Genomic DNA, 55,645 nt, shown 5'->3' on the forward strand with positions numbered 1-55,645 from the left:
AGACGAACGGGAGGTCGTCGACGGCACCGCGCTCCCACTCCGGCAGCAGCACCCCGACGACGAGGGCGACGGCCACGACCGCGAGCGGCAGCGCCCAGAAGGGGCGCCACATCCGCCCCCACGTCGTGCTGCTGCGCACGGCGGGCAGGCCGCTGTCGCTCTCGCTGCCGGACGGTCGGTGCCGGTCGTCCTGTACGTCGTCCACGCCTGGTGATGCTAGGGCGTGGGTTCAGCCGGTCCGGCCGGCGGGCGGCATGACAACGGGCCGCGGAGTCTGCGCTCCGCGGCCCGTTCGTGGTGGACGTGAAGGGACTCGAACCCCTGACCTCTCGCGTGTGAAGCGAACGCTCTAACCAACTGAGCTACACGTCCTGGTGCGTCGGGAAGGATAGCCCGTCCCGGCGCCACAACCGAAATCGGGGCTACGCGCCGCCCAGCCCCGGCACCTGGCGCAGCCAGGTCTCCACCGCGTCGGGGAAGAACCCCGGGATCCCGCTGAACCGGAACAGCGCCCAGAAGATCGCGAGCACCAGGGCGAAGGTCAGCAACCCGAAGATGGCCTGCACCACGATCGACTGCCGCCGCAGCCAGCGCTCCCAGGCGCGCACCTTGCCGCGCACCCACTCCAGCACCTTCTGCGCCCACTCGAACTCCGAGGCCCAGATGCCGAGGCCGAGGAAGACGATGAGCCAGCCCGGTCCGGGGAACGGGATCGCCACGAGACCGCCGAGGACGACGATCGTGCCGATGACGGCGACCGCGATGCGATAGATCCGGCGCGACCGGGGGTTGGCGCGGATGCGCGCCCGCCAGGCCCAGTCGTCCTCGTCGGCGTCGAGCGTGCGGTTGCGGTCGACGTACTTCGCGCTGGGGTCGACGGGGCGGGACTCGTCGAACTTCGAGTCGGTCATCAGGCGGGGTCCTTCTCCTTCGCGGCGGCCGCCGCGAACGCGCGGGCCATGGCCTCGGTGAGAGGACGATCGGCGGGCAGCGAACGTTCCCCGATGGCGCTGACGCCCTGGATGTCGCGGGTCGAGGAGGTGATGAACGCCTCGTCGCAGGTGTCGAGCACCGACATGGGCAGCGTGCGCTCGCGCACCGGCAGCCCTGCGTCCTGGCCCCACTCGAGGGCGAGCGCGCGGGTGATCCCGGCCAGCGCGCCGGACTCCAGCGGCGGCGTCAGGACCTCGCCGTCGACGACGACGAAGATGTTGGACCCGGTGCCCTCGCACAGCTCGCCGCGCGTGTTGGGCAGGATCGCCTCGGTGGCGCCGGCCTCGCGGGCGGCTCGCAGCGCGACGACGTTCTCGGCGTACGACGTCGTCTTCAGCCCCGCGACCGCGCTGCGCTCGTTGCGCGTCCAGTCGACCGGGAGCACGGTCGTGGTCGCCGGAGGTGCGTCGATGGGAGAGGCCATCACGACGTACGTCATGGGCTCGCCGATGCGCTCGGAACCGAGCGGGCCCAGGCCGCCGGTGACCGTGTAGCGCAGCCGCACGAGGCCGCTCAGTCCGTCGAGCACGGCGGCGATGCCCTCGTCGAGGTAACCGCGGTCGGCGGCGGGCAGGCCGAGCCCCGCGAGCGAGCGGTCGAGCCGGTCGTGGTGCCTCGTGCGAGCGAACACCTCGCCGTCGACGACCTTGCACGTCTCGAAGACGCCGTCGCCGACCGTGAGCCCGTGATCGGTCGCGACGATCGACGGCTTGTCGTCGACCAGCTCTCCGTTGACCCACACCGTGATGGTCACGCGTGTCACCCCGTTAGTCGTTCTCCGTGACGGTGCGCGCCAGCCCCACGAGGCGACGCGCCTTCAGGGCAGTCTCCCACCACTCGCCCTCCGGGTCCGAGCCCCACGTGATGCCCGCGCCGGTGCCGAACCGCAGCCACCGCCGTCCCGCCCGGTCGTGCTCGGCCCAGAACGTGCGGATCCCTACGGCGAGTCGCGCCTCCCCCGCGTCGGCGTCGACCCAGCCGACGGCCCCGCAGTAGGGACCGCGCGGCACCGTCTCGAGGTCCCGGATCGCTGTGAGCGCAGTCGATTTCGGCGCGCCGGAGACCGAGCCGGGCGGGAAGGTGGCGGCGAGGATATCCGTCCAGGCGACGTCCGGGCGCAGCCTGCTGGTGACGGTCGAGACGAGGTGCACGAGGCCCGGGTGGTGCTCCAGCGCGCAGAGCCCGTCGACGGCCACCGTGCCCGGCTGCGCGACGTGTGACAGGTCGTTGCGCACCAGGTCGGTGATCATGACGTTCTCGGTGCGGTCCTTCGGCAGCAGCTCGTCGGCCGTCGGCGCGGTGCCCTTGATCGGCGCCGAGGTGAGCGTGTCGCCGACGCGCTCCAGGAAGAGCTCCGGCGAGGCGCACACCAGGTCGAGGCCGGCCTCGGGGATGTCGATGCGTGCGGCGTAGGGAGCCGGATTCCCTTGCCGCACAACCTGATCCAGCAGGTCCAGATCGGTCTCGGGAGCGATCTGCGTCGACAGCACCCGGCAGAGGTTGACCTGATAGACCTCGCCGGTCGAGATCCGGCGGCGGATCTCCTCCACGCCCGCGCGGTAGTCCGCCTCCGTCAGCGAGGACGTCCACGCCGCGGCCGGGTCGGCACCGTCCGGCCCGGACAGGTGGGGTTCGGGCAGGTGAGGCCCGGACAGGTGCGGGGCGGGGGTCACCTGCTCCCGACGTACGTCATCCATCCGGACGGCGGTCAGCTCGCCCTCGAAGGTGGCCACGACGACCCAGAACCCGCCGGCGTCGAGGCGCGCCGGGTCATGGGTGATCTCCGCGACGCCGCGGGCGCTGCGGTCCCCGAAGACCGCCCGCGCCCGACTCATGGCGCACAGGGTGGCACGGCCGGTCGCGGCGCGAGGCGCGGGTCAGCTCGGGCCCGGGAGGGGGCCGTCTCAGATCGTGCGAGGACGTACGAAATGCAGAAGGGTCTCCGCGGAATCCCGGGAGGGGGCCGTCTCAGATCGTGCGAGAACGTACGAAATGTGGCGCCGCTCAACGCAAACGGCCCCTGATCCGCGTTTCCGCAGGTCAGGGGCCGTTCCGTGCTGGTGGGCGATACTGGGTTTGAACCAGTGAACACGGCGTGTCGCACCCCGACCTCTGACCTGCACCAACAGGCGTCTGACCTGCTGATACGTGGCACAGTATCGCGGAACCGTGCGGAACGCAACGGAACGGAATACCATTCAGTTCTGGCACGGATCTGGCACGGGAAGGGACACTGTGAAGCACACTGGGGGCGGCAACAGCCGCGGTCGACGAGCGACCTTCGGCAGCGTCCGCAAGCTGCCCTCGGGCCGCTGGCAGGCTCGCTACACCGGCCCCGACGGCCGAGAGCACCGCGCGGAGCACACCTTCACCACCAAGACCGACGCGAACGCCTGGCTGGGCACCCGGTACGCCGACATCACTCGCGATGACTGGAAGGCCGAACGACCGCGCCGCGAAGGCATCACGTTCGCCGAGTTCGTGAAGCCGTGGGTGGAGAATCGGCGGACCAAGGACGGAGAGCCGCTCAAGCCTCGCACCCGCGACCACTACAACCGCCTGCTCGAGCGGGTACTGCTTCCGGCGTTCGGCGACCTGCGCGTCACCGACATCACGGTCGAGCACGTCGAGCAGTGGCGCACCGACATGGGGGTCAAGACGCCCACTCTGCGAGCACACTCCTACAGCCTGCTGCAGACGATCCTGGCCGACGCCGTGCAGGCGCAACACCTGAAAGCCAACCCCTGTGTGATCCAAGGAGCAGGCACCTCCCGCCGGCGCAAGAAGATCAAGCCGGCCACGCTCAGCGAGCTGGCAGCGATCGTTGAGCACATGCCCGAGCGGCTACGCGCACTGGTCCTGGTCTGCGCCTGGTGCGCCCTTCGCTTCGGCGAGGCGACCGAGCTGCGCCGCGCAGACCTTGACCTCGACACCGAGCGCAGACGCGGACTGATCCACGTCGAGCGCGGCGTGACCCGTGTCAGCGGCGAGTTCGTTGTCGGCGACCCGAAGAGTGACGCCGGCAAGCGCACCGTGGCGGTGCCCCCACACCTCGTACCGCTGCTGCAGGACCACCTCGACCGACACGTGGGCCGCGGCAAGAACGCACTGCTGTTCCCCGCAGCCGACGGCAGGACGCACCTGCAGCCGAGCAGCCTCTACCGGTCCTACTACCCCGCCCGAGAGGCTGCCGGTCGGCCAGACCTGCGCTGGCACGACCTGCGGCATACCGGGGCGGTCTTCGCAGCACAGACCGGGGCGACTCTGGCCGAGCTGATGGAGCGGCTGGGGCACGCCACCCCAGCGGCGGCGCTGCGCTACCAGCACAGCGCCGAGGGCCGAGACGCAAAGATTGCGGCCGCACTGTCGAAGATCGCGGAGGGCGAGAAGTGAGCGACTACCCAGATCGGTGGCGCGACACCCCGCCACCGAGCGGCCACTCAACAGCCCGGAACCTGGACGGGTCGCGGCCCAGGATTCGAAACTCCTTCCACGCCAGCAAGTGGTCGCGCAAGACGCGGAGCCTCGAACTGCTGTGCCACCGCCCTGGCCACCAGCGACCATCCCTCGTTGCCCTCGTCGTGGCACCCCAGGAACGACCTTCGCGCCGCTGGGTATCCGTGAACTCTGTCAGCGGCACGGTCTGGGCGTCTGACGACTTCATCGCGAGCTGCCGCTGCGGCTTCGACTATTCGGTCTCTGGGGCGCTCTTGGTGGAGGCACTGCGCAATCGGCCGGAGACGGGACGCCAGAGCGGCAAGGTGCCCAGCATGGACATCGCCCGCGTGTCTGTTCCGGAAGCGTCGGCCAAGGGGTAGTACGCTGCGTGCACCAAGTTGATAGTCACTTGTCCTGTCGCGTGAGAGCGAGCCCGACGCGGGGTTAAGCGTCAAAGCCTGAGGACTGGCTGAGACCCGAGAAGGGGATCGCTGGTCATGCCTCAATCGATTTCTCGTCGTTGGCTCACCCAGGCTGAGGCTGCTGAGCAGCTGGGGGTCACCGACCGTACGATCCGCAAGTTCATCGCGACCGGTCGACTCACCGGTTACAGGCTCGGCGCGAGAGCGGTTCGCGTCGACGCTGGCGAGCTCGAGACCCTGCTCTCCCCCATTCCCACCGGCGGTTCATCACCGCCGCCAGGGCGGTCACCCGCAGCTGGTGGCAAGAGCACCAGCCGGCGCCGACCGAATCGAACCGAGCCGCCCGAGAGGGCACCGCGTAGCGGCGGAGCTGTCGGCGGTGACGCGGCGTGAGGGCAAACGAGCGCCGCCCCGGCGTGGGAACCGAGGCGGCAGAGCACGTTTCAGCAGGCGACTTCAACGGCGCTTCAACTATCCCACAGACCACCGACAACAGGGCTGAGCGCCGCGCGGGGCTGATCGAACTCTCTCGACGTCGAGACTTCGCCGTGCGGTGCTGGACCGAGCGCGCCGACGGTGCGCTGGTCGAGCAACTGTTCGTGAACCTCGACTCTGCCGCCAAGAAGGCGGACCGCGCGCGGGCTCGAGGCCTGGCGGCCCGGCTCGAGCTGGTGCGCGTCGTACCCGTACAGCCGCTTGACGGCGGTGATCTGCGATGAGCGCAAACACCGAGTCCGTCGTGGGCTGGAGGTTCGATCTCATCACGGGCGCGGGTTGGGTAACGAACCCCACCACCGACGACCCCAGGCCGGAGATGAACATTCACGAGGTTGCCTGGTACTACCGGGCACGGGCGATCTGCCCCCGGAGTGATCACCGCCCTCCGCACCCTGGGTGCTACTGCGGATACCACGCCGTGACCGACCTCGCTGCGCTGGGCGGGTGGGACTTCCTCGCGGATGCGGAGCGTCACATCCGGACGCGACGGCGCTGGGATGTCGCGCTGGCCGTGACGCGAGTCCGGCTGGTTGGAGACATTCTTCCCGGCGCCGACCCGCGCGACCCGGAGACTACGGTGCGAGGTCACCGTCTGCAGGTGCTGGGCCCCGTGCTGACTCACGGCTCGGCGAACCTGGTGCGCCTGTGGCACTGCAACCTGGGCCTCGAGGTCCGCCAGGTCCGCAACGTCGTGGAGACATGCCGCCGGCGGGCTGGCGAGCCGGATGGCTGGTGGCGCGACTACGACACGTGGGACCACGTGCGGAGCTGCTCGCGCCCGGAGCACGTCTTCCATCACGAGGTCGTGCCGGGCTGGAACGTTCTCCTGTGTCCGGAGTGCAACGGTCAGCTCGTCGAGAATGAGGAGTACCGTCGGCGGCTGCTGGGTGACGACCGATGAGCGCACCCCTGATTACCCATCTGGGTAGTGACGCCCCGGTCGACCTCGCGGCTCTGTCCGAGGACGCCTGGCGGCTCTGGCTCGACGGGCACGCCTGCGGCTACGCGGCCGGCCTCGAGCGGGGCCGCCAGCTACAGGACGCCGAGCTCGGTGCGCTGCAGCGTGCTGCGGCCGCGGTCGTGCACGCGGCCGCGCAGCTGCCGGACCGCGGCCACGAGCTGAGCGTCGAGGCGGCTGCCCGTCGCGAGGCCGCGGGCGTCGCAGCGTTCCGGGCCGACCATGCTCGTCGGCGCGGGCAGGCGGGTGGTGCCCATGCTTGAGCACTACGACGGCCCGGTGCCGCCGCCGGACGCGCCGGCCAACCTGGCCGAGGTGCACGAGGTGTTCCGCAAGTGGCTGGGCCAGGACTACGACACCGACGCGCTCGACGCGGTGCTCGCGGTCTGCGCGGTCGAGCGGATGAGCGGCGACCCGTTGTGGCTGCTCCTGGTCAGCGGCTCCGGCAACGCGAAAACCGAGACGGTGCAGGCGCTCTCGGGCGCCGGCGCGCTACCGATCAGCACCATCAGCGGTGAGGCCGGGCTGCTGTCCGCGACCCCGAAGAAGGACCGCACCGAGGGCGCGACCGGAGGGCTGTTGCGCGAGATCGGCTCCTCCGGCGTGCTCGTCGTCAAGGACATGACCTCGATCCTGAGCATGAACCGGGACCGCCGGGACGAGGTGCTCGGTGCCCTGCGCGAGGTCTACGACGGCGCGTGGTCCCGCCCGGTCGGAGCCGACGGTGGGCGGCGGCTCACCTGGTCCGGGCGAATCGGCCTGGCCGGCGCGGTCACGACCGCCTGGGACAGTGCGCACGCCGTCATCGCCCGGTGCGGTGACCGGTTCGTGCTGGTCCGGGTCGACAGTCACCAGGGACGGCAGGCCGCTGGGCGACAGGCGATCCGCAACACCGGCAGCGAGGAGCAGATGCGCGGCGAGCTGGCTGAGGCGGTGACCGCGGTGATCACCCAGCTCGACCCGGACGTGCCACCAGCGACCGAGGCCGAGATCGAGGTGCTGCTCGCCGCCGCGGACCTGGTGACGCTGGCCCGGACCGCGGTCGAGTACGACTACCGCGGTGACGTGGTGAACGCGCACGCCCCGGAGGCACCGACCCGGTTCGCCAAGCAGCTCGGGCAGGTGATGCGCGGCGCTGCCGCGCTGGGCCTGGACCGGGCGGCCGCGCTCGCGCTGGCGATCCGTTGCGCCCGGGACTCGATGCCGCCGCTGCGGCTCGCGATCGTCGACGACCTCGCCGAGCACCCCGACTCCACCACGGCCGAGGTGCGCAAGCGGCTGGCCAAGCCGCGCGCGACCGTCGACCGGCAGCTGCAGGCGTTGCACATGCTCGGCGTGCTCGCCTGCGACGAGGAGGAGATCGAGTGGGCCGGGAAGCCGGCGACGAGGTGGCACTACCGGCTCGCCGAAGGCATCGACCCGTCGGCCCTACAGATCAGTGCCAGAAATGACCAACCAAGCACACGTGCACACCAAGAAGAGGAGAGGGAGACCCCTCGCCCAGGTTTGGACGTTCTTGGCACTGATTCGACCGGCACGTGCGGTCTCTGCTCCCGCCCCATCACCGGCCCCAAGGCCGCCCCGTTCGAACCGGCCTGCCTCGGATGCGGCCGGCCAGCCAGCGCCGACCGAGAGGAAGCAACCCCATGACCGACGACACCAAGCACTGCCCCCGCTGCGGCGGGGAATGGCTGTGGTCCTTCACGTTCCAGCACCGGCTGAGCTGCCCGCTGCTGGCCGAGGAGGACGTCACGAAGGTGGCCGACTCGACCAAGCTGCGCGCACGCTCCGGGTTCGCCCGGCACGCCACAGCGGCCGAGCTCGAGCTCGCAGCCGTCTGGGAGCCGGCCGCGGCCCTGGCGCTCGACGGGTCGACTCAGACCAGCGCCGAGACCACGGTGCGCGGCACCCCTGCGGTGGTGTTCCGCGTCGTGGTGTTCGAGGCGACGGGCATCACCTACACCGTCGACCCGCGCCGTGACCCACCGGTCACGACCGGCGACGCACCCGAACCGTTCGGCCCACCTCGACACACCGACTGGAACGACCAGTACGGGTTCTGAAGGAGATTCACCATGACCGACAGCACGAGCACCACTACCGAAACTCCAGAGGTCGACCTGGAACCCCGCGCCGACCTCATTGGGCAATCGCCCAATGAGACGCCCGAGACCAACGACGGGAACGACCTGGCCGAAGCATCGGGCACGCCCGTGCTCGACGACCCGCAGACCGCCGAGGAGGCCCTGACCGACACGCGCCTCGCGAAGGTCCGCAACGAGGCCAAGGGTCTGCGGGAACGGCTGCGCGCCACCGAGACCGAGGCGCAGGCACTGCGCGAGCAGATCGGGGCGATGCGCCAGGCCGAGGTCGTGCGCGCCGCGACCGAGCACGGCATGGCCGACGGCCTCGACCTGTTCCGCACCGACGGCGACCCGCTCGACCTCGACAGCCTGTACGGCGACGACGGTGCGCTTGACCGCGAACGGTTGCTCAAGACGGTCAACGCGACGCTGGAGAAGCACCCCCACTGGCAGCGGCAGCAGGCAAGACCCGGACGCAAGCAGCCGCTCACCAACCTGCGCTCTGGCGCGTCGGATACCGATATCGGTCAGGGGCCCCGCCCGATGACGTGGCAAGACGCGCTGCAGGGCCGGCGAAGCTGACACCCCGAGGGGGTATCCTCACTGGTGAGAGCGGCCCCGGCCCGGAGCCACCCGCTCTCACCAGTGAGGCCCGGGAGGCCGACACCGCGGACGACGTGCCAGGAGCCGTGCTCCGCACCCACCAGATTCCGCCTGCCTCCCGAAGGAGCCCAGCATCATGCTGACCACCAGCAACGCCAACGCGATCGTCCCCGACACCCGGGGCCAGCTACTCATCCAGTCCGTCGCCGAGAAGTCCATCGCGGCCCAGGTCGCCACCGTCGTCAACATCGCCACCCACGACTTCCGCCTCCCCCGGGTCACCAAGGACCCCACCGCCGCATGGACGGCCGAGGGCGAGGAGATCGTGCCCAGCGACATGACCATCGACGAGGTGGCCTCCACCCCGAGCAAGGTCGCCGGCCTGTCCATCATCACCCGGGAGCTGGCCAACGACTCCAGCCCCGCCGCCACCGAGGCGATCGGCCAGGGCCTCGCCCGCGAGATCGCCCGCCAGGTCGACCGGGCCTTCTTCGGAGATCTGCCCGCGCCGGCACCCAAGGGCCTGTACTCCGTGGCAGGGAAGTCCACCGTCGCGACCAGCAGCGGCTACACCAACATCGACCCGTTCATCGAGGCGCTGACCATGGCCGAGGTCGTCGGCGCGAAGCTCACAGCGTTCGTCACCAGCCCGCTGACCGCTCTCGCGCTGGCCAAGCTGAAGAAGGGCACCAGCTCCAACGAGCCGCTGCTCGCAGCCGACCCGTCAGTTCCGACCGGGCGCGTGATCCAGGGTGTCCCGCTGTTCGTGACCCCGTTCATCGAGGACGGTTCCGTTTGGGGTATCCCGAAGGACCACGCGTTCCTGCTGATCCGCGAGAACGCCAAGATCGAGACCGACGGCAGCGTCTTCTTCACCAGCGATCGCGTCGCGGTCAAGGGCACCATGCGCGTCGGCACCCTGTTCCCGCACGAGGCGGCCATCGTGCACGTCCCGGCCGCGCAGCCCGCGGGCTGACCCACGAACAGCCTGCAGGCTGACGACCTGCAGGTGCGCTGAGCATCGGCGTTTGACCTTTCCGCCGGACCCAGCGCCGAGCGGCCCTTCCCCCGGATGAGTCTCCCTGGGGGGAGGGCCCAGCTCGACCCGGCCCAACCACCTCCGGCACAGGGCCGCTTGCACACACAGAGCTTCTGAGAGCCGACGTCCGCCGGGGTCGCGCCAGGGCGAAAAAACTCTCAGGGATAGAGCCGGCCCTATGCCGGAGGTTGCCGGCCGTCCAGGTCCGGGGTCACCCCCCAGGGGTTCCGTTGCGCTTCGCGATCTTCGTGTACTCCGAGGCTGAGACGCGGGCGACCTCAATCCTGGACCAGTCGCCGCCGCTGGTGAGGTCGTACTGGATGACGACGATCTCATCACCGTCATGCTCGACGTCGAAGCGCCGGTACTCATCGGCCGCCTCGAACCGCAGGTCTTCGCCGCCGGGGACAGCGATGAGCACGACCTGACTCGATCCGGTTCTCATGGTCGCCCAGCCTCGCATAGCCTGCGGCATGAGCGACGCACAGAGACACAGAAATGCACTGCACCGCGCGGTGGCGCTAACGACGAGCTACCTGCGTGAGGAGGGCGCGGAACAGGGGCCCCTCGAGACGATCAGGCTGGCAAATGAGGAGACGGTCGACAGCGCCGCTGACACGCTGACCGCACAGGCACATCTCATGTCCCGACTGTTGAAGCACATCGTGAATCTCGATCGAGTCATGCGAGACGAGGGCATCGAGGTCGACCACGGCTTCGATGGGCCAGTGACGTCGCAGGCGATGCTGCAGGAAATCGCGCGGCAGATCATCCAGAGCGAGGCCGAAGACGGCTGAGCCCGCGCCAGCCAGCACGCGAGCCTGGCGCTAGCCGCCGCCTTGCTTGCGTCGGTGCTCGGCGATGTGGCCACGGACCAGCCACCAGACGCCGCCGGCCAGGGCGACAGCCGTGCCGACGTAGAACAGGGCCTGTCCCTGGGTGTCCCGGCCGAGCAGGAGCGCGATCACCATCACCGCGGCCCCGAGCAGCATCATCTCGACCGGGGAGCCGAGTCGCTTCATGGCGGCACGCTACGCGCTCGCCGTCACTCAATGGCGGAATCCGGCATTCAGCCCTTCCCCGTCGAGCAAGGTGAGCAAAGTTGCTCTCCTGCAGGTGAGTCATATGACTCACCACCTCTCCCTGCGCGCGGGGTCCTCACTTCCCAAGATCATTGGAATCGATCGATCCGTACCACCTCTCCCTGCGCGCGGGGTCCTCACGATCTGAGGACCCTTCGGCAGGCGGGTCTCAGCATTCCTGAGACCGCTTGGAATGTCGGGCAGCCCGGCCACCGTGGTGGTGACCGGGCGGTAGTGGAGGGTCCTCCACTACCGCCCGGTATTCAGGGATCCCGTAATACCGGATCTGGTAGTTCAGGATCGCGGACTACCCCTGTGACTCGAGCTCGCGCCTGGGGTACCAACCGAAGGCGCTCTCGACGACCCACGCGGCCTTGGTCAGGCAGTGCGCGAGCTGTCGGGCCTCGTCAGGCTGCAGCGTGACGTCGGCCCGGGTGTCGTGCATCGCCTCGTTCTCGAGGTCGAGCACGACGACGGTGCGGCCGTGGTCCAGGCCGCAGCTGACGTGCTCGTCGTGGCGCACCGTGACCTCGGCCCGCACGTCGTCCAGGTCGGGGCGCAGCACGAAGTCGGAGCCGCGGTGCTCGATGTAGCGACGATCAGCCTCCGGGGCGCACTCCGGGCCGAGGCGGCACCACGTGGGGTGGTGGTCGGCCTGGTGGACGTGCGGGCCACGGTCACGGCCCGCCGGCACCACCGGATACTCGACCGGCCGGTGCGGCAACAGGTCGCTGGGGATGCCGAACAGGTTCCCGTCGACCATCGTCAGGTCGCAGACGGCTCGCCACACCTTGGCGTCGTGGTCCAGCACCTCTATGCGGCCCTCGTGGGTGATCCGGTAGGTGTGCCCGTCCTTGGAGCACCATGACCTGGGGTTGCTCATCGGGCCACCTCCGGCTGCTGACCGCTCTCCAACGACTCGGCGGCCCGCAGCAGCGCCCCGGCGAGCGTCCGCGCCTCCGCGGCCGTCAGCTCCTGTACGTCGCCGCCGACCACAGTCAGGGTCGGGGCGACGCCGGTGGTCTCACCGGCGGGCCAGGTCGCCTCGCAGAGCCAGATCTCGGTCTCCTGGTCCTTGTCGAGCACGCCGTGGTGCACGACCTGCCCCTCCATGTCGCGCAGGTCCGCGACGTGCTGCTCGTGCGGCGTCGTGCACCAGCCGGGGCAGACGAACCTCGGCGGGTACGCCCGCACGCGGCCGTCGTGCGAATCCAACAGATCCGACGGATCTGTTGGATTCATCGGCCAGACCTCGGTACTGGCCTCCGGGCAGATATCCGAGTGCTGCTCGGTCAGGTCGCCGGCCTCGACGTAGCGCGCTGGTTCGGTCTTCCAGCCGCACGTCGCGCAGCTGCCGACGTACAGGGTCGGGGGGTGGGTGGTGGTCATGGCGTGCCTTTCGGAATCCGATCTGGCACGGATCTGGCACAGCAAACGGCCCCTGATCCGCGTTTCCGCAGGTCAGGGGCCGTTCCGTGCTGGTGGGCGATACTGGGTTTGAACCAGTGACCTCTTCCGTGTCAAGGAAGCGCGCTACCACTGCGCCAATCGCCCTGGCGGTCTCCCCGAGGGGCGACCGGAGCGGACAACCGGGCTCGAACCGGCGACCTCAACCTTGGCAAGGTTGCGCTCTACCAACTGAGCTATGTCCGCCTGCTGCGTGGCCCCTGGGGGCCGGTGCAACGAGAGTGAACTGTAGCCGAACGACCCGGCCACTCCAAAACCGGCCCGGCGCGCGCCGCTCCCCCGCCTGCCCTACCGGGTCGACCCGCCGGCCGGAGCGGCTCCCGTCCGCCCGGAACGCGTCGAGGCCCGGACCGATCCGGTCCGGGCCTCGCTCGACGTACGTCGTCGTCACCTGGAGGTGGAGACGGGATTTGAACCCGTGTAGACGGCTTTGCAGGCCGTTGCCTCGCCTCTCGGCCACTCCACCAGGCGCCCGGCGGACCGGGCGGTCCCCTGCGGGACTCAGAGCGGACAACCGGGCTCGAACCGGCGACCTCAACCTTGGCAAGGTTGCGCTCTACCAACTGAGCTATGTCCGCGCGTGCGCACGCCCCGAACCTGCGGGGCTGCTGTGCCTCACGAGGCTAACGGATCGCCCGAGACTCGTCCAAGCCGACCTCGCCGCCGCGCGCGTCGGGGCCCGCGTCGTCGGCGGCGTCGCGCCGGGCCACCCCGTTCGCAGAACCGTTCGCGGAGCCGTTCACCGGGTCGGCCGTCGCGCTCCTGCCCCCGAGCGGCATCACCCGCACGATCCCGTCGCCGATCTTCTCGATCGCGCGGGCCGCGGCCGGCACCTGCTCGACCGGCGGCCACAGGCGGTGCGAGGCGGCGTTCAGCGCAGCGCCGATGAGCACGCCGATGCCGAGGAAGTACAGCCAGATCAGCACCACGATCGTCGCCGCCAGCGGTCCGTAGATGCTCGTGCCGCCGATGGAGTTGCCGAGGAACCAGCGCAGGACGTACGACGCCCCCACCCAGATCACGAGCGTCAGCGCAGCGCCGGGCAGGTCGCGCACCCAGCTGACCCGTTGCGGCACGGCGACGTAGAACAGCGTCGCGAACCCCAGCACGGTGAGGCCGCCGACCAGCGGCCAGTACAGCAGCATCAGGAACTGCAGCCGCCCGGGCACGATGCGCGAGAGCAGGTCGGGGCCGACCACGATCAGCGGGAACAGCACCGCGCCGAACAGCATCGAGACGAAGTAGATCGACAGGCTCATCACGCGCGTCTTGACGATCCCGCGCACCCCGCCCTGGCCGTACATGATCGAGATGGTGTCGAGCAGCACGTTCAGGCAGCGCGACCCGGACCACAGGCTCAGCAGGAAACCGATGGAGATCACGTCGGGGCGACCGCTGGAGAGCGCGTCGTCGAGTGTGGGCATGATCACCTGGTTGAGGCTCTCGGCGGTGAGGAACTGCTCGGCGTAGCGGTGCACGTTGATCGTCACCTGCTCGACCACGTCGGAGCCGAGCCAGCTGCCGAGATAACCCACCGCACCGAGCAGCCCGAAGATGAGCGGCGGCAGCGACAGGAGCGCGAAAAAGCCTGCCTCTGCTGCAAGTCCGGTGACGCGCCACCGCATGCAGATGCGCACCGTCTCGAGCGTCAGGCGAGCCAGGCCGAGGAGCCCGGGGATCTGCGCCAGCAGGTCCTTGATGCGGGCCTTCCAGTCGCTCACGGGTGCTCGGCCCACGATGCGTTCCTGGTCACGCGCACCACGGTAGCCGCGTTGTGCGCTGCGGCCGTGCACCACAATGGGGGCCGTGTCGGCGTGCCCCGGCACACCCCTCACCGAGCGGGCCGCGGCCCGCTGCCCGACGCGACAAGGAGCGGCCCGTGGAGATCTGGCCCGGACGGCCGTACCCCCTCGGCGCGACGTACGACGGAGCCGGCGTGAACTTCGCGCTCTTCTCCGGGATCGCGACCGCGGTGGACCTGTGCCTCATCGACGACGACGGCGCCGAGACCCGGCTGCCGCTCACCGAGGTCGACGGGCACGTCTGGCACGCCTATCTCCCCGGCCTGCAGCCGGGCCAGCGCTACGGCTACCGGGTCGACGGTCCGTACGTCCCCGCCGAAGGCCACCGCTGCGACCCCAACAAGCTGCTGCTCGACCCCTACGCCAAGGCCATCGACGGCCAGATCGACGGCGACCCCTCGCTGTTCGCCTACCGGTTCGACAACCGCGCCAAGCGCAACCGCGCCGACTCCCTCGGCCACACGATGCTGTCGGTCGTCATCAACCCGTTCTTCGACTGGGGCCACGACCGGCCGCCGCGGCACGAGTACCACGACAGCGTGATCTACGAGGCGCACGTCAAGGGCCTCACGATGACCCACCCGGACGTGCCCGACGAGATCCGCGGGACGTATGCCGGGATCGCGCACCCGTCGATCATCAAGCACCTCTCCGACCTCGGCGTGACCGCGATCGAGCTGCTGCCGGTGCACCAGTTCGTGCAGGACACCACGCTGGTCGACAAGGGCCTGTCGAACTACTGGGGCTACAACACGATCGGCTTCATGGCCCCGCACAACGCCTACTCCGCCTCGGGCAGCCGCGGCCAGCAGGTGGCGGAGTTCAAGGCGATGGTGAAGGCGCTGCACGCCGCCGACATCGAGGTCATCCTCGACGTGGTCTACAACCACACCGCCGAGGGCAACGACCTCGGCCCGACGATCTGCTTCCGCGGCATCGACAACGCGGCGTACTACCGCCTCGTCGACGACGACCTCGCGCACTACTACGACACGACCGGCACCGGGAACAGCCTGCTGATGCGCAGCCCGCACGTGCTGCAGCTGATCATGGACTCGCTGCGCTACTGGGTGCTCGAGATGCACGTCGACGGCTTCCGCTTCGACCTCGCCGCGACGCTCGCCCGGCAGTTCCACGAGGTCGACCGGCTCTCGGCGTTCTTCGACATCATCCAGCAGGACCCGGTGGTCTCCCAGGCCAAGCTCATCGCCGAGCCGTGGGACCTCGGCGACGGCGGCTACCAGGTCGGCAACTTCCCGCCGCTGTGGACCGAGTGGAACGGCAGGTACCGCGACACGGTCCGCGACTACTGGCGCGGCGAGGCGGCCGCCCTCGGCGAGTTCGCTTCTCGCATCACGGGATCCAGCGACTTGTACGAGCACAGCGGCCGGCGTCCGATCGCGTCGATCAACTTCGTGGTCGCCCACGACGGGTTCACGCTGCGCGACCTCGTGTCCTACAACGAGAAGCACAACGCGGCCAACGGCGAGGGCAACCGCGACGGCGAGAGCCACAACCGCTCGTGGAACTGCGGGGTCGAGGGGCCGACCGACGACCCGGCCGTCAACGCGCTGCGCGCCCGCCAGCAGCGCAACGTCATCGCCACCCTGCTGCTGAGCCAGGGGGTGCCGATGCTCGCGCACGGCGACGAGCTCGGCCGCACCCAGCTCGGCAACAACAACGGCTACTGCCAGGACAACGAGATCACCTGGGTCGACTGGGATCTCGACGACGAGCAGGAAGACCTGCTCGACTTCACCAGCCGCGCGATCGAGCTGCGCCGCACCCACCCGACCTTCCGCCGCCGGCGTTTCTTCGCCGGGGCGGCAGACCACGGCGGCGACAGCGGCCGCGGCGACATCGAGTGGTACGCCCACGGCGGCGAGCCCATGACCGAGCTCGACTGGCGCAACGGTTACGCGCGCACGCTCATGGTCTTCCTCAACGGGCAGGCCATCGCGACGCCCGACGAGAAGGGTCAGCGGGTCGTCGACGACGACTTCCTGCTGCTGTTCAACGCCGACGGCAACGACAGCGAGTTCACCCTGCCCACAGACCATCCCGGCCGCTGGACCGTCGCACTGTCGACCGCCGGCGACCACACCGAGAGCGACGAGCGCATCCTGTCCGAGGGCGACCGGACGACGCTGCCCGGCCGCTCGCTGCTGGTGCTGCGCGCGGCCGGGCAGGAGTAGCCGGTCGGGTCGGTGACGCCGCGGCGTCAGGTCGCCGCGAGGCGCTCCTTCTCGACGTCGACGTCGTAGGTCGCCGACGGCCACTGCGGGTCCAGGTCGCGCAGCGTCTCCAGCAGCAGCTGCTGCACGGCGAGCCGGGCGTACCACTTGCGGTCGGCGGGGACGACGTACCACGGGGCGTCGTCGGTCGACGTCTTGTCGACGACGGCCTGGTATGCCTCCTCGTACGCCGGCCACAGCTCCCGCTCGTCGACGTCACCGGGGTTGTACTTCCAGTGCTTGTCGGGGCGGTCGAGGCGCTCCTGCAGGCGCGCCTTCTGCTCCTCCGAGGAGATGCGCAGCATCACCTTGATCAGCGTCGTGCCCTTGCTCTGCACGCTCTTCTCGAAGGTGTTGATCTGGCCGTAGCGGCGCGACCAGGTCGACGGCGGCACGAGGTTGTGCACCCGCACGATCAGCACGTCTTCGTACTGAGAGCGGTCGAACACCCCGATGTAGCCCGGCTTCGGCAGCGCCTGCCGGATGCGCCACAGGAACGGCTTGCGCTTCTCCGCCGCGGTCGGTGCCTTGAACGCGGTGAGCTCGACGCCCTGCGGGTCGACCGCGCCGATCACGTGGCGGATGATGCCGCCCTTGCCCGAGGTGTCCATGCCCTGGATCACCAGCAGCACCGAGCGCCCGTCGCCGTCGCGACCGTCGGCGTAGAGGCGCTCCTGCAGGTCGGCCAGCTCCTCGTCGACGCCGGCCATGATCTCGGCGGCGAGCTCCTTGTCGCCGTCGAACGCGGGCGTCGAGCGTGGGTCGATGTCGGCGAGCAGCGTGCCGGGCTCGACGCGCAGCGCCTCGCGCATCGACCCGGTGAGCCCCCCGGCCTCCGTGACCTTCTTCGCGGCCTTCTTGGCCTCGGCCTTCGCCTCGGCGAGCTTGGCCTCTGCCTTCTTGCGGTCCTTCTTGGAGGACTTCTTGTCGTTCTTCTTCTTGCCCATGGTGCATCCTCTCACGCCACCCGGTTTGATGGCCCTATGCGCGAGTTGTACCCAGGCACAACGCAGTCCGACGACAACACCGAATCCGAGCGTGAGCTGCTGCTGCGTCTGTACGACGCACCCGGCCCGCTCCTGCGGCTGAACTTCGTCAGCACGCTCGACGGAGCAGCCACCGGTGAGGACAACCGCTCCGGCACGATCAACACCGAGGCCGACACCCGGGTGTTCGCGCTGCTGCGCGCCTGGGCCGACGCCATCGTCGTGGGTGCGGGCACCGCACGCGCCGAGCGCTACGAGGTGCCCGACATCGACGAGGAGTGGCAACCGCTGCGCACCGGGCGCCCGGCCCGTCCGCTGCTGGTGGTCGTCTCCGCCCAGGACCAGCTGCCCCCGCTCCTCGCCGACGCCGCCGAGGACGAGGTGCTGCTCATCAGCGGCGATCCGGTCGCCCCCCGAGACGCGGTGCGCACCCTGCGCGATCTCGGGCACGAGCGGATCCTCGTCGAGGGCGGGCCGCACCTCGCCCACGACTTCGTCGCCGCCGGCGCGGTCGACGAGCTGTGCCTCACCTGGTCACCGCGCATTATCGGCGGCGAGCACCCGCGCATCTTCGTCGGCGACCCGCTGCAGGCGCAGGGCCGGCTGCTCTCGCTGCTCGAGGCAGACGACGCCCTGATCTCCCGCTGGGGGCTCTAGCTCAGACCCGCAGCGCCCACATCGCCACGGCCGCCGCGGCCGCGACGTTGAGGGAGTCGACCCCGCCGCCCATCGGGATGCGCACGGCCAGGTCGGCCGCCGCGACCGTACGCCGTCCCAGCCCGTCGCCCTCGGCGCCCAGCACGACCGCGAGCCGCTCCGGCGGGTCGGCGACGAGGTCGTCGAGCGTGACACCGTCGGGGTCCAGCGCCAGCGCGGCCACCCGCCAGCCGAGCTCCTGCAGCTCGCCGATGCCCTGCGGCCACGGCTCGATGCGCGTCCACGGCACCTGGAAGACCGTGCCCATCGACACGCGCACGCTGCGGCGGTAGAGCGGGTCGGCGCAGCGCGGCGTCACCAGCACCGCGTCCACCCCCAGCGCGGCGGCCGAGCGGAAGACGGCGCCGACGTTGGTGTGGTCGACGATGTCCTCCAGCACGACGACGCGGCTCGCGTCGGCGAGCAGGTCACGCACCGCCGGGAGCTGCGGCCGCTGCATCGAGGCCAGCGCCCCGCGGTGCAGGTGGAAGCCGGTCATCGTCTCGATCACCGGGGCGTCGGCGACGAAGACCGGCACCCCGTCGGCCTCGGCCTGCGCCACCAGGTCGGCCAGGTCGGTGAGCCAGCGCTCCCCCATCAGGAACGACCGGGGCCGGTGCCCAGCCGCCAGCGCGCGACGGATCACCTTCTCGCTCTCAGCGAGGTAGAGCCCGCGCTCGGGCTCGAGACGGCGTCGCAGGGCGACGTCGGTCAGCGAGAAGTAGTCGGCCACCCGCTCGTCGGCCGGGTCGGTGATGCGTTCGGGCACGTCGAGCAGGGTAGGTGAGCGCGGCGCAGATCCTTGCGAGCACGGCGTTCTCGGTGGCGAACACACATCGTGCGTTCTTATCGAACTGCGACGTTCCTGTGACCGCGGCGACACCTGTGACCGGCGTCACCGGCCATACCTTGCGAACTCTCTCGACATCTCCCCCGAGGATGGCCATGCGCCGCACGCTGCCGCTCCTGTCGATCCTGCTCACCGCACTCACTAGTCTCGCGCTGGTGCTCACCGGCCCGACCCCGTCCGCGGCCGCCGCGACGACTCGTGAGGTCGGGCTGAACCTCGACATCGCCCGCCGTTACTGGTCGCCCGAGGCGATCAAGACGATGATCGGTCGCCACGCGGCCGCCGGCGGGACCTATCTGCACCTGCACGCCTCCGACGACGAGGCGTACGGCATCGAGTCGCCCCTGCTCGGACAGACCGCCGGCACGGCCCGGGTCAGCGGGTCGCGCTACGTCAACCCCCGCACCGGCAAGCCGTTCCTGACCACCGCCCAGCTGCGCGACCTGCGCAGCTACGCGGCGAGCTTCGGCGTCGAGGTCTTCCTCGAGGTCGACACCCCCGGTCACATGCGCTCCGTGCGCGAGCTGATGCAGCTGTCGCCCTCGAGCACCTACCCGGTCTCGCAGGTGTTCTCCTCCTACGCGCCGTACGAGCTCGACGTGCACTCCCCCACCGCGCTCGCCTTCGCGAAGCGCCTCTACACCGAGGTCAGCGGCGTGCTGCCCGGCGCGCGGATGCACATCGGCGGTGACGAGTTCGCCGGGGGCAAGGCCGAGCAGAAGGCCTGGACGGCGTACGCCAACTCCATCGCCTCGATGCTCTACGGGCGCGGCGTGCCCGACGTGCTGGTCTGGAACGACTCGCTGACCAAGACCACCCTCGGCCAGCTGAACACCCGCATCACCGTGACCTACTGGAACTACGACGTGTGGGGCAAGCCGAACGGCAAGTCGACCATGCCGCAGGTCATGGACGCCGGCCACAAGGTCATCAACTACAACGGCTACTACCAGTACTGGGTGCCGAGCCTGGACGAGCCGCAGTCCGACCGCGACTACACGATCAACGACCTGCGCACGAAGTGGAACCGCGGCACGTGGACGCAGACGCGCGCGATCGACCCGAACGACCCGCGGCTGCTCGGCGCGACGTTCTCGATCTGGGGCGAGCACTCGGCCGGCATGACCGACCAGATGCTCATCGACCGCGGCACGCCGATCCTCACCGCCCTCGCCCAGCGCGCCCGCGGCTGAGAACCTCCCACCGGGGCGGGGCCGCCGTCAGCGCAGCAGGAAACGCGCCACCTGCGCGTTCACGGACGGGTGCCGGTTCCCGACCTGGACGGAGTGCCCGGCGCCGGGCACGACGATCAGCCGGCTGCCGGGGATGCGCTGCTGCGCCCCCCGCGCCCAGACGAGCGGCGTGCCCAGGTCGAGCTCGCCGGCCAGGATCAGGGTGGGGACGCGCACCTGCTGCGCGGACGCCGGCACGGTCTTGTCCGTGACGCGCGGCCAGTACTCGCACAGCAGCATCTCGCCGTTGGACCGCGCGGTCTCCCGGTTGAAGGGGAACAGGCTCGCCGGCGCCAACCCCTGGACGGCGTGGTCGGCACGTCGGTCGCGCACCTGCTCGGGCGACTGGGCGCCGCCCCACGGGAAGACGGAGTCGGCGCACAGCGTCGCGGCCTGGACGCCCTGGCTGTACTGCGTCGCCGGCGCCGCCAGCGCGCCGCGGCTGAGCCGGATCGCCTCGTCGAGCGGACCGAGATCGCCCTCCGCGGCCGAGCGAAGCCGCTCGGGCAGGTCCAGCAGCCGGGTGGGGTCGGCGTACGACATCGCGGTCACCACGTTCAGCAGCTGCGGGCCGTAGGACGGCCGGCGCGCAAGGACCGTCGCCAGGTCGGCCGGCGGGTCGCCGGCGCAACGACGCCCCGGGGAGGCGCACACCGCGCGCATGACCCGGGTGAACTCGGGGTAGATGTCGGCGAGCGTCGCGCTCACGCCCTCGACGGGCACCACCGAGTCGAGCACCAACGCGCTCACCCGGTCGGGGTGCGCGGCGGCGTAACGCTGACCGACGTACGTCCCGTAGGACACCCCGTTGACCGCCCAGCGGTCCACCCCCAGCGCCCGGCGCAGGGACTCCAGGTCGGCCACCGTGTCGGTCGTGGCGTAGTGCTCCCGGTCCGGTCCGATCAGCCGCGCGCACTCGCGCACGGCGGCGCGGCTCGGGATGCCCAGGTCGGCGCCCCCGCGCTCGTCCTGCAGCTGCGGGCAGCTCAGCGCCCGCGCACCCGTGCCCCGCTGGTCGAGCATCACGACCCGGTAGTCCCCGCCGAGCCCGGCGAACGCGGGCAGGACCCGAGGCGCGAAGACGGGGCCGGGCTGGCCGGGACCGCCGGTCAGCATCAGCATGGTGCGCGAGGCGTCCGCACGACCCGCGACCAGGACGTCCAGCTCCAGCGAGGGTCCGCGCGGCCGCGACCGGTCCACCGGCACCCGGAGCACGCCGCAGCGGTACGCGCGCAGCGCCGGGTCGACGCAGCCCGCCAGGCCCGACCACGTCCCCGGCTGCGGTGCGCCCGGCCTCGCGGCGTCCGCCGATGCGGCCGCGGCGGTCGACGACGACAGGGACGTGGTGGGCGAAGCCGTGCCGGGCGGGGCGGACCCGCTGCAGCCGAGGAGCGCGAGCAGCCCGACGACGACTGCGGCGAGGCGGGAACGGGTGGCCATGGTGGCCTCCTGAGGCTCGGTGGGTGCCCCCCATCCCACGGCCCCGTCGGCGCGGGAGCCAACGATTCGACAAACCTCGAACGGTCGGGTCGCCACCACCGCGCGCATCACCCACGATGGAATGACCCGGACGAGCTGGCCCGGGCGTCGGTCAGGAGGAGCGCGTGATCCGCATCAGCCTCACCACCGCCCAGCTGGCGACGGCGAGGTTCAGCGTCTCGCCCCTGCTGCACCTGGTGACCGGGCTCGTCCTGGTCCGCTCCGGCCGACCCACCCCGGCCTGGCTGCGTCAGGGCTGGTGCGCGCTGCCGCCCGGCACCCGCGCCGTGCTCGAGCACCTCATCGACCCGTCGGTGCACTACGTCCCCGACTTCGTCACGCCCGTCCCGCCCGGACCGAGGCCGAGCATCGAGAGCGAGCTGCAGGCCGTGCGCGACGTGCCTGCAGACCGGCTCCGCATGCAGCTGTCGTGCTACCTGCGCCTGGGGAAGGTCCCGCGCGGCTACACCGCTGCCCGGGGATACACCCACGCCGAGGGAGAGGGGTTCCGGAGCGACCCGACGGCAGCAGACCGACGAGCGTGGGAGGGCGACCCCACCGCCGTGAGCGGCCCGGCCGCCGACGCGCTGGCGCAGGCGTGGTCGGCGATCCTGGCCCCGCGCTGGCCGCGGCTGCGCGCGGTGCTCGAGACCGACGTCCTGCACTGCACGACCCGCGCGGCGGCCGTCGGCGTGACCCGGGCGGTGCTCGACGTCATCGAGGCGGTCGACTGGGACGGGGCCTCGGCCGAGCTCGCCAGCCCGGTGCGGGCCGACATCGGGGAGCACGACGGGGCGCTGGTGCTGGCCCCGCTGGCCCTGCCCGTCGCCCCCCGCGACTTCACCGTGGTGATGGGGGCGGGGTTCGGCGAGGTCATGGTCGTCTACCCCGCCCGCGGACGCGGCGTGCTGCGCTCGCAGTCCACGCACCCGCGGGCGGTCGCGGCGCCCGATCGTGCCGGCGGCACCCTGGCCACCCTGCTGCCAGGCACCCGTGGCGACGTCCTGCGCGCCGTGGCCACGCCGACCGCCGGGCACGTGGTGGCGACCACGTTGGCGGTCTCGGCCGCGACGGTGTCCTACCACCTCGAGCGCCTACGTCGCGCCGGCCTGGTCCAGGCGCACCGGCGCGGCAAGGAGGTTCTCTACGTGCAGACCGACACCGCGCGTCGGCTGACCGCACCTGACCTGACCTGACCTGACCTGACCTGACCGAGCAGGCAGCACGCAGCACGACCTACGCTGGCCCTGCAGCCACCGCCCGGGAAGGAGCCCGCCCGATGGAGCCGTCGGCGCCGTCCACCCCGGACGCGGTCGTGATCGGGGCCGGACCCAACGGGCTGGTCGCGGCCAACCTGCTCGCCGACGCCGGCTGGTCGGTGCTCCTGCTCGAGGCGCAGCCCGACATCGGGGGCGCGGTGCGCAGCACGCGCGAGGTGCACCCGGCGTACGTCCACGACACGTTCAGCTCCTTCTACCCCCTGGGCGCCGCGTCCCCGATCATCCGCGGCCTCGGGCTCGAGGACCACGGGCTGGTCTGGGAGCAGGCGCCGGCACCCTTCGGCACGCCGTACGTCGGTGGCGGCTGGGCGTTGGTCCACCGCGATCGCGAGGCGACCGCGGAGGCGCTGGAGCGCCAGCACCCCGGTGACGGTCGCGCGTGGTTGCGGCTGTGCCGGCAGTGGGACCGCGTCGGCCCCTCGCTGGTCGGGGCGCTGCTCAGCCCGTTCCCGCCCGTGCGGCACGGGATCGGCATGCTCGCCCGGCTGCCGGGCGCCGGCGGGCTGGGCCTCGTGCGCGAGCTGCTGTCACCGGTGCGCACCGTGCTCGACTCGGAGCTGCGCGGCACCGCGCCGCGGCTGCTGCTGGCCGGCAACGCGCTGCACGCCGACATCCCGCTGGACTCCCCCGGCTCGGGGCTGATGGGGCTGCTGCTGACCATGCTGGCGCAGGACGTCGGCTTCCCCGTGCCGCGCGGCGGGGCGGGGCAGCTCACCGGCGCCATGGGCCGCCGGCTGGAGCAGCGCGGCGGGCAGCTGCGCACGGACGCCCGGGTCGAGCAGGTGCTCGTCGAGCGCGGCCGGGCCGTCGGGGTGCGGCTGGCCGGCGGTGAGGTGGTGCGGGCGGGGCGCGCCGTGCTGGCCGACGTCAGCGCGCCGGCGCTCTACGGCGACCTGGTCGCGCCCGACCAGCTGCCGGACCGGGTGCTGCGGGCGATGCGCCGCTTCGAGTGGGACCCCGCCACCGTCAAGGTCGACTGGGCGCTCGACGGGCCGATCCCGTGGGCGAGCGCTCCCGAGGCCGCCCCCGGGACGGTGCACGTGCTCGACTCGATCGACGACCTGCACCGCTTCGAGACCGAGCTGCGCGCCGGGCACGTGTCCGACCGGCCCTACCTCGTGATGGGGCAGATGGCCACTGCCGACCCCACCCGGGCCCCGGCGGGCGGGGAGTCGGTGTGGGCGTACACCCACGTGCCGCAGGACGCCCGCAGCGGCCCGCCCGGGTTCACCGGACGCTGGGACGAGGCCGACAAGGACCTCGTCGCCGGCCTGTTCGAGCGCCGGATCGCCGAGCTGGCACCGGGATTCGCCGACCGGGTCGTCGCGCGCCGGGTGCTCGGGCCGCCCGACCTGCAGGCTCGCGACGCGAACCTCGTCGGGGGTGCGCTGGGCGGCGGCACCGCGGCGCTGCAGCAGCAGCTGATCTTCCGTCCGGTGCCGGGGTGGGGCCGGGCGGAGACGCCGGTGGGGCGGCTGTTCCTGGCGTCCGCGTCGGCGCACCCGGGCGGCGGGGTGCACGGGGCGCCGGGGGCCAACGCGGCCCGCGCGGCGCTGCTGCATGCACGGCTACCGGGCTAGCGACGCAGCGCGCCCCGATCGCACAGGCCGATGTGCCGGCGCGCCGACGTCGACCTGGCCGGGCAGGCGCGTCAGTCCGTCTCGCGGCCCTCGGCCAGCAGCGCCAGGCGGCGCAGCGACTCCCGGTTGCGCAGTGACAGGGCGACCGTGCGCAGCGGCTTGGGGACCAGGCGCTGCGGGCCGGCGACGGCGTCCTCCCAGATGGTGACGTCGGTCCCTCCCGAGACCGGTTCGCAGCGCACGACCACCCGGGCCGCGCCGGTCGGCCAGGCCCGCGCCGTGAGCACGGCCTGGCGCGGCGGGTCCCACGACTCCACCGCGGTGGTGTCGCTGAGCAGCAGCGGCCAGACGCCGATGGAGTGGTGCACGTGCGTGCCCGGCTGCGGGAAGCCGTCGTCGACGGCACGGATGCGTGCGGCGCCGACCACCCACTGGGCATAGGCCCAGCCGTCGGCGAGCACGGCGAAGACGGCGTCCGGCGACGCCTGGACGCGGCGGCGGTTCGTGGCCATGCCCACGTTCTACGCCGCCGCCGTACGCCCTCGGCACCTCCGCACGGGCGGTCGCCCCGAGCGGTCGCCCGAGCGGTCGCCAACCGGCGGTCGCCGCGCGGAGTCTGCACAGGCGTACGCGACACCGGACCCCCGCGCGGCAGCGATCTCGGCAGGCGCCGGTTAGATTGCCAGGGTGGTGGGGGCACAGGGGGACGTCATCGACGGACGCTTCGAGCTGGTCGGCCGGCTCGGGAGCGGAGGCATGGGCACGGTCTGGCGTGCCCGCGACCTGGCGCTGCAGCGCGAGGTCGCGCTCAAGGAGGTGCGCACGCCCGACGGCGACGTCGAGGACACCAGACTCACCCGCGGCCGGGTGACCCGCGAGGCGCAGGCCCTCGCGCGGCTGAGCCACCCCAACGTCGTCAGCATCCACCACCTCGTCGAGGACGACCCGCACCCGTGGCTCGTCATGGAGCTGGTGCCCGGGGAGAGCCTGCACGAGCGGCTGGTGCGCGACGGCGCGCTGCCCCCCGACGAGGTCGCGCGCATCGGGCTCGACGTGTGCCGCGCGCTGCAGGCGGCGCACGACGCCGGCGTGCACCACCGCGACGTCAAGCCCGGCAACGTGCTGCTGCGGCCCGACGGCGCCGCGGTGCTCACCGACTTCGGCATCGCCGCGCTCATCGACGAGACCCGGCTGACGGGCACGGGTCAGGTCGTGGGGTCGCCGGAGTTCATGGCGCCCGAGCGGCTGCGCGGCGAGCCCGACGACCCGGCGTCCGACCTCTACTCGCTCGGCATGCTGATGTTCGTCGCCGTCGACGGGCACAGCCCGCTGCGCCGGTCCTCCCCTGTCTCGACGCTGTCGGCGGTCCTGCACGAGCCGCCGCCGGTGCCGACCAACGCCGGGCCGCTCGAACCGCTGATCTCCGCTCTGCTGCAACGGGATCCGGCGTCGCGACCGACCGCGGCGCAGGTCACCGAGACGCTGCGCGGCCTGCTCAGCGGCGGTGTCGCGACGCAGCCGCGCACGACCGTGCAGCACCGCCTCCCGGCCACCGCGTTGGCGCCGCAGCCGCCGGTCGCGGACCGACCCGACCCCGCGGCGTACGCCGCCCCCGTGTCGTACGCCGCCCCCGGGCAAGTGCCGCAGCGCCCGGTCGCCGAGCAGCGGGTCACCGAACAACCCGTCGACCAGCGCGCGACCGAGCCGCGCCCACAGGCGCCGGCGTCGTACGAGGAGTCGCCGACCGGGTCGGCCGAGCCGGTCGCGCCGGTCGCGCCCGGCCGGCCCCAGGCGTACGCGCCGCGGGAGGACGACCGGAGCTTCCGCGACCCGGCGGGTCCACCGCCCGAGCCCCCGACCTACGACTCCGGCGAGGGCCGCTCGCCCCGCACCCGGGGCGTGCTGGCGGCGCTGCTCGGGCTGGTCCTGGTGGTCGCGGGTGCCTTCGCGGGGTGGCGGATCCTGGACCGCCCGGACCGGGACCCGGCCACCGCAGCCGCCACCGGCACCCGGTCGCCCTCGCCCGGCGCCACACCGACCACCCAGGCGCCGCCGACGCCCGGGGCGAGCTTCTCGACGCTTCCCGAGCCCACGAGTCCGCCGACCAGCGGTCTGCTGCCACCCGCCCCGACGCCGAGCCCGAGCGAGCCGGCGCCGGAGCCCACCCCGGAGCCGGAGACCCCGTCGGAGCCGACCGAGCCACAGACCAGCGACCCCGAGCCGTCCCCCTCGCCCGAGACCCAGCCGGAGCCCGAGCCGACACCGAGCCCCACGTCCTCGGAGCCGGCCGAACCGCCGGTGAGCAACGCCGTGCGCAACCCGCCGTCGGGCAGCTGGATCGCCCAGCTCGCGTCGGTGCCGATCTCCTCGGGCACCGAGGCCCGCGACCGGCGGCTGCGCCAGATCCGCCAGTCGTTCCCGAGCGCGGGGGTGTTCAGCTCCAGCAGCTACGCCTCGCTCCGGGCGGGCTACTGGGTGGTCTGGGTCGGGCCGTACGCCGACGGCAACGCCGCGCTGGGCGCGTGCCAGTCCGCGGGCGTGTCGGGCGGCAGCAACTGCCTGGGCCGGCTGGTGAGCAACGACGGCTCGGACCGGCAGTACGTCTGCTCCAGCAGCGGCTCCTCGGGCTGCACCAAGGAGTGACCCGGCTCAGCCGAGCAGCAGCGCCCGCACGATCACGCCGACGCCGGCGACGGTCGCGAGGACGAGCACGAGCTGGCGCAACCGGTCGATCGAGACGAGCCGGCGCACCGGCATCGCCAGCGCCAGCCCGAGCACGGTGAACGGCGCCCAGACGAGCCCGGCGGTCAGCTGCTGCCGGGTCAGCTCCCCGGCCACCGCGAGCCCGATCAGCGAGGTGGTCGCGCCGACGGCGAAGAACACCGCGAGGGTCGAGCGGATCCGGTCGGGTCGCTCGCGCTGCATCACCAGGCCGAGGAACGGCCCGCCGATGGAGGCCGCGGTGCCGCTGACCCCGGTGAGCAGACCGGCGACGAACGCCGGGCCCCGGCTCGGGCGCACCTCGACCGCCCAGACCGACGCCGCGACGGCGACCAGCACCATCACGCCGACCACGACGGCGATCGCGGTCGCCGGCAACCAGGCGACGATCGCAACACCCAACGGCATCAACAGGATTCGGCCCGCGAGGGCCCAGGTGAGCACCGGTCGGTCGATGTCGACGTTCTCGCGTGCGAGCTGCACGAGCGGCAGCGTCAGGCTCGTCAGCAGCAGCGCGCCGGGCATCAGGTCGGGGGCGAGCACCACCACGAACGGCGCGCTGACCACGGCGATCCCGAAACCCACGACGGCCTGCACGAGCGAGCCGATCACGACGATCACGCCCAGCAGCAGCACGATCCCCCAGTCGAGACCCATCAGCCGCGCAGCAGGTTGACGATCGCGACGAGCCCGATCACCACGATGAAGGCGCGCAGGCCCCATGCCGGGAGCCGGCGGCCGACCCGGGCGCCGATCACCCCGCCCGCCAGCGCGCCGAGGGCGATGAGGCCGGCGACGGCCCAGTCGATGTCACCCCAGGCGACGATCATGAAGGTGATGGCGGCGACGCCGTTGACGATGGTGCCGAGCACGTTCTTGATGCCGTTGACCTGCTGCAGCGGGTTGGGCAGCAGCACGCTCATCAGGCCCATCAGCAGCACACCCTGCGCCGCCCCGAAGTAGCCGCCGTAGACCCCTGCCAGGTAGATCCCGACGAGCAGCACCGCCCGGCGCACCGGGGAGTCGTGGTCGGTGTGCGCGGCGGCCGCGCGGCGCTGCAGCGACGGGCCGACGATCACCAGGAGCACCCCGACGCCGATCAGCGCCGGCACGATCGCGTCGAACGCCTCGGGCGGCAGCCACAGCAGCAGCAGCGCACCGGTGACGGCGCCGAGCAGGCTCATCGGGGCGAGCCGGCGCAGCAGGTCACCCGACCCCTTGAGCTCCTTGCGATAGCCCCACGTGCCGGTCACCCCGCCCGCGACCAGGCCGACCGTGTTGGACATGTTCGCCACGACCGGCGGATAACCGAACGCCAGCAGCGTGGGGAAGGTGACCAGGGTGCCGGAGCCGACGATGGTGTTGATGGTGCCGGCGGCCATGCCTGCCAGCAGGATCAGCACGGCTTCGAGCAGAGACACCACGGCAGACTATCCACCGGCGCGGCAGGTGCCGCGCCAGGTCTCAGGCGGTGGCGCTCAGGCCGTCGGCCGCTCGGCCCGGGCGCTCCAGCGGTCGCCGTGCCGGTCCAGCACGAGCGGCATCCCGAAGGTCTCCGAGAGGTTCTCGGCCGTCAGCGTCGGCTCCAGCGGGCCGGCAGCCACGACCCGCCCCTCGCGCAGCATCAGCACGTCGGTGAACCCGGGCGGGATCTCCTCGACGTGGTGGGTGACCAGCACCAGCGCGGGCGCGGCGACGTCGAGCGCGAGAGTCCCGAGACGGCGTACGAGATCTTCGCGGCCGCCCAGGTCGAGACCGGCAGCCGGCTCGTCGAGCAGCATCAGCTCGGGGTCGGTCATCAGGGCCCGGGCGATCTGCACCCGCTTGCGCTCACCCTCGCTGAGCGTGCCGAACGTGCGGTCGACCAGGTGCGCGGCGCCGAGCGCCTCGAGCAGCTCGCCCGCGCGCTCGTGGTCGAGCTCGTCGTAGGACTCCCGCCAGCGTCCGACCACGCCGTAGGACGCGGTGACCACGACGTCGCCCACGCGCTCGCCGCCCGGGATCCGGTCGGCGATCAGCGCCGAGGCCAGACCGATGCGCGGTCGCAGCTCGAAGACGTCGACCGCACCCAGCACCTCGCCGAGCACGCCCGCGACGCCGCTGGTCGGGTGCAAGCGACCCGCCGCGACCTGCAGCAGGGTGGTCTTGCCGGCGCCGTTGGGGCCCAGCACGACCCAGCGCTCGCCCTCCTCGACCTCCCAGGAGACCTCGTCGAGCAGGCGGCGCCCGCCGCGCACCACGCTCACCCCTGCCAGGGCCAGGACGTCACTCATGGCCTCGACCCTAGGGCACCTACGATGACGTCGATGCCCAGCCTGCCCGCCTCCGTCCGGCTGTCGCTGTGGACCACCGCAGCCTTCGCCGGACACCTCGATCTCGACGACGCCGTGCGCCGCGCGCTGCCCGACCTCGACGCCGTCGACGGGCTGCTCGAACCGCTGCGGCTGTGGGGCGACCTCGGCGAGCAGGTGCTGTGCGTCGCGCTCCCCCGCCCGGGCCAGATCGCCACGATGCCGCGCTCCAGCGCCGAGCTCGTGGCCGCCGCCACCGAGGCCGGCGAGTGCGTGTTCGTGCCCGCGCTCGGCGGGGCGCTGGTGCCGACGTTCGAGCAGTTCGGGCCGGCCGGCGACACCGGCTGGCGCGTCGACTGGACGACGTACGACACCGAGCCGGTCCCCGTGCACCAGCTCGCCGCGCTGGACGAGCGGGAGATCGAGCGCGGCCTGCGCGAGCAGCTGATCGACGTCGCCGGCGAGCTCGACGCGCTGGACGCGCCCCCGTGGGCCGGCTCCGGCCTGCGCGGCGAGGCCGACGAGCGCACCGCGCTGCGCCTGTGGGGTCTGCCGCCGGGGGTGCCGCCGCGCGCGCTGCGGGTGATCCAGCTGGCCGGCACGGTCGCCGCCGCCTGCGAGCTCGGGCTGGAGCAGGCCCCCACCCTCGACGGCACCACGCACGCCCGCCGCGAACGGCTGCTGCGCGACCTGCTGGTCAACGCCGAGACCGCCCTGGCCGGCGCCACCACCGCCGGCGCGCAGACCCTCGCGGGCCTCAGACATACGCGTTCCTGATTCGTCCGCGCCCAGACCCCTCCGTCGAAGCGGGACCTCCGGACCTCAGGTGCCTTCCGTGAGCACCTCGCGGTAGACCTTCTCGGTGCGGGCGCCGATGGTGTCCCAGCCGAACTGCTCCACGGCACGGCGCCGGCCGGCCTCGCCGCGCCGGCGCGCCTCGGCGGTGTCGGACACCGCGGCCGACAGGGTGCGGCCCAGGTCGTCGACGAACCGGTCGGGGTCGACCGGGGTGCCCGTGCCGTCGTCGACCTGCTCGATCGGCACCAGCCAGCCGGTGGCCGGGCCGGTGGACGCCGGGGCGTCGACGCCGCCGCCCCAGTCCGGGTCGACGACCACCTCGGGGATGCCGCCGGTCGCCGTCGCGACGACCGCCGCCTCGCAGGCCATCGCCTCGAGGTTGACGATGCCGAGCGGCTCGTAGATCGAGGGGCACACGAACACCGTCGCGAACGACAGCAGCGCCACCACCTCGGCGCGCGGCAGCATGTCCGCGATCCACACCACCCCGTCGCGGGTCTGCCGCAGCTCGGCGACCAGCTGCTCGACCTCGGCGGCGATCTCGGGGGTGTCCGGCGCGCCCGCGCACAGCACGAGCTGCGCCTCGGGCGGCAGCTGCGCGGCGGCGCGCAGCAGGTAGGGCAGGCCCTTCTGCCGCGTGATCCGCCCGACGAACACCACGCTCGGCCGGTCCGGGTCGACCCCGTGCCGACGCAGGACCTCCTCGGCCTGCGCGGACCGGTCGCGCTGCCACAGCTGAGCGTCGATTCCGTTGTGCACCACGTGAACTCGCGCCGGGTCGAGCGCCGGATAGCTGCGCAGCACGTCGCGGCGCATGCCCTCGGAGACGGCGATCACGGCCGCCGCGGACTCGTAGGCGGAGCGCTCGACGAACGAGGAGACCCGATAGCCGCCGCCCAGCTGCTCGGCCTTCCACGGCCGCAGCGGCTCGAGGCTGTGCGCGGTGATGACGTGCGGCACCCCGTGCAGCAGGCTGGCGAGGTGCCCGGCGAAGTTGGCGTACCAGGTGTGGGAGTGCACCAGGTCGGCGCCGGCGCAGTCCTGCGCGATCGCGAGGTCGACCCCCATCGTGCGCAGCGCCGCGTTGGCGTCGGCCAGCTCGGGCAGGTCGGGGTAGCCGTAGGTCCCCGGCTCGTCGACCGGCTCCCCGAACGCACGCACTCGCACGTCGGTCCCCTCGGCCCGCAACGCCTTCACCAGCTCGCTCACGTGGACGCCGGCGCCGCCGTAGATGTTGGGCGGGTACTCCTTCGTCAGCAGGTCGACTCTCACCCCCCGAACGCTAGCCCCGAGGAGGCTGCCGCGACAGGGCAGTCCGGCCTAGGGTGCAGCTATGGCTGCGCGCGGAGGTCCCAAGGTTCTGGCGGTCGTGCTGGCGGGCGGCGAGGGCAAGCGCCTGATGCCGCTCACCACCGACCGCGCCAAGCCGGCCGTCCCGTTCGGTGGCATCTACCGCCTCATCGACTTCGCGCTGTCCAACCTCGCCAACAGCGGCTACCTGCAGATGGTCGTGCTCACGCAGTACAAGTCGCACAGCCTCGACCGGCACGTCACCAAGACCTGGCGGATGTCGACGATGCTCGGCAACTACGTCGCGCCGGTGCCGGCCCAGCAGCGCGTGGGCAAGCACTGGTTCGCCGGCTCGGCCGACGCGATCTTCCAGAGCCTCAACCTCATCCACGACGAGAAGCCCGACTACGTCGTGGTCGTCGGCGCCGACCACGTCTACCGGATGGACTTCAGCGACATGGTCGCCCAGCACGTCGAGAGCGGTGCGAGCGTGACGGTGGCGGCCATCCGGCAGCCCATCGGCCTCGCCGACCAGTTCGGCGTCATCGAGGTCTCCGGCGACGACCCGTCGCGCATCGCGCAGTTCCGCGAGAAGCCGAGCGACCCCCAGCCGCTGCCCGACAGCCCCGGCGAGGTGCTCGCCTCGATGGGCAACTACGTCTTCACCGCCGCCGACCTGGTCGACGCCGTCACTCGCGACGCCGACGACGAGGAGTCCAAGCACGACATGGGCGGCGACATCGTGCCGTGGTTCGTCGAGCAGGGCCGGGCCGCGGTCTTCGACTTCAGCACCAGCACGATCCCGGGCGCGACCGACCGCGACCGCGGCTACTGGCGCGACGTCGGGACGCTCGACTCCTACTACGACGCGCACATGGACCTGGTGTCGATCCACCCGGTCTTCAACCTCTACAACTACGCCTGGCCGATCATGACCGAGGCCGGCCACTTCCCGCCGGCCAAGTTCGTCGTCGGCGCCAGCCAGCGCGACGGCGTCGCGGTCAACTCCATCGTCTCCCCCGGGTGCATCGTCTCCGGCTCGACCGTGAGCGACTCGGTGCTGTCGCCCAACGTGCGCACGCACAGCTTCTCGGCGGTCACCGGGTCGGTGCTGCTCGACAACGTCGAGGTCGGTCGCAGCGCGCAGGTCAACCGGGCCATCGTCGACAAGGACGTGGTGATCCCCGAGGGCGTGTCGATCGGGGTCGACCCCGAGCTGGACCGCCGTCGCGGTTTCACCGTGACCGAGTCGGGCATCACCGTCATCGGCAAGGGCACGGTCATCGAGCGGTGAGCACGCCCGCACCCGCTCCCCAGACCCTTCTCGTCACCCTCTCCGGCCCCGACCGCCCCGGCGTCACCAGCGAGATCTTCGCGACGGTCGAGCAGTGCGGCGGTGCCAGCGTGCTCGACGTCGAGCAGGTCGTCGTGCGCGGGCAGCTCACCATCGCGGTGCTGCTGACCTCGCCCGACGGCTGCACCGACCTGCGCGACCGGGTCGTGGCCACCGGCGCCCGGCTCGGCCTCTCGGCCACGGCCGTGCTCGGGCAGGGCGACAACGCCGAGCGTCGCGGCGGGCGCGCCTCGGTCGTGGTCATCGGTTCGCCGCTGACCTCCTCGGCCGTGCTCGCGATCTCCTCGACGCTCGCCGACGAGGGCGCCAACATCGACCGCATCCGGCGGCTCGCCCGCGACCCGGTCACCACCCTGGAGCTCGACGTGTCCGGGGCAGCGCTGGAACGGCTGCGGCCGGCGCTCGCGCTCGTGGCCGCGCGCGAACGCGTCGACGTCGCGGTCTCCCCCGGCGGCCTGGCCCGGCGCGGGCGGCGCCTCGTCGTCATGGACGTCGACAGCACCCTGATCCAGGACGAGGTCATCGAGCTGCTGGCCCGGCGCGCCGGCCGCGAGGCGGAGGTCGCGGCCGTCACCGAGGCGGCCATGCGCGGCGAGATCGACTTCGCCGAGAGCCTGCACCGCCGGGTCGAGGCGCTCGCCGGGCTGCCGGCGAGCGTGTTCGCGCAGGTGCGCGAGGACGTACGCCTGACGCCGGGTGCCGAGACACTGGTGCGCACCCTCAAGCGGCTCGGGTTCACCGTCGCCGTCGTGTCCGGCGGGTTCATCGAGATCGTCCAGCCGCTGGCCGAGCACCTCGGCATCGACCACGCGCACGCCAACCGGCTCGAGGTCGTCGACGGCCGGCTCACCGGTCGCGTCGACGGGCCCGTGGTCGACCGGGCCGAGAAGGCCGCGGCGCTGCAGCGGTTCGCCGCGCAGGAGCGGCTGCCGCTGAGCCGCACCGTCGCCGTCGGAGACGGCGCCAACGACCTCGACATGCTGTCGGTCGCCGGGCTCGGGGTGGCGTTCAACGCCAAACCCGTCGTGCAGCAGCAGGCCGACACCACCGTCAACGTGCCCTACCTCGACACCGTGCTCTACATGCTGGGCCTGTCCCGCGACGACATCGACGAGGCCGAGGCCGCCGAGCAGGAGCAGCGCCTCGCGGTCGCCGACCGACCCCGCACCTAGACTCCCCCCATGCCCGAATCGCCACGACGCAGCCTGCTGATCATCGGTGGGGCGGAGGACAAGGTCGGCCGGGTCACCGTCCTGCGGCGCTTCGTCCGGCTCGCCGGGGGCCGCAGCTCCCGCCTGGTGGTGATCCCCACCGCCTCCTCGGTGCCCGACGAGGTCGTCGACGTCTACAGCACGATCTTCACGCGGCTGGGCGCGCCCGAGGTCACCGCGGTCGACCCGCCGACCCGGCAGGCCAGCTCCGACCCGCAGATCGCCGAGCAGGTCGATGGCGCCACCGGCATCTTCATCTCCGGCGGCAACCAGCTGAAGCTGTCCCAGCTCATCGTCGGCACCCCGCTCGGCGCCGCGCTGCTGCGGGCCTACCAACGGGGCGCGGTCATCGCCGGCACCTCGGCCGGCGCCTCGATCATGAGCCAGTTCATGATCTCGATGGGCGACGAGGGCGTCACCCCGCGGCAGCGCTCCAGCCAGCTCACCGCCGGTCTCGGGCTGCTGCCCGGTGTCATCGTCGACCAGCACTTCGACCAGCGCGCCCGCTACGGCCGGTTGCTGTCGCTGGTCGCCGGCTCGCCCAACCTGCTCGGCATGGGCATCGACGAGGACACCGCCGCCGAGATCCACGACGAGCGCACGATGACCGTCGTCGGCTCCGGCGCGGTGTTCGTCGTCGACGCCCGCACGGCCACCACCGACGCCCACCTCGCGCGCCGCGACGCGCCGCTGCTGGTGAGCGGGGCGGTCGTGCACACGCTGCCCTACGGCGCGACGTTCGACCTGGAGAGCGCGACGCTGGTCGACTTCGTCGAGAAGTACGCCGACACCGCCGTCACCTCCTCGCGCGACCGGCACGACACCGCCACCGCGGCCGCCGCGCTGCACCACTGACCACCCACGCCCGACCACCCACGTCACGAAGGGAGTGCCCGTGACCTCCGACCGGCCGACCCCCACCGGCCCGGCGGCTCCCGAGCTGCGCATCGTCGAGCAGCGGGTCTACCGCGGCCCCAACGTCTGGTCCTACGAGCCGGCCGTGCACCTGGTCGTCGACCTCGGCGTGCTCGAGGGATACCCCACCGACGCGCTGCCCGGCTTCACCGAGCGGCTGCTGCAGATCCTCCCCGGGCTCGAGGGGCACACCTGCTCGCGCGGCCACCGTGGCGGGTTCGTCGAGCGGCTCGTCGAGGGCACCTGGCTCGGCCACGTCGCCGAGCACGTCGCGCTGCAGCTGCAGCAGGAGGTCGGCCACGACCTGCGCCGGGGCAAGACGCGCGGCGTGCGCGGCCGGCCCGGCGTCTACAACGTCATCTACGCCTACACCGACGAGCGGGTCGCGCTCGCCGCCGGCGAGCTGGCCGTACGCCTGGTGAACCACCTCGTCCAGCCCGAGGAGGGCTTCGACGTCGACGCCGCGCTCGAGGAGTTCCAGCTGCGCGCGCAGCGCAGCTCCTTCGGCCCCTCGACCGCCGCGATCATCGAGGAGGCGGTGAGCCGCGACATCCCGTTCACCCGGCTCAACGAGCACTCGCTGGTGCAGCTCGGTCAGGGCGTGCACGCCCAGCGCATCCGCGCCACGATGACCTCGCGCACCTCGGCGCTGGCCGTCGACATCGCCGGCGACAAGAACCTCACGGCCCGGATCCTGGGGTCGGCCGGGCTCCCGGTGCCGAAGGCCGAGACCGTGCGGTCGGCCGACGGTGCGGTCTCCGCCGCGCGCCGGGTCGGCTTCCCCGTCGTGCTCAAGCCGCTCGACGGCAACCACGGTCGCGGCGTCTGCCTCGACCTGCGCTCCGACGAGCAGGTGCGCGAGGCGTTCGGCATCGCCGAGGCGCAGTCGCGGCGCGGCATCGTGCAGGTCGAGAGCTTCATCACCGGCAAGGACTACCGCTGCCTGATCATCGGCGGCCGGATGGCGGCCATCGCCGAGCGCGTGCCCGCCCACGTCATCGGCGACGGCGAGCACAGCGTGCGCGAGCTGGTCGACCTCACCAACGCCGACCCGCGGCGCGGCGTCGGCCACGAGAAGGTGCTCACCCGGATCACCGTCGACGACGCGGCGATCGAGCTGGTGCGCGAGCAGGGCTTCGAGCTCGACGACGTCCCCTCGCGCGACACCATGGTCAAGCTCGTGATGACCGGCAACATGTCGACCGGCGGCATCAGCGTCGACCGCACCTTCGACGCCCACCCCGACAACGTCGAGATCGCCGAGGAGGCCGCCCAGCTCATCGGCCTCGACGTCGCCGGCATCGACTTCATCTGCCCCGACATCACCGTGCCGGTGCGCGAGACCGGCGGGGCGATCTGCGAGGTCAACGCCGCCCCGGGGTTCCGGATGCACACCCACCCGACGGTCGGCGAGCCGCAGTTCATCGCCAAGCCGGTCGTCGACCTGCTCTTCCCGCCCGGCTCGCCCTCGCGGGTGCCGATCGTCGCGGTGACCGGCACCAACGGCAAGACCACGACGTCGCGCATGCTGGCGCACATCATGAAGGGCCTCGGCCGCAAGGTCGGGATGACCTCGACCGACGGCATCGTCATCGACGAGCGGCTGGTCATCAAGGCCGACGCCTCCGGGCCGCGCTCGGCCAAGATGGTGCTGCAGAACCCGCGGGTCGACCTCGCGGTCATGGAGGTCGCTCGCGGCGGCATCCTGCGCGAGGGCCTCGGCTACGACCGCAACGACGTCGCCGTCGTCACCAACGTGCAGCCCGACCACCTCGGCATGCGCGGCATCGACACCGTCGAACAGCTGGCTCGCGTGAAATCCGTTGTCGTCGAAGCGGTTCCGCGTGACGGCTATGCCGTGCTCAACGCCGACGACCCGCTCGTACGCGAGATGCGGCGACGCTGCAGCGGCACCGTCGTGTGGTTCAGCCTCGAGCCGCCGGGCAGCGAGACGCGGGAGTTCATCGAGGAGCGGCTGCGCCGCGGCGCCCGGGCGGTCGTGCTCGACCCGACAGACCGCGGCGAGATGATCGTGCTGCGCCAGGGGCGTCGGGCCATGCCGCTGGCGTGGACCCACCTGCTGCCCTCGACGTTCGGCGGCGCAGCCCGGATGAACGTCGCCAACGCCCTGGCCGCCGCGGGCGCGGCGTTCGCGCTCGACGCCCCGCTGCACGACATCCGCCAGGGGCTGCGCACGTTCAACACCAGCTACTACCAGTCCCCCGGACGGCTCAACCGCCTCGACGTCAACAACATCGAGGTGTTCGTCGACTACTGCCACAACCCGCCCGGCATGGAGCGGCTCGGCGAGTTCGTCGAGGGCTACGTCAAGCACAAGCAGGGCTCGACCACGCACCGCATCTCGCGCATCGGCATGGTCGGCGCTGCCGGCGACCGGCGCGACGAGGACATCCGCGAGCTCGGCTACGTCGCCGCGAAGTTCTTCGACGTGCTCGTGCTGCGCGAGGACGACAACCTGCGTCGCCGCCCGCCCGGCGAGGCCGCCGGCCTCCTCGACGAGGGGGCGCAGAAGGCGATGGCCGAGGGCGCCCGCTGCCGCACGACCGAGATCGTGCTCGACGAGCCGACGGCCACCCGGCACGCCATCGTGCGGGCCAACGCCGGCGACCTGGTGGTGCTGTGCGTCGACAAGCACGCACGGGTGCTCTCCCAGCTGGAGGGCTACACCCACCAGGCCGCCGCCGGCAGCCGCGCCGACGAGGAGCAGGCCGGCGACCCCGACCTGGACGCGAGCGACCTGGTGCTGCACGACGTGCAGGCGACGTCGATGGACGACCCCGAGGTGCGGGCCGCCGTCGAGCCGCGCGACGGGTGAGCCTCAGCCGAGGTCGCTGACGTCGCGCAGCTCCACCCGCTCGCCGACGTGGGCCATCTCGAGCACCACCACCTCGTTGGCGCCGGCCCGCCAGAGCGGAGCGGGGGCGTACAGCGTGCGCTGCGGCCCGGCCTCGTCGTAGCGGCCGAGCAGGAACCCGCCGAGCCACACGAAGCCGCGCCCCCAACCGGGCAGGGCGAGGAAGCCGTCGGCCGGGGCGTCGACGTGCACCGTCACCCCGGCGTACGTCGGCGCGGGCTCTCCCGCCGGCTCGCCACCGAACGCGACGGCATCGGTGAACCCGTCGGCGTCCAGCTCGATGGGCACGGTCTGCCACCCGTGGACGAACCGGTTGCCGAGCCGAACGGCGCCGACGCCCTTGCGGTCGCGGCCGAGACCCGGTCCGAAGTTGACCCGGCCCCGGTTCTCCACCAGCAGCTCGAGCCGGGTCGGTGCGCCGTCGGGGCGCGGTGCGAGCTCGATGCCCGCCGCAGCCTCCGCGGGGTCCACCACCCCGACGAGCCGGTCGTCGGCGAAGACGTGGGCGCGGTCGGCCAGGTCCTCCAGCACCAGCCGGCCACCGTCCGGCGGGACCAGCACGCTGCCGCGGTAGAGCACGAGACCCCGGCCGCTGCCGACCTCCTCCATCCAGCGCGGCGCCGGTCCGTGCACGGCGTCGCCCCATGCCGCCGAGGCGGCGCCGAAGGGCGCCCAGCGCTCGACCGGCAGCGTCTGCGGAGCCAGCCGAGGAGGCAGGGCGGGCGGCTCGCGCTCGGGGAGGTGGGCGTACCGGCCGATGACGGTGCGGAAGGCGTGGAACTTCTCGGTGATCTCACCGGCCTCGCCGACCGGCGCGTCGTAGTCGTAGCTCGTCACGGTCGGCTGGTGCCCGGCCTCCAGGTTGGCGCCGCTCCACAGCCCGAAACTCGTGCCGCCGTGGGCCATGTAGAGGTTCACCGAGCCGCCCGCGGCGAGGATCTCCTCCAGCACCGCGGCCGCCTCGCCGGGGTCACGGGTGTGGTGCTGCTCGCCCCAGTGGTCGAACCAGCCGTGCCACAGCTCCATGCACATCTTCGGCTCACCGGGCCGGAACCGCTCCAGCTCACCGAACGCCTCCGCGACCCGGGAGCCGAAGTTCACCGTCGCGAGCGTGCCGGGCAGCGTCCCGGAGGCGAGGTGGTCCGGGCCGGGGCCGTCGGACGTGAACAGCGGGACGTCGATGCCGCGGCCGACGAGGCCGTCGCGCACGTGCCGCAGGTAGTCCGCGTCGTCGCCGAAGGAGCCGTACTCGTTCTCCACCTGCACCGCCACGACCGGCCCGCCGCGGGTCGCCTGCAGCGGCACCACCAGGGGCAGCAACCGGTCGAGGTAGTCGTCGACCGCGGCGAGGAAGGCCGGGTCGCAGCAGCGCAGCCGCAGGCCGGGGTCGCGCAGCAGCCACGCGGGGAGGCCGCCGAGGTCCCACTCGGCGCAGACGTACGGGCCCGGGCGCAGCAGCACCTGCAGCCCCTGCTCCCCCGCCAGCTCCACGAAGCGCGGGAGGTCGCGCCAGCCGGTGAAGTCGTACGTCCCCGGGGCCGGCGAGTGGAAGTTCCAGGCGACGTAGGTCTCGACGGTGTTCAGCCCCATCGCCGCCACGCGCGCCAGCCGGTCGGCCCACAGGTCGGGGTGCACGCGGAAGTAGTGCACGGCGCCGCTGATCACTCGGTCCGGGAACGTCATCGGTCGCCCACCCTCGCTAGCTCAGTCGATCTCGTCGCCGAATCTCACCAGCGCAGAACGGTATTCGTCCATGTCGGCATCCTTCGAGCGCTGCACCAGCAGCCGCAGGACGTCGCCGAGCGCAGCGCCGTCGTCACCCAGGTCGTGCAGCGTCAGCGCCCGGAACGCCGCCACCGCCTCGCTGTCGGGCCGGTCCGCGCGCAGCGCGTCGAGGATCGCCAGCGACTCCTCCAGCCGCCCCAGGTGACGCAGCGTCGACGCCTTCTGGATGAGCGCGCGGTGGTAGTACGGCTCGCGCAGCCCGAGCCGCAGGGCGTCGTCGTACGCCGCCAGCGCCTCGTCCTCGCGGTCTGCGCTGTCGTACGTCCCCGCCAGCTCGTAGAGCACGCGCGCGTCGTCGGGGAACGCCTCGCGCAGCTCCTGCGCCTGCACGATCCGCTCGTCGGCGTCGTCGATCGCCCAGAGCGCGGCGATGCGCTCCTCGGCCTCGTGCTCGCCTCGCGCGCGAATCACCTTGCGGCGCACCGTTGCTGGGTCGTCCTCGTGCGAACCTTGCGCGAGCAGCCAGTCGTGCAGCTGGGCCCGGTGGGAGTGGGTCATCATCGCCAGCACGTCGCCGTCGCGCGCGTCGGCGAGCAGCGCCTCGAGGCCCTCGAGCTCCGTGGGCGAGCTCGACACCGGCGTCACGCCGACCTGACCCAGGCCCTCGACGAGCAGCGCCTCGAGCTCGTCCATCGTGCGGTCGCGCAGGTACTTCTCCTTGTGCTGGACGTGCACCCGGTCGGCCTCGAGCCCGGCCATGACGCCGAGCGTGCGCAGGATCTCGTCGGTGCGGTCGCCGCCGGTGCCGAGGCCGAGGAGCAGCTGCGACCCCGGTTCGACCAGCCCTCGCCCGACGCGCAGCAGCGCCTCGAGCCCGCCCTCGTTGTGCGCCATGTCGAGGATGACGGTGACCTCCCCGCCGCCGGCGAGCGGCGTGGAGTAGATGTTCATCCGGCCGGCGTTGTGCTGCGAGTCGGGGGCGAAGGTCGCGAGCCCCTCGGCGACCGCGTCGGGCGAGAGGCCGGCGCCGAGGCCGGCCGCGGCGCCCGCGAGGGCGTTGGCGAGGTTGTGCGCCGACAGCCCGCCGAGGGTCATCGGGACGTCGAGCACCGAGACGAGCCGCTCCGGCGGGTGGCCGGGCGAGAGCACGACGAGGTCGCCGTCGAGCACGGTGATGCCGCGGCCGCCCGACTGCAGCGCCTCGCGCAGCGACGGTGAGTCGGGGTCGAGCGAGAAGCACCAGATGCGACCGCTCGCCCCGGTGCGCATCGCCCACACGCGCGGGTCGTCGCCGTTGAGCACGACCCAGCCCTGGGGCTTGGTGACCCGGGTGATGATCGCCTTGACCTCGGCCAGCTGGTCGATGGTGTCGATGCCCTGCATGCCGAGGTGGTCGGCGCTGACGTTGGTCACCACGCTGACGTCGTTGACCGGCACCCCGAGCCCCTTGAAGAGCATCCCGCCACGAGCGGTCTCGAGCACCGCCAGCTGCACCCCGGGCGCCGACAGCACGGCCTGGGCGCCGGCCGGCCCGGAGTAGTCGCCCTTCTCGACGAGCTCCCCCTGCACGAGCACGCCGTCCGTCGAGCTCCAGCCGGTGCGCAGCCCGGCGATCATGCCCAGGTGGGCCACGAGCCGGGTCGTCGTGGTCTTGCCGTTGGTCCCGGTGATGGCCACCACGGGGACCTTGGGCGCGGTCGTGCGCGGCCGCGGACCCTCCGGCACGGCCCGGATGCCGGCGGCGGCCTCCTCGACGGCCGTCGCCACGGCCTGCTCCCCGGCGGGATCCCCCGCCGTCGTCTCCAGGACGCGCTGCAGCAGCGGCGCGATCGCCTCGCCCATCGCCTGCCCGCGCTCGCGGGAGCGCCAGGGCAGGGCGACGACGATCTCGTCGGCGGCGCCGCCGGGCCGCACACGCACGCCCAGGCGCACGGTGCCCGCCGCAGCCGCGAGCCGGCGTACGACCCGCTCGACGAGGCGCACGACGAACCGCTGGCGGCTGGCGGTGCCGGCCGGCCCGGGCGCCGAGCGCGGCAGCCGCAGCTCGCCGGCCAGCGCCTGCATCGCCGGTTCGTCGGCCGCCAGGTAGCCCGGCAGCCGCAGGCTGACCTTGATCGCCGGGCGCGTGAAGTACAGGTTCGGCCCCTCCAGGACCCGGACCTCGGTCGCCACGACGGGCACAGGGATGCTGGGGTCGTCAACCATCACGGACGAGCGTAGCCAGGAGCATCAGCGGCCCTGCCGGGTGGAGCAGGACTGGTCCGGCGACGTCGCGTTCACCCATCGCCCCGGTTCGGCGACGATGCCGGGAGGCCCGCCAACCCGCAGCGGGACACGCACCCTCACCCATCGCACCGGTTCGGCGACGATGCCGGGAGGCCCGCAGCGCAGCAAGGGCCTCCCGGAGGAGGAGCCGGACCAAAGAACTACTGCCCCATCGCGTGCACGCCGCCGTCGACGTGCACGATCTCGCCGGTCGTGGCCGGGAACCAGTCGCTGAGCAGCGCCACGCACGCCTTGGCGGCGGGCTCGGGGTCCTTGACGTCCCAGCCGAGCGGGGCGCGGTTGTCCCAGACCCGCTCGAACTCCTCGAACCCGGGGATCGACTTGGCGGCGGTGGTGCGGATCGGGCCGGCCGAGACCAGGTTGCAGCGCACGCCCTGCGGGCCGAGGTCGCGGGCGAGGTAGCGGTTGGTCGACTCGAACGCGGCCTTCGCGACGCCCATCCAGTCGTACAGCGGCCAGGCGAACTTCGCGTCGAAGGTGAGCCCGACGAGCGAGGACCGGTCGGTCATCAGCGGCAGCGCCGCGGTCGCGAGGGCCTTGAGCGAGTAGGCCGAGGCCTGCATCGCCGTCGCGACGTCGTCCCAGTCGGCCTCGAGGAAGTTGAAGGCGCCCGGCGGCGCGAAGCCGATCGAGTGCAGCACGCCGTCCAGCTGCGGCGAGATCTCGCGCACCCGGTCGGCGAGGGAGTCCAGGTGCTCCTGCTCGGTGACGTCGAGCTCGAGCACCTCGGGGGTGGTCGGCAGCCGCTTGGCGATGGTCGAGGTGATCTTCATCGTGCGCCCGAAGGAGGTGAGCACCACCGTGGCGCCCTCCTCCTGCGCGAGCCGGGCGACGTGGAAGGCGATGGAGGAGTCCATCAGCACGCCGGTCACGAGGATCGTCTTGTTCTCCAACAGACCCATCGGTCGTCCTTCCCTGGTCAGTGGCCCATGCCGAGGCCGCCGTCGACGGGCAGCACGGCTCCGGAGATGTACGCCGCGTCGGGCCCGGCGAGGAAGCGCACCGCGGCCGCGACCTCGCTCGCCTCGGCGAGGCGCCCGGCGGGGATCTGCTTGACGTACGCCGCCCGCTGGTCCTCGCTGAGCGCCTGGGTCATCTCGGTGTCGATGAAGCCGGGGGCGACGACGTTGGCGGTGATGTTGCGACCGCCCAGCTCGCGGGTGATCGAGCGGGCCATGCCGACCAGCCCGGCCTTGCTCGCGGCGTAGTTGACCTGCCCGGCCGAGCCGAGCAGGCCGACCACGCTGGAGATGAAGATCATCCGGCCGCGCTTGAGCCGGATCATCCCCTTGCTGGCGCGGCGGGCGCAGCGGAAGGCGCCGGTGAGGTTGGTGTCGAGCACGGTGGCGAAGTCCTCGTCGGACATCCGCAGCAGCAGGGTGTCGGAGGTGATGCCGGCGTTCGCGACGAGCACCTCGATCGGGCCGCCGACCAGCTGCTCGGCGGCGGTGAACGCGGCGTCGACCGAGGCGGTGTCGGAGACGTCGCACTGCACCGCCTCGAGTCCGTCGGGCGCCTCGCCGGAGCGGCTCGCGACCACCACGCGGTCACCCCCCTCAGCGAGGGCGCGGGCGACCGCGAGGCCGATGCCGCGGTTGCCGCCGGTGACCAGGACGGGACGTGGGCTGTCGCTCAACGAAGAGGCTCCTGACGCTTGCTCGGGGGCTGCGCTGGCGACGCTATCCGACTACCCCGCGGTAGTCGTACCTCGTGCCACCAGGCGTACCGTTGAGGGATGAGCAGGCGCACTCGCCACGACCAGACCAGCTCGGTGCCGTCGGCCACCAGCTTGCCTGCCAACCCCCGCGACGACCACGACAACCGGGTCCGCAACTACCTGATCTCCATGGGGATCCGCACGGCGTGCTTCGTCGGGGCGTTCGTCTTCACCGGCGTGCTGCGCTGGGTGTGCGTGGCCCTCGCGGTCGTGCTGCCCTACGTCGCCGTCATCTTCGCCAACGCGGCGCAGCAGCGACGCATCGACGTGCTGGGGTCGGTGCGTCCCGACCGGCGCCAGAAGCGCATCGACGGCCCGGCCGCGCACGGCAGCTCCCGCACCTCGTGAGCGGCGACGACCTGGTCTGCAGCGCCAAGGGCTGCCGGGCCGAGGCGGTGTGGGCGGTGCGCTGGAACAACCCGACCCTGCACACACCCGAGCGCCGCAAGGTCTGGCTCGCCTGCGACCCCCACCGCGAGACGCTGTGGGAGTTCCTGTCGCTGCGCGGGTTCGCGCGCGACGTCGTGCCGGTCGACCGGCTCGAGCCCACCGACGGCTGAGCACCACGCCCACGCTGATCGAACACGCCGGCACCCCCACGCTGATCGAGTAGGCCGGAGCGCTAGCGGTGGCCGTATCGAGATCCCCCCTCAGCCGCCGATCGCCGACATCGGCCGGTCGGGCTGCACGAACGACTCGTCGTCGATGCCGTGGCCGGCGCGCTTGCGCGCCATCTCGCCGGTGATCGCCGCGGCGATCGTCTCGTCGTCGGCCCCGCCGCGCAGCAGCGCGCGCAGGTCGCCCTCGCCGCGGGCGAACAGGCAGTTGCGCACCTGCCCGTCGGCGGTCAGCCGGACGCGGTCGCACGCGCCGCAGAACGGCCGCGTCACGCTGGCAATGATCCCGACCGTCGCGGGCCCGCCGTCGACGAGGAACCGCTCGGCCGGCGCGCTCCCGCGGGAGGCGTCGGGCAGCGGAGTGAGGGTGAACCGCTCCGCGAGCCGCTCGTGCAGCTCGTCGACGGTGATCATCTCGTCGCGGGTCCACGCGTGCTGCGCGTCGAGCGGCATCTGCTCGATGAACCGCAGCTCGTAGCCGCGGTCGAGGCACCACTGCAGCAGCTCGGCGACCCGGTGCTCGTTGACGCCGCGCATCGCGACGGAGTTGACCTTGACCGGCGTGAGGCCGGCGTCGGCCGCGGCCTTCAGACCTGCCTCGACGTCGGCGAGGCGGTCGCGCAGGGTCAGCTGCTTGAACGTGTCGCGGTCGACGGTGTCGAGCGAGACGTTGACCCGGTCCAGCCCCGCCTCGGCGAGGGGCGCGGCCAGCCGGTCCAGGCCGATGCCGTTGCTGGTGAGCGCCATCTGGGGGCGCGGCTCGAGCGCCGCCACCCGGCGTACGACATCGGTCAGCGACCGGCGCAGCAGCGGCTCACCGCCGGTGAAGCGCACCTGGCGCACGCCGAGGTCGACGAAGATGCCGATGAGGCGCACCAGCTCGTCGTCGGTGAGCATCTCGGGCTTGGCCAGCCAGGGCAGACCCTCGGCGGGCATGCAGTACGTGCAGCGCAGGTTGCAGCGGTCGGTCACCGAGACGCGCAGGTCACGGCCGACGCGCCCGTAGCGGTCGACCAGGCGCGCATCGGCACGCGGGCGCGGCATCGGGAGGCTGGTCCGGCTCATTCCCCCAATCTACGTCGAGGTACCGTCACGGGGTGCTCCGAGTGCTCGCCACCCGCCGCTGGATCGCGTGGTTGCTGGTCGCGCTCGTCGCCGCGGTGGCCTGTCTGTTCCTCGGACGGTGGCAGTGGAGCCGCTGGGAGTCGCGCAACCTGACGCAGACCACCATCAAGAACAACTACGACGCCACCCCCGTCCCGCTCGGCGAGGTCCTGCCGACCCCGACCAGCGAGCTCGCGCCGCAGGACCAGTGGCGGCAGGTGCGCCTGGTCGGCAGCTACGACACCGGCGCGCAGACCCTCGTGCGCAACCGGCCGCTGTCGGGCACGTACGGCTACGAGGTGGTGCTGCCGTTCCGCGCCGACGACGGCCGCACCGTGCTGGTCGACCGCGGCTGGGTGCCCAACGGCCCCACCGCCGAGACCCCGCCGGAGGTGCCGCCCGCGCCGTCCGGCCAGGTGACCGTCGTGGGGTGGATGCGGCCCGCCGAGCCGGACCTCAAGCGCGACGCCGTGCCGGGTCAGGTGTCCTCGATCAACCCGCCGCTCGTGGAGCAGCAGACCGGCGTCGCGATGGACCGGAGCGCGTACGTCCGGATGGGCTCCGAGCAGCCGTCGCCGGCCGAGCGGCCGGCCCAGCTCGGCCGGCCCGACCTGGGGTCCGCTGCGGGCATCAACCTCAGCTACGCCCTGCAGTGGTGGCTCGCGATGATCGCGTTCCCGGTGCTGGTGCTGCTGGCGGCCCGCCGGGAGCTGCCGGGGCGCGCCGAGCGGGCACCGAGGCCGAAGAAGCAGCGCATCTGGGACGAAGAGGACGCCTGAGGCAGGCGCCGCACCGTCAGGCGCTGGCCTGCTCGCGGAACTGGGTGCGGTAGAGGTCGGCGTAGAGCCCGCCGCGGGCCAGCAGGCTGCGGTGGTCGCCGCGCTCGACGATCCGGCCGCCGTCGACGACCAGGATCTGGTCGGCGTCACGGACGGTGGACAGCCGGTGGGCGATGACCAGCGACGTGCGCCCCTCCAGCGCGGTGTCCAGCGCCCGCTGCACGGCGGCCTCGGACTCGCTGTCGAGGTGGGCCGTGGCCTCGTCGAGAACGACGACGGAGGGGCCCTTGAGCAGCAGCCGCGCGATGGCCAGCCGCTGCTTCTCGCCGCCGGACAGCCGGTGGCCGCGGTCCCCCACGACCGTGTCGAGGCCGTTCGGCAGCGACTCCACGAGGTGCCAGACCTGGGCGTCGCGCAGGGCGCGCTCCAGCTCGGTTTCGGTCGCGTCCGGGCGGGCGTACAGCAGGTTCGCGCGGATCGTGTCGTGGAAGAGGTGGGCCTCCTGCGAGACCACCCCGAGGCGGCTGCGCAGGTCCTCGCCCGCCACCTCGCGCAGGTCGACGTCGCCGACGGTCACCGCGCCCGAGGTGGGGTCGTACAGCCGCGCGACGAGGCTGGTCAGGGTGCTCTTGCCGGCGCCGCTCGGGCCGACGAGCGCGACCATCTCGCCGGGGCGCACCCGCAGGTCGATGTCGTGCAGCACGAGCGCCCCCGCGTCGCGGTCGCCCGCGCCGACGGTCTCCAGCGACGGCAGCGACACCTGGTCGGCGCCGGGGTAGGCGAAGTCGACGTGCCGCAGCCGCACCTCGAGCGGCCCGTCGGGCAGGCGGGTCGGGCGCTCGGGCTCGGCCACCAGCGGCCGCAGGTCGAGGATCTCGAAGACCCGCTCGAACGACACCAGCGCCGTCATCACGTCGATGCGCACGTTGGACAGGGTGGTGAGCGGGGCGTACATCCGGCCGAGGAGGGCAGCCATGGCCAGCAGGGTGCCGATCGTGAGGCTGCCCTGGACGGCCAGCACTCCCCCGGCGCCGTAGACGATCGCCGTCGCGAGAGCGGCCATGAGCAGCAGCGCGTTCATGAAGATGCCGCGGTTGACCGCGATGGCGACGCCCGCGTCGCGCACCTGGGCGGCGCTGGCGGCGTACTCCCGGTCCTCCTGCTCGGGGCGGCCGTAGAGCTTGACGAGCATCGCTCCGGCCACGTTGAACCGCTCCGACGTGCGCGCGCCGAGGTCGCCGTTGTGCTGCATCTGGGTGCGGCTGAGGCCGGCGAGCCGGCGGCCCATCCGCCGGGTCGGGATCAGCACGAGCGGCACGAGCAGGAGCGCCATGAGCGTCAGCTGCCACGACAGCAGGAGCATCGTCACGAGCACGATGGCCAGCCCGAGCACGTTGCTCACGACGTTGGACAGCACCGAGGTGAACGCCTGCTGCGCGCCGACCACGTCGGAGTTGAGCCGGGTCACGAGCGAGCCGGTCTGGGTGCGGGTGAAGAACGCGACGGGCTGGCGCAGCACGTGCGCGAACACCTGCCGGCGCAGGTCGAAGATCAGCCCCTCGCCGATGCGGGCGGACATCCAGCGCAGCAGGATCGACAGGCCGGCGTCGAAGACCGCGATGAGTGCCACGAGCAGCGACAGTCGGATGACCAGGCCCGAGTCCTGTTGTGTCACACCGCGATCCACGATCTCCTTGAGCAGGAGCGGCGTGGCGACGATGAGCAGTGCGTCGAGCACCGTCAGCACCAGGAACACGACGATCTGCTGGCGGTACGGCCCGGCGTAGGTCAGCACGCGCCGCCCGGTGCCCGGGCGCAGGCGCACGTCGCCCACGTCGTCACGCGACATCGAGTGCAGCGCCGACCACGCCGTGCCACCCATGCTCATGCGGTCATCCTCTTCCTCATGCGTTCACCCTGAAGGTTCAAGCGCACGTGAGGTCAAGTCATTCCGGGTCGCGATCTCGCGGGCGGGTGCGCCGGGGGCTCACCGGCGGTCCGCCATCGCGGCGAGCAACCGGGCCTGCGTCGTGCGCTCGGCGTACTGCTGCTGCTCGGGCGTGGAGCTCTCGGCCGCCCGCAGCAGCCGCTTCAGCTCCAGGACCGCCGCGGGCGGGTTGGCCAGCACGGCGTCGGCGAGGTCGCGGGTGGCCTCGTCCAGCTCGGCGAGCGGGACGCTCAGCGAGGCGAGCCCGCAGTCGACGGCCTCCCGGGCGCCGACGGCCCGCCCGGTCAGGCAGATCTCCAGCGCGCGGGAGTAGCCCACCAGCCGCACCAGCGGGTGCGTGCCGGCGAGGTCGGGCACCAGACCGAGCGACGTCTCGCGCATCGCGAGCTGCACGTCGTCGGCCACGATGCGCAGGTCGCAGGCCAGCGCGAGCTGGAACCCGGCGCCGATCGCGTGTCCGTGCACGGCCGCGACGGTGATCGCCGGACACTCCCGCCAGACGCTGAATCCCTTCTGGTACGAACCGATCTCGTCGACAAGCTGCTGCTCGCCTCCGCTGGCCTGCAGGTGCAGGTCGCGCTCCCCCGGAACCCCGCCGGGGGTCAGCAGGGCGCGGTCCAGACCCGACGAGAAGCTGGCGCCGGACCCGCGAAGCACCACCACGCGTACGTCGGTGGGCAGGTCGGCTCCGAGCCGCGCCAGCGCGGTCCACATGCTCGGCACCATCGCGTTGTGCCGCTCGGGACGGTCGAGCGTGACGGTCAGCAACGGGCCGTCGCGGTCGACGACGATCCGCTCGTGCACCCGGGTCGTAGAGCTCACCCGGCCAGGCTAGTGCGCCGCGGGCAGGGCTCAGGCCAGCTCGACGAGCTCGGAGTAGTCGGGTCCCCACAGGTCCTCGACCCCGTCGGGCAGCAGCAGCACCCGCTCCGGCTCGAGGGCGGCCACCGCGCCCTCGTCGTGCGTGACGAGCACGACCGCGCCCTCGTACGTCCGCAGCGCACCGAGGATCTCCTCGCGCGAGGCGGGGTCGAGGTTGTTGGTGGGCTCGTCCAGCAGCAGCACGTTGGCCGACGACACCACGAGCAGCGCCAGCGACAGCCGGGTCTTCTCGCCACCGGACAGCACCCCGGCGGGCTTGTCGACGTCGTCGCCGGTGAACAGGAACGAGCCGAGCACCTTGCGCACCTCGGTCTCGCCCAGGTCGGGTGCGGCGCTCTTCATGTTCTGCAGCACCGACCGGGAGGTGTCGAGGTTCTCGTGCTCCTGGGCGTAGTAGCCGAGCTTGAGCCCGTGCCCCTCCTGCACCGCCCCGGTGTCCGGCTCGTCGACGCCGGAGAGGATGCGCAGCAGCGTGGTCTTGCCCGCGCCGTTGAGGCCGAGCACGACGACGCGCGAACCCCGGTCGATCGCCAGGTCGACGTCGGTGAACACCTCCTGCGAGCCGTACGACCGCGACAGCCCCTCGGCGGTGAGCGGCGTGCGCCCGCACGGCGCCGGCTGCGGGAAGCGCAGCCGCGCGACCCGGTCCTGCTGCCGACCGCCCTCGGCGCCGGCGAGGAGCCGCTCGGCCCGCCGGGCCATGTTCTGCGCGGCGGTCGCCTTGGTGGCCTTGGCTCGCATCTTGTCGGCCTGGGCCAGCAGCGCACCGGCCTTCTTCTCGGCGTTGGCGCGCTCGCGCTTGCGGCGGCGCTCGTCGGTCTCGCGCTGCTGCAGGTATGCCTTCCAGCCGACGTTGTACAGGTCCAGCTCGCCGCGGTTGGCGTCGAGGTGGAACACCCGGGTCACGACGGTCTCGAGCAGCTCGACGTCGTGGCTGATGATGATGAGCCCGCCCTGGTAGGCCTTGAGGTAGTCGCGCAGCCAGACGATCGAGTCGGCGTCGAGGTGGTTGGTCGGCTCGTCCAGCAGCAGCGTCTCGGCCCCGGAGAACAGGATCCGGGTGAGCTCCACGCGGCGGCGCTGACCGCCCGACAGGGTGCGCAGCGGCTGGCCGAGCACCCGCTCGGGCAGGCCCAGGCTGGAGGCGATGGAGGCCGCCTCGGACTCGGCCGCATAGCCCCCGCGCGAGGTGAACTCGGCGTCGAGGCGGGCGTACTTCTTCATGGCGCGCTCGCGCCGCTCGTCGTCCTCGTCGGCCATCGCGGTCTCGGCGGCGCGCAGCTGCTCGGTGACGACGTCCAGGCCGCGTGCGGACAGGATGCGCGCCTGCGCGGTGACCTCGAGGTCGCCGGTGCGCGGGTCCTGCGGCAGGTAGCCGACCTCGCCCGAGCTGGTCACCGTGCCGGCGCTGGGCTGGCCCTCGCCCGCGAGCACCTTGGTCAGGGTGGTCTTGCCGGCGCCGTTGCGCCCGACCAGCCCGACCCGGTCCCCCGCAGCCACCCGGAAGGAGGCTCCGGACAGCAGGAGACGCGCGCCCACACGCAGCTCGACGTCGGTCGCGGTGATCACGGCGGGGTCTCCTCCAGGGTCCGGGCAGCAACAAGGACGCCGGTCCGCGTTCGCGGTCCAGGCGTCCTGGCCTTTCACCGGTAGTGTACGGCCGAGTACCAGGCGCGCCCGAACGAGTTTCGGGCGCCGGTCCACGAAAGGCCCATCGTGACGTTCAACGACAACGCACAGCTGGACACCTCACAGGTCGAGTCCGGCGGCAGCGGCGGCGGAGGCTTCGGCGGCGGAGGCGGCGGCGCCCTGCCCGGCGGGGTCGGCGTCGGCGGCATCGGCGGGCTGATCCTGCTGCTGATCATGATGTTCTTCGGCGGCAACCTGACCGGTGACCCCTCCACCCCGAGCGGCCAGCCCGGCGGGATGAGCATGAGCTCCAACGAGGTGTCGGCGGCCGGGGCGGGCGGCGACACGGTGAGCCAGCGGATCTCCCAGTGCAAGACCGGCGCCGACGCCAACCGTGACGACACCTGCCGGGTGATCGGCACCGTCAACAGCGTGCAGAACTTCTGGTCGCAGGCGCTGCCGCAGTACGGCCAGGAGTACACCCCGGCCAAGACCGTGCTCTACTCCGGCGCCACGCAGACCGCGTGCGGCACCGGCTCCTCGGCGATGGGCCCGTTCTACTGCCCGCTGGACCAGAAGATCTACATCGACGTGTCGTTCTTCAACGAGCTGAGCACCAAGTACGGCTCGGACGGCGGCAACCTCGCCCAGATGTACGTCGTCGCGCACGAGTACGGCCACCACGTCCAGAACATCTTCGGGGTGCTCGGTCGCGCCCAGCAGGACCCGCAGGGCCCCACCTCGGCCGCGGTGCGCACCGAGCTGCAGGCCGACTGCTACGCCGGCATCTGGACCCGCAACGCCTCGACCACCACCGACCAGGGCGGCGAGCAGCTGATCGAACCGGTGACGCAGCAGGACATCCAGTCGGCGCTCTCGGCGGCCTCCGCCGTGGGTGACGACCGCATCCAGGAGAAGGCGCAGGGCCGGGTGACGCCGGAGAACTGGACGCACGGCTCGGCGGTGCAGCGTCAGAAGTGGTTCGTCCAGGGCTACAACACCGGCGACGTCAACGCCTGCGACACCTTCCGCGCGCAGGACCTCGGCTGACGTGCCGCCCGCCCACGGCGCGCAGGTGCTCTCGCGCATGCGCAAGTGGGACGGCACCCAGCACTGGACGGCCGAGCTGCGCTACCTCGGCGCCGACGCGTTCGGCCACTGGCTCGGCGCGGGTCCGGGCGGTCGCGTGCGCCGACCGGGCTTCGAGTTCGAGACCCGCAACTTCCATGTGCGGTGGGTACCGGTCGACGCCTGGTTCGTCGCCGGCTTCAACGGGAAGCCGGCGCTGCGGCTCTACCTGGACCTGACGACGCCGGCCGAGCTGGTCGAGACCGGCACCGGCTGGGAGCTGCGCGCGGTCGACCTCGACCTGGACATCGTCGTCGGCCGGGACGACCCGTGGTCGGCCGCGCAGCTGGTGGACGAGGACGAGTTCGCCGAGCACCAGGTGCTCTACGCCTACCCCGCCGACGTCGTACGCGCCGTCGAGCAGACCGCCCAGGACCTGCTCGCGCGCATCCGGTGCAGCGAGGAGCCCTACCTCAGCGTCGCGGGCACCTGGCACGCCCGCCTGCACGAGCTGCTCGCCGCCGACCCCACCCCGCGCTGACCCCACGCCCCTGCCTCATATCGTTCACCGGTGCACGAAATGAGGGAGGCAACCCCGGGAATCCCGCGGGTTGCCTCCCCCAGATCGTTCACTGGCGCACGAAATGCAGCCGCCGGGCGACGGAACCTGGTCAGGCCCGGACGCCGCCGATTCGGCGACGATGCCGAGGAGACCGGAGCCTGCGACGGGCTCTCGGCGGAGGAGCCGAATCCAAAGGAACTAGATATTGAAACCCAAGGCGCGCAGCTGCTCGCGGCCGTCGTCGGTGATCTTGTCCGGGCCCCACGGCGGCATCCACACCCAGTTGATCCGGGAGGAGGACACCAGCCCGTCGAGCGCGGCGGTGGTCTGGTCCTCGATGACGTCGGTGAGCGGACAAGCCGCCGAGGTCAGGGTCATGTCGAGCACGGCATGGCCCTCGGGGTCGACGGTGATGCCGTAGACGAGTCCGAGGTCGACGACGTTGATGCCGAGCTCGGGGTCGACCACGTCGCGCATGGCCTCCTCGACGTCGGCGACGTTGGCCGGGGTCTGGGTGTCGCTCATGCGGTCCTCCCGCTGGTCGGTTCGGGGCTGATGTCTGCGCCGGTGCGTGCGAGTGCGTCGGTGAGCGCTGCCCAGGGCAGCAGGGCGCACTTCACGCGGGCGGGGTACTTGGCGACGCCGGCGAGGGCGACGCCGTCGCCGATGGTCTCCTCGTCGCCGGGGTCGGCTCCCTTGCTGGTGAGCATGCCGCGCATCGCGGCATAGGTCTCGCGGACCTCCTCGAGGCTGTGCCCGATGCTCTCCTCGGCCAGGATCGAGGCCGAGGCGACGGAGATGGAGCAGCCGAGCGCGTCGTACGACACGTCCACCACGGTGTCGCCGTCGCGGTGCACGCGCAAGGTCACCTCGTCGCCGCAGGTGGTGTTGACGTGGTAGGCCTCGCCCTCGAACGGCTCACGCAGCCCGGCGTGCTGCGGCCGCTTGGAGTGCTCGAGGATGAGCTCCTGATAGAGGTCCATCAGGCGCTCTCCCCCAGCTTGAAGACCTCCGGGACGCGGTCGAGCGCGGTGAGGAACGCGTCGAGGTCGTCGGTGGTGGTGTACGGCCCGAAGCTGGCGCGCGTGCTGGCGTTGACGCCGAGCCGGCGGTGCAGCGGCCAGGCGCAGTGGTGCCCGGTGCGCACGGCCACGCCGGCGTCGTCGAGCACCTGCCCGACGTCGTGCGGGTGCACGCCGTCGACCTCGAAAGCGACTGCGCCGGCACGGGACTCGGCGTCGGCCGGCCCGAGCACGCGCACCCACGGGCGCTGCGCGAGCCCGTCGAGCAGGTACGCCATCAGCACCTGGTCGTGCGCGGCCACCCGGTCCATGCCGAGCTCGGAGAGGTAGTCGCAGGCGGCGGCGAGCCCGACCGCCTGGGCGACGACGGGGGTGCCGGCCTCGAAGCGCTGCGGGGGCGCGTCGTAGGTCGTGCCCTCCATCCGCACCGTGCGGATCATCGACCCGCCGGTGATGAACGGCGGCATCGCGGCGAGCAGCTCGGGGCGGCCCCACAGCACGCCGATGCCGAGCGGGCCCAGCATCTTGTGCCCGCTGAACGCGGCGAAGTCGACGCCCAGCTCGGTCACGTCGACCGGCAGGTGCGGCACCGACTGGCAGGCGTCGAGCACCACCAGCGCGCCGACCTCACGGGCCCGCGCGACGAGCGGCTCGACCGGGTTGACCGTGGCCACGACGTTGGAGACGTGGCTGAAGGCCAGCACCTTGGTGCGCTCGGTCACGACCTCCTCGAGGTCGCTCAGGTCGAGCCGGCCGTCGTCGGTCACACCGATCCACCGGAAGGTCGCGCCGGTGCGCCGCGCCAGCTCCTGCCACGGCACCAGGTTGGCGTGGTGCTCCATCTCGGTGACCACGATCTCGTCACCCGGGCCGAGCGAGAACCGTTGCGCCACAGCAGGATCCACGCCGTCCATGGCGCCGGGAGCCGCCGCGTTGCTGAAGGCGTAGGCGACCAGGTTGAGCGCCTCGGTGGCGTTCTTGGTGAACACGATCTCGCCCGGCTGCGCCCCGACGAACCGGGCGATGCGCTCACGCGCCTGCTCGAAGGCGTCGGTGGCCTCCTCGGCGAGCTGGTGCGCGCCGCGGTGGACCGCCGAGTTGTGCTGCTCGTAGAACTCCCGCTCCGCGTCGAGCACCGGCGTCGGCTTGAGCGACGTGGCGCCGGAGTCGAGATAGACCAGGGGTCGCCCGTCGCGGACCGTGCGGGCCAGCGTGGGGACGTCGGCCCGCACGGCCTCGACCTCGGCGGGGGCCAGCCCCGTCGAGGCCGTGTCGTGCCGCTCGGTCATCGGGATCAGGCCTTCACCTTCAGGAAGCGGTCGTAGCCCTCGGCCTCGAGACGGTCGGCCAGCTCGGGGCCGCCCTCCTCGGCGATCTTGCCGTCGACGAAGACGTGCACGAAGTCGGGCTTGATGTAGTTGAGGATGCGCGTGTAGTGCGTGATGAGCAGGACGCCCATGTCGCTGGCCTCGCGCACCCGGTTGACGCCCTCGGAGACGACGCGCAGGGCGTCGACGTCGAGGCCGGAGTCGGTCTCGTCGAGCACGGCGATCTTCGGCTTGAGCAGCTCCATCTGGAGGATCTCGTGGCGCTTCTTCTCACCGCCGGAGAAGCCCTCGTTGACGTTGCGCTCGGCGAACGCCGGGTCCATGCGCAGGTTCTCCATGGAGGTCTTGACGTCCTTGACCCAGGTGCGCAGCTTCGGCGACTCGCCGTCGATCGCGGTCTTGGCGGTGCGCAGGAAGTTGCTCACCGTGACGCCCGGCACCTCGACGGGGTACTGCATCGCGAGGAACAGGCCGGCGCGGGCGCGCTCGTCGATGTCCATCTCGAGCACGTCCTCGCCGTCGAGCGTGACGCTGCCGGAGGTGACGACGTACTTCGGGTGCCCGGCGATGGAGTACGCCAGCGTGGACTTGCCCGAGCCGTTCGGCCCCATGATCGCGTGGGTCTCGCCCGAGCGGACCGTCAGGTCGACGCCCTTGAGGATCTCCTTGGCGCCCTGCTCGGTCTCGACCGAGACGTGCAGGTCGCGAATCTCCAACGTGGTCATCTGTGTTCTCGTCCTTTGTCAGCTGATGGGGTTCTGGGGCGTCAGGGAGACGAAGACCTCGTCGTCCTCGACGCG

General features: G+C 72.2%; 56 protein-coding genes and 5 tRNA genes (2 of these 61 running past the window's edge). 25 read left to right on the forward strand and 36 right to left on the reverse strand.

The annotated features are described in order from the left end of the window. From FB554_RS06655 to FB554_RS06675, 5 genes are all read right to left on the reverse strand, one after another. On the reverse strand, positions 1-205 hold the beginning of the coding sequence (locus FB554_RS06655) for a DUF2254 domain-containing protein (RefSeq protein ID WP_142005252.1). The gene continues 1,082 nt to the left of window position 1, outside the view; 205 of the gene's 1,287 nt are visible here — the first part of the coding sequence; it begins with the start codon at positions 203-205; its stop codon lies off the left edge, out of view. A gap of 90 nt (positions 206-295) precedes the next feature. After that, positions 296-372 (reverse strand) — tRNA-Val (locus tag FB554_RS06660). Positions 373-422: 50 nt separating this feature from the next. Further along, positions 423-911 (reverse strand): TIGR02611 family protein, encoded by a 489-nt coding sequence (locus FB554_RS06665; protein WP_142005253.1) that lies wholly within the window; start codon positions 909-911, stop codon positions 423-425. Then, positions 911-1,747: an aminotransferase class IV gene (locus FB554_RS06670; protein WP_211344543.1), complete on the reverse strand. Its 837-nt coding sequence runs from the start codon at positions 1,745-1,747 to the stop codon at positions 911-913. Before FB554_RS06670 ends, FB554_RS06665 begins: the two co-directional genes overlap by 1 nt. A 13-nt stretch (positions 1,748-1,760) precedes the next feature. Further along, positions 1,761-2,828 (reverse strand): chorismate-binding protein, encoded by a 1,068-nt coding sequence (locus tag FB554_RS06675; RefSeq protein ID WP_142005254.1) that lies wholly within the window; start codon positions 2,826-2,828, stop codon positions 1,761-1,763. Positions 2,829-3,141: 313 nt separating this feature from the next. On the opposite strand from FB554_RS06675, the gene FB554_RS06680 reads away from it, so the two are divergent. The 4 genes from FB554_RS06680 (at position 3,142) to FB554_RS06695 (ending at position 6,252) form a co-directional block, all read left to right on the forward strand. Beyond that, positions 3,142-4,386, forward strand: a complete 1,245-nt coding sequence (locus tag FB554_RS06680; protein WP_236022316.1) for a tyrosine-type recombinase/integrase — start codon at positions 3,142-3,144, stop codon at positions 4,384-4,386. A 542-nt stretch (positions 4,387-4,928) separates the two neighbouring features. Beyond that, a complete protein-coding gene (locus tag FB554_RS06685; protein ID WP_142005255.1) occupies positions 4,929-5,246 on the forward strand; it encodes an excisionase family DNA-binding protein in 318 nt (105 codons plus the stop codon). Positions 5,247-5,269: 23 nt separating this feature from the next. Continuing rightward, positions 5,270-5,572 carry a hypothetical protein gene (locus FB554_RS06690; protein WP_170206799.1) on the forward strand — a complete coding sequence of 101 codons (303 nt, stop codon included), beginning with the start codon at positions 5,270-5,272 and terminating at the stop codon, positions 5,570-5,572. 197 nt (positions 5,573-5,769) lie between these two features. Then, positions 5,770-6,252 carry a hypothetical protein gene (locus FB554_RS06695; RefSeq protein WP_142005257.1) on the forward strand — a complete coding sequence of 161 codons (483 nt, stop codon included), beginning with the start codon at positions 5,770-5,772 and terminating at the stop codon, positions 6,250-6,252. 131 nt (positions 6,253-6,383) lie between these two features. Here the strand turns inward: FB554_RS06695 and FB554_RS06700 are convergent, their stop codons facing one another. Further along, positions 6,384-6,566, reverse strand: coding sequence for a hypothetical protein (locus tag FB554_RS06700; RefSeq protein ID WP_142005258.1), 183 nt, complete (start codon positions 6,564-6,566; stop codon positions 6,384-6,386). Between FB554_RS06700 and FB554_RS06705 the strand changes: the two genes are divergently transcribed. The 4 genes from FB554_RS06705 (at position 6,565) to FB554_RS06720 (ending at position 9,972) form a co-directional block, all read left to right on the forward strand. After that, positions 6,565-7,959: an ArsR family transcriptional regulator gene (locus FB554_RS06705; protein ID WP_142005259.1), complete on the forward strand. Its 1,395-nt coding sequence runs from the start codon at positions 6,565-6,567 to the stop codon at positions 7,957-7,959. The two genes, FB554_RS06700 and FB554_RS06705, sit on opposite strands and share 2 nt — an antisense overlap. Continuing rightward, positions 7,956-8,372 carry a hypothetical protein gene (locus tag FB554_RS06710; RefSeq protein ID WP_142005260.1) on the forward strand — a complete coding sequence of 139 codons (417 nt, stop codon included), beginning with the start codon at positions 7,956-7,958 and terminating at the stop codon, positions 8,370-8,372. Before FB554_RS06705 ends, FB554_RS06710 begins: the two co-directional genes overlap by 4 nt. 12 nt (positions 8,373-8,384) lie before the next feature. After that, positions 8,385-8,975: a hypothetical protein gene (locus tag FB554_RS06715; RefSeq protein WP_142005261.1), complete on the forward strand. Its 591-nt coding sequence runs from the start codon at positions 8,385-8,387 to the stop codon at positions 8,973-8,975. 157 nt (positions 8,976-9,132) lie between these two features. Beyond that, a complete protein-coding gene (locus FB554_RS06720) occupies positions 9,133-9,972 on the forward strand; it encodes a phage major capsid protein (protein ID WP_142005262.1) in 840 nt (279 codons plus the stop codon). A 274-nt stretch (positions 9,973-10,246) separates the two neighbouring features. Here FB554_RS06720 and FB554_RS06725 read toward each other — a convergent pair whose 3' ends face one another. Continuing rightward, positions 10,247-10,480: a hypothetical protein gene (locus FB554_RS06725; RefSeq protein WP_170206800.1), complete on the reverse strand. Its 234-nt coding sequence runs from the start codon at positions 10,478-10,480 to the stop codon at positions 10,247-10,249. A gap of 28 nt (positions 10,481-10,508) precedes the next feature. Here FB554_RS06725 and FB554_RS06730 point away from each other — a divergent pair, with 28 nt between their 5' ends. After that, on the forward strand, positions 10,509-10,832 hold the full coding sequence (locus FB554_RS06730; RefSeq protein WP_142005264.1) for a hypothetical protein: 324 nt from the start codon (positions 10,509-10,511) through the stop codon (positions 10,830-10,832). Positions 10,833-10,862: 30 nt separating this feature from the next. On the opposite strand, the gene FB554_RS06735 is transcribed toward FB554_RS06730, so the two are convergent. The 8 genes from FB554_RS06735 to FB554_RS06770 form a co-directional block, all read right to left on the reverse strand. Further along, entirely contained in the window at positions 10,863-11,057 is a 195-nt protein-coding gene (locus FB554_RS06735; RefSeq protein ID WP_142005265.1) for a hypothetical protein, read from the reverse strand. Between the two features lie 367 nt (positions 11,058-11,424). Further along, positions 11,425-12,000 (reverse strand): hypothetical protein, encoded by a 576-nt coding sequence (locus FB554_RS06740; protein WP_142005266.1) that lies wholly within the window; start codon positions 11,998-12,000, stop codon positions 11,425-11,427. After that, entirely contained in the window at positions 11,997-12,506 is a 510-nt protein-coding gene (locus FB554_RS06745; RefSeq protein WP_142005267.1) for a DUF6907 domain-containing protein, read from the reverse strand. The genes FB554_RS06740 and FB554_RS06745 overlap by 4 nt, the downstream gene beginning before the upstream one ends. 90 nt (positions 12,507-12,596) lie before the next feature. After that, positions 12,597-12,671, reverse strand: a tRNA-Val gene (locus FB554_RS06750). A 26-nt stretch (positions 12,672-12,697) separates the two neighbouring features. Further along, a tRNA-Gly gene (locus FB554_RS06755) sits at positions 12,698-12,770 on the reverse strand. A 206-nt stretch (positions 12,771-12,976) separates the two neighbouring features. Continuing rightward, positions 12,977-13,050: transfer RNA gene (locus FB554_RS06760), tRNA-Cys, on the reverse strand. A 39-nt stretch (positions 13,051-13,089) separates the two neighbouring features. After that, positions 13,090-13,162, reverse strand: a tRNA-Gly gene (locus tag FB554_RS06765). Between the two features lie 45 nt (positions 13,163-13,207). Further along, complete coding sequence (locus tag FB554_RS06770; protein ID WP_236022317.1) at positions 13,208-14,320, reverse strand: YihY/virulence factor BrkB family protein; 1,113 nt, start codon at positions 14,318-14,320, stop codon at positions 13,208-13,210. A 143-nt stretch (positions 14,321-14,463) separates the two neighbouring features. On the opposite strand from FB554_RS06770, the gene glgX reads away from it, so the two are divergent. After that, on the forward strand, positions 14,464-16,581 hold the full coding sequence (glgX, locus tag FB554_RS06775) for a glycogen debranching protein GlgX (RefSeq protein WP_142005268.1): 2,118 nt from the start codon (positions 14,464-14,466) through the stop codon (positions 16,579-16,581). 26 nt (positions 16,582-16,607) lie between these two features. Here glgX and FB554_RS06780 read toward each other — a convergent pair whose 3' ends face one another. Next, the gene (locus tag FB554_RS06780; protein ID WP_142005269.1) at positions 16,608-17,567 is read right to left on the reverse strand and encodes a polyphosphate kinase 2 family protein; all 960 of its coding nucleotides are present in this window, start codon (positions 17,565-17,567) and stop codon (positions 16,608-16,610) included. A gap of 36 nt (positions 17,568-17,603) precedes the next feature. Here FB554_RS06780 and FB554_RS06785 point away from each other — a divergent pair, with 36 nt between their 5' ends. Next, positions 17,604-18,263, forward strand: a complete 660-nt coding sequence (locus FB554_RS06785) for a dihydrofolate reductase family protein (protein ID WP_142005270.1) — start codon at positions 17,604-17,606, stop codon at positions 18,261-18,263. Between the two features lies 1 nt (position 18,264). Here the strand turns inward: FB554_RS06785 and FB554_RS06790 are convergent, their stop codons facing one another. Beyond that, complete coding sequence (locus FB554_RS06790; protein ID WP_142005271.1) at positions 18,265-19,071, reverse strand: TrmH family RNA methyltransferase; 807 nt, start codon at positions 19,069-19,071, stop codon at positions 18,265-18,267. Between the two features lie 176 nt (positions 19,072-19,247). On the opposite strand from FB554_RS06790, the gene FB554_RS06795 reads away from it, so the two are divergent. Next, complete coding sequence (locus tag FB554_RS06795) at positions 19,248-20,345, forward strand: family 20 glycosylhydrolase (RefSeq protein WP_170206801.1); 1,098 nt, start codon at positions 19,248-19,250, stop codon at positions 20,343-20,345. Positions 20,346-20,372: 27 nt separating this feature from the next. On the opposite strand, the gene FB554_RS06800 is transcribed toward FB554_RS06795, so the two are convergent. Continuing rightward, positions 20,373-21,824: an alpha/beta hydrolase gene (locus tag FB554_RS06800; RefSeq protein WP_170206802.1), complete on the reverse strand. Its 1,452-nt coding sequence runs from the start codon at positions 21,822-21,824 to the stop codon at positions 20,373-20,375. A 164-nt stretch (positions 21,825-21,988) separates the two neighbouring features. Here FB554_RS06800 and FB554_RS06805 point away from each other — a divergent pair, with 164 nt between their 5' ends. Together FB554_RS06805 and FB554_RS06810 are read left to right on the forward strand one after the other, a co-directional pair. Next, the gene (locus FB554_RS06805) at positions 21,989-23,059 is read left to right on the forward strand and encodes a helix-turn-helix domain-containing protein (protein WP_142005274.1); all 1,071 of its coding nucleotides are present in this window, start codon (positions 21,989-21,991) and stop codon (positions 23,057-23,059) included. 83 nt (positions 23,060-23,142) lie between these two features. Then, positions 23,143-24,723 carry a phytoene desaturase family protein gene (locus FB554_RS06810; protein WP_142005275.1) on the forward strand — a complete coding sequence of 527 codons (1,581 nt, stop codon included), beginning with the start codon at positions 23,143-23,145 and terminating at the stop codon, positions 24,721-24,723. A gap of 71 nt (positions 24,724-24,794) precedes the next feature. Here the strand turns inward: FB554_RS06810 and FB554_RS06815 are convergent, their stop codons facing one another. Then, a complete protein-coding gene (locus FB554_RS06815; protein ID WP_142005276.1) occupies positions 24,795-25,235 on the reverse strand; it encodes an SRPBCC family protein in 441 nt (146 codons plus the stop codon). A gap of 175 nt (positions 25,236-25,410) precedes the next feature. Here FB554_RS06815 and FB554_RS17315 point away from each other — a divergent pair, with 175 nt between their 5' ends. Further along, the gene (locus FB554_RS17315) at positions 25,411-27,366 is read left to right on the forward strand and encodes a serine/threonine-protein kinase (RefSeq protein WP_211344544.1); all 1,956 of its coding nucleotides are present in this window, start codon (positions 25,411-25,413) and stop codon (positions 27,364-27,366) included. A gap of 6 nt (positions 27,367-27,372) precedes the next feature. Here the strand turns inward: FB554_RS17315 and FB554_RS06825 are convergent, their stop codons facing one another. Genes FB554_RS06825 through FB554_RS06835 form a run of 3 tightly spaced genes read right to left on the reverse strand, consistent with a single transcriptional unit; the run spans position 27,373 to position 29,717 of the window. Further along, positions 27,373-28,101, reverse strand: coding sequence for a TSUP family transporter (locus FB554_RS06825; protein WP_170206803.1), 729 nt, complete (start codon positions 28,099-28,101; stop codon positions 27,373-27,375). Next, a complete protein-coding gene (locus tag FB554_RS06830) occupies positions 28,101-28,865 on the reverse strand; it encodes a sulfite exporter TauE/SafE family protein (protein WP_142005278.1) in 765 nt (254 codons plus the stop codon). The genes FB554_RS06825 and FB554_RS06830 overlap by 1 nt, the downstream gene beginning before the upstream one ends. A 57-nt stretch (positions 28,866-28,922) precedes the next feature. Then, a complete protein-coding gene (locus FB554_RS06835; RefSeq protein ID WP_142005279.1) occupies positions 28,923-29,717 on the reverse strand; it encodes an ABC transporter ATP-binding protein in 795 nt (264 codons plus the stop codon). 33 nt (positions 29,718-29,750) lie between these two features. Between FB554_RS06835 and FB554_RS06840 the strand changes: the two genes are divergently transcribed. After that, positions 29,751-30,512, forward strand: a complete 762-nt coding sequence (locus FB554_RS06840) for a hypothetical protein (RefSeq protein WP_236022318.1) — start codon at positions 29,751-29,753, stop codon at positions 30,510-30,512. 45 nt (positions 30,513-30,557) lie between these two features. Here the strand turns inward: FB554_RS06840 and glgA are convergent, their stop codons facing one another. Then, entirely contained in the window at positions 30,558-31,805 is a 1,248-nt protein-coding gene (gene glgA, locus FB554_RS06845; RefSeq protein ID WP_142005281.1) for a glycogen synthase, read from the reverse strand. Positions 31,806-31,866: 61 nt separating this feature from the next. Between glgA and glgC the strand changes: the two genes are divergently transcribed. Genes glgC through cphA form a run of 4 tightly spaced genes read left to right on the forward strand, consistent with a single transcriptional unit; the run spans position 31,867 to position 38,139 of the window. After that, the gene (glgC, locus tag FB554_RS06850; protein ID WP_142005282.1) at positions 31,867-33,117 is read left to right on the forward strand and encodes a glucose-1-phosphate adenylyltransferase; all 1,251 of its coding nucleotides are present in this window, start codon (positions 31,867-31,869) and stop codon (positions 33,115-33,117) included. Beyond that, on the forward strand, positions 33,114-34,349 hold the full coding sequence (serB, locus tag FB554_RS06855) for a phosphoserine phosphatase SerB (protein ID WP_142005283.1): 1,236 nt from the start codon (positions 33,114-33,116) through the stop codon (positions 34,347-34,349). The genes glgC and serB overlap by 4 nt, the downstream gene beginning before the upstream one ends. Before the next feature lie 9 nt (positions 34,350-34,358). Further along, positions 34,359-35,243 (forward strand): cyanophycinase, encoded by an 885-nt coding sequence (locus FB554_RS06860; RefSeq protein WP_142005284.1) that lies wholly within the window; start codon positions 34,359-34,361, stop codon positions 35,241-35,243. Positions 35,244-35,283: 40 nt separating this feature from the next. Further along, positions 35,284-38,139: a cyanophycin synthetase gene (cphA, locus tag FB554_RS06865; RefSeq protein WP_142005285.1), complete on the forward strand. Its 2,856-nt coding sequence runs from the start codon at positions 35,284-35,286 to the stop codon at positions 38,137-38,139. Positions 38,140-38,142: 3 nt separating this feature from the next. On the opposite strand, the gene FB554_RS06870 is transcribed toward cphA, so the two are convergent. The 4 genes from FB554_RS06870 to fabG all read right to left on the reverse strand — a co-directional run bounded on the left by FB554_RS06870 (position 38,143) and on the right by fabG (position 43,825). Then, positions 38,143-39,861: a glycoside hydrolase family 35 protein gene (locus FB554_RS06870; RefSeq protein ID WP_142005286.1), complete on the reverse strand. Its 1,719-nt coding sequence runs from the start codon at positions 39,859-39,861 to the stop codon at positions 38,143-38,145. Between the two features lie 21 nt (positions 39,862-39,882). Then, a complete protein-coding gene (locus FB554_RS06875) occupies positions 39,883-42,108 on the reverse strand; it encodes a tetratricopeptide repeat protein (protein ID WP_142005287.1) in 2,226 nt (741 codons plus the stop codon). A gap of 221 nt (positions 42,109-42,329) precedes the next feature. Beyond that, positions 42,330-43,091, reverse strand: a complete 762-nt coding sequence (gene fabI / locus FB554_RS06880) for an enoyl-ACP reductase FabI (protein WP_142005288.1) — start codon at positions 43,089-43,091, stop codon at positions 42,330-42,332. A gap of 17 nt (positions 43,092-43,108) precedes the next feature. Then, positions 43,109-43,825, reverse strand: coding sequence for a 3-oxoacyl-ACP reductase FabG (gene fabG / locus FB554_RS06885; protein ID WP_142005289.1), 717 nt, complete (start codon positions 43,823-43,825; stop codon positions 43,109-43,111). Between the two features lie 99 nt (positions 43,826-43,924). Between fabG and FB554_RS06890 the strand changes: the two genes are divergently transcribed. Next, positions 43,925-44,254, forward strand: coding sequence for a DUF3099 domain-containing protein (locus tag FB554_RS06890; RefSeq protein WP_142005290.1), 330 nt, complete (start codon positions 43,925-43,927; stop codon positions 44,252-44,254). Next, entirely contained in the window at positions 44,251-44,466 is a 216-nt protein-coding gene (locus FB554_RS06895) for a hypothetical protein (RefSeq protein WP_142005291.1), read from the forward strand. Before FB554_RS06890 ends, FB554_RS06895 begins: the two co-directional genes overlap by 4 nt. Positions 44,467-44,556: 90 nt before the next feature. Here the strand turns inward: FB554_RS06895 and moaA are convergent, their stop codons facing one another. After that, entirely contained in the window at positions 44,557-45,588 is a 1,032-nt protein-coding gene (gene moaA / locus FB554_RS06900) for a GTP 3',8-cyclase MoaA (RefSeq protein ID WP_211344545.1), read from the reverse strand. A 32-nt stretch (positions 45,589-45,620) separates the two neighbouring features. Here moaA and FB554_RS06905 point away from each other — a divergent pair, with 32 nt between their 5' ends. Continuing rightward, positions 45,621-46,406: an SURF1 family cytochrome oxidase biogenesis protein gene (locus FB554_RS06905; RefSeq protein ID WP_142005292.1), complete on the forward strand. Its 786-nt coding sequence runs from the start codon at positions 45,621-45,623 to the stop codon at positions 46,404-46,406. A 16-nt stretch (positions 46,407-46,422) separates the two neighbouring features. On the opposite strand, the gene FB554_RS06910 is transcribed toward FB554_RS06905, so the two are convergent. From FB554_RS06910 to FB554_RS06920, 3 genes are all read right to left on the reverse strand, one after another. Continuing rightward, entirely contained in the window at positions 46,423-48,294 is a 1,872-nt protein-coding gene (locus FB554_RS06910; RefSeq protein WP_142005293.1) for an ABC transporter ATP-binding protein, read from the reverse strand. Between the two features lie 99 nt (positions 48,295-48,393). After that, positions 48,394-49,176, reverse strand: a complete 783-nt coding sequence (locus FB554_RS06915) for an enoyl-CoA hydratase/isomerase family protein (RefSeq protein ID WP_142005294.1) — start codon at positions 49,174-49,176, stop codon at positions 48,394-48,396. A gap of 30 nt (positions 49,177-49,206) precedes the next feature. Then, on the reverse strand, positions 49,207-50,805 hold the full coding sequence (locus FB554_RS06920; protein ID WP_142005295.1) for an ABC-F family ATP-binding cassette domain-containing protein: 1,599 nt from the start codon (positions 50,803-50,805) through the stop codon (positions 49,207-49,209). A gap of 147 nt (positions 50,806-50,952) precedes the next feature. On the opposite strand from FB554_RS06920, the gene ypfJ reads away from it, so the two are divergent. Then, the gene (gene ypfJ / locus FB554_RS06925) at positions 50,953-51,915 is read left to right on the forward strand and encodes a KPN_02809 family neutral zinc metallopeptidase (RefSeq protein ID WP_142005296.1); all 963 of its coding nucleotides are present in this window, start codon (positions 50,953-50,955) and stop codon (positions 51,913-51,915) included. Position 51,916: 1 nt separating this feature from the next. After that, positions 51,917-52,474 (forward strand): DUF402 domain-containing protein, encoded by a 558-nt coding sequence (locus FB554_RS06930; protein WP_211344546.1) that lies wholly within the window; start codon positions 51,917-51,919, stop codon positions 52,472-52,474. Between the two features lie 219 nt (positions 52,475-52,693). Here the strand turns inward: FB554_RS06930 and FB554_RS06935 are convergent, their stop codons facing one another. The 5 genes in view from FB554_RS06935 to FB554_RS06955 are tightly spaced (at most 18 nt apart) and all read right to left on the reverse strand, a layout consistent with a single transcriptional unit that may run on beyond the window. Next, a complete protein-coding gene (locus tag FB554_RS06935; protein ID WP_142005297.1) occupies positions 52,694-53,020 on the reverse strand; it encodes a metal-sulfur cluster assembly factor in 327 nt (108 codons plus the stop codon). Beyond that, entirely contained in the window at positions 53,017-53,478 is a 462-nt protein-coding gene (sufU, locus tag FB554_RS06940; RefSeq protein WP_142005298.1) for a Fe-S cluster assembly sulfur transfer protein SufU, read from the reverse strand. The genes FB554_RS06935 and sufU overlap by 4 nt, the downstream gene beginning before the upstream one ends. Next, positions 53,478-54,806, reverse strand: a complete 1,329-nt coding sequence (locus tag FB554_RS06945) for an aminotransferase class V-fold PLP-dependent enzyme (protein ID WP_142005299.1) — start codon at positions 54,804-54,806, stop codon at positions 53,478-53,480. Before FB554_RS06945 ends, sufU begins: the two co-directional genes overlap by 1 nt. 5 nt (positions 54,807-54,811) lie before the next feature. Next, positions 54,812-55,570 carry a Fe-S cluster assembly ATPase SufC gene (gene sufC / locus FB554_RS06950; protein WP_142005300.1) on the reverse strand — a complete coding sequence of 253 codons (759 nt, stop codon included), beginning with the start codon at positions 55,568-55,570 and terminating at the stop codon, positions 54,812-54,814. 18 nt (positions 55,571-55,588) lie between these two features. After that, on the reverse strand, positions 55,589-55,645 hold the final stretch of the coding sequence (locus FB554_RS06955; protein WP_142005301.1) for a non-heme iron oxygenase ferredoxin subunit. 291 nt of this gene lie beyond the right edge of the window; only the last 57 of its 348 coding nucleotides appear in the window; its start codon lies beyond the right edge, outside the window; it ends in the stop codon at positions 55,589-55,591.

This window comes from Barrientosiimonas humi (genome assembly GCF_006716095.1).
GTDB classification, from domain to species: Bacteria; Actinomycetota; Actinomycetes; order Actinomycetales; family Dermatophilaceae; genus Barrientosiimonas; species Barrientosiimonas humi.

Coding starts and splice junctions, on each gene's coding strand:
- FB554_RS06935 (WP_142005297.1), bottom strand. CDS start 53,020: ATGAGCGACACCCAGACCCCGGCCAACGTCGCCGACGTCGAGGAGGCC.
- FB554_RS06740 (WP_142005266.1), bottom strand. CDS start 12,000: ATGAGCAACCCCAGGTCATGGTGCTCCAAGGACGGGCACACCTACCGG.
- FB554_RS06840 (WP_236022318.1), top strand. CDS start 29,751: ATGCCCAGCCTGCCCGCCTCCGTCCGGCTGTCGCTGTGGACCACCGCA.
- FB554_RS06675 (WP_142005254.1), bottom strand. CDS start 2,828: ATGAGTCGGGCGCGGGCGGTCTTCGGGGACCGCAGCGCCCGCGGCGTC.
- FB554_RS06815 (WP_142005276.1), bottom strand. CDS start 25,235: ATGGCCACGAACCGCCGCCGCGTCCAGGCGTCGCCGGACGCCGTCTTC.
- FB554_RS06780 (WP_142005269.1), bottom strand. CDS start 17,567: ATGGGCAAGAAGAAGAACGACAAGAAGTCCTCCAAGAAGGACCGCAAG.
- FB554_RS06725 (WP_170206800.1), bottom strand. CDS start 10,480: ATGAGAACCGGATCGAGTCAGGTCGTGCTCATCGCTGTCCCCGGCGGC.
- FB554_RS06720 (WP_142005262.1), top strand. CDS start 9,133: ATGCTGACCACCAGCAACGCCAACGCGATCGTCCCCGACACCCGGGGC.
- FB554_RS06800 (WP_170206802.1), bottom strand. CDS start 21,824: ATGGCCACCCGTTCCCGCCTCGCCGCAGTCGTCGTCGGGCTGCTCGCG.
- FB554_RS06715 (WP_142005261.1), top strand. CDS start 8,385: ATGACCGACAGCACGAGCACCACTACCGAAACTCCAGAGGTCGACCTG.
- FB554_RS06810 (WP_142005275.1), top strand. CDS start 23,143: ATGGAGCCGTCGGCGCCGTCCACCCCGGACGCGGTCGTGATCGGGGCC.
- FB554_RS06795 (WP_170206801.1), top strand. CDS start 19,248: ATGCGCCGCACGCTGCCGCTCCTGTCGATCCTGCTCACCGCACTCACT.
- FB554_RS06745 (WP_142005267.1), bottom strand. CDS start 12,506: ATGACCACCACCCACCCCCCGACCCTGTACGTCGGCAGCTGCGCGACG.
- FB554_RS06890 (WP_142005290.1), top strand. CDS start 43,925: ATGAGCAGGCGCACTCGCCACGACCAGACCAGCTCGGTGCCGTCGGCC.
- sufU (WP_142005298.1), bottom strand. CDS start 53,478: ATGGACCTCTATCAGGAGCTCATCCTCGAGCACTCCAAGCGGCCGCAG.
- FB554_RS06700 (WP_142005258.1), bottom strand. CDS start 6,566: ATGGGCACCACCCGCCTGCCCGCGCCGACGAGCATGGTCGGCCCGGAA.
- fabI (WP_142005288.1), bottom strand. CDS start 43,091: ATGGGTCTGTTGGAGAACAAGACGATCCTCGTGACCGGCGTGCTGATG.
- FB554_RS06875 (WP_142005287.1), bottom strand. CDS start 42,108: ATGGTTGACGACCCCAGCATCCCTGTGCCCGTCGTGGCGACCGAGGTC.
- moaA (WP_211344545.1), bottom strand. CDS start 45,588: ATGAGCCGGACCAGCCTCCCGATGCCGCGCCCGCGTGCCGATGCGCGC.
- FB554_RS06730 (WP_142005264.1), top strand. CDS start 10,509: ATGAGCGACGCACAGAGACACAGAAATGCACTGCACCGCGCGGTGGCG.
- FB554_RS06870 (WP_142005286.1), bottom strand. CDS start 39,861: ATGACGTTCCCGGACCGAGTGATCAGCGGCGCCGTGCACTACTTCCGC.
- sufC (WP_142005300.1), bottom strand. CDS start 55,570: ATGACCACGTTGGAGATTCGCGACCTGCACGTCTCGGTCGAGACCGAG.
- FB554_RS06945 (WP_142005299.1), bottom strand. CDS start 54,806: ATGACCGAGCGGCACGACACGGCCTCGACGGGGCTGGCCCCCGCCGAG.
- FB554_RS06735 (WP_142005265.1), bottom strand. CDS start 11,057: ATGAAGCGACTCGGCTCCCCGGTCGAGATGATGCTGCTCGGGGCCGCG.
- FB554_RS06785 (WP_142005270.1), top strand. CDS start 17,604: ATGCGCGAGTTGTACCCAGGCACAACGCAGTCCGACGACAACACCGAA.
- FB554_RS06705 (WP_142005259.1), top strand. CDS start 6,565: ATGCTTGAGCACTACGACGGCCCGGTGCCGCCGCCGGACGCGCCGGCC.
- FB554_RS06710 (WP_142005260.1), top strand. CDS start 7,956: ATGACCGACGACACCAAGCACTGCCCCCGCTGCGGCGGGGAATGGCTG.
- glgC (WP_142005282.1), top strand. CDS start 31,867: ATGGCTGCGCGCGGAGGTCCCAAGGTTCTGGCGGTCGTGCTGGCGGGC.
- FB554_RS06665 (WP_142005253.1), bottom strand. CDS start 911: ATGACCGACTCGAAGTTCGACGAGTCCCGCCCCGTCGACCCCAGCGCG.
- FB554_RS06825 (WP_170206803.1), bottom strand. CDS start 28,101: ATGGGTCTCGACTGGGGGATCGTGCTGCTGCTGGGCGTGATCGTCGTG.
- FB554_RS06835 (WP_142005279.1), bottom strand. CDS start 29,717: ATGAGTGACGTCCTGGCCCTGGCAGGGGTGAGCGTGGTGCGCGGCGGG.
- FB554_RS06910 (WP_142005293.1), bottom strand. CDS start 48,294: ATGAGCATGGGTGGCACGGCGTGGTCGGCGCTGCACTCGATGTCGCGT.
- FB554_RS06685 (WP_142005255.1), top strand. CDS start 4,929: ATGCCTCAATCGATTTCTCGTCGTTGGCTCACCCAGGCTGAGGCTGCT.
- FB554_RS06860 (WP_142005284.1), top strand. CDS start 34,359: ATGCCCGAATCGCCACGACGCAGCCTGCTGATCATCGGTGGGGCGGAG.